Genomic DNA, 57,671 nt, shown 5'->3' with positions numbered 1-57,671 from the left:
GGATAGCGCAGTAGATTTGAATGCTGAAGAGGGAGATATTTTATATCATGGAGACCTAGCCCAATGGAAGCGTTTTGCTTATTCTATAAAAGCCAGGTATTTAAATCACCTAACCAAAAAATCATCTGGCGAACATGCTTACGATCCACAGGCGGTAATTACAGCTGTAGAAAATGGATTTGTATCAAACGAAGATAATGCATTGATCGAATATGGAGGAGGAGAGGCCAGCAACGATAATCAACCTTTTAGTAAAAGCGGTTACGGTTCTACCAGATTCGATTATTTTTCGGAGTTTTTTGTTAACTTGCTTAAAGATCCATTAGATATCGAGGAAGAATTTGAAGACCCTAGATTGTCGATAATTGTTCCTGAAGCTGTAAACGGAGGCTATCAGGGGGTGAAGACCGGTGCAGGAGTAGATGCTGAGGTTGCCGATGATTATTCGTTAGGGAATGGAGGATTTTATACTTCGCCAGATTCACCAACTTATATGATGACCTATTCTGAAGTAAAATTTATTGAAGCGGAAGCAAGGTTTAGAAGTGGCGATATGGCTGGCGCTTACGCAGCATATAAAACCGGTGTAGAAGCAGATCTTCAAAAACTTAATGTACCTTCTGAAGAGATTTCAGCATATATGACTGCAATTGATACAGAAATCGGACAAGGGGAATTTGATTTATCGCAGATTTTTGTTCAGAAATATATTGCAAATATGCTTAATCCGGAAACCTGGGTAGATTTTAGAAGAGCAGATTATAGCTCGGACATTTATCCGGGACTTGAGCGTCCGGAAAATGTAAACATAGCTATTTTTCCTAATGAAAATGATTGGATAAGAGCGATGATGTATGAGTATAATGAAGAAGATCGTAATTACGAAAATATGCCAAATAACGATCCGGCTATTCGCCTAACCACACCGGTTTGGTGGGACACCGAGGAATAATTTTTTTTCAGGTTAGTTTGATAAAGCTTGTTCAGAATGAATTTATTTTGGGCAAGCTTTATTTTATAGTTAGATTTAGCTCCTTTTCAGCATTAGTTTAAGAAAAGGTTCCTACCTGCCAAAGAGCAATTCATTTAGATTTTTAATTCTTTCTTCTAAAAATCTATAAATTTCATGGCAATTTGCCAGAAGTTGCAAATCTTCAAACCCAGTGGAAGAAAACGCCGAAGATCACTTTTCAAAAGTTTAGAAAAGATCCTCAAAATATCAAATTTCGGCACACAGTTGTGATTATTAGATAATTTACTGGATAGTCCAGATGAAATGCTACGACGAATTATTGAGTAGCGCTATCACCACATCTCTGATTTCTGCTCTAATTCAAACCCCTAAGGCTATCCTTAGAACGTGAAGAACTGGTCATATCTCAATGACATGCTATGGTGTATATAAATTTCATTTAGAATAACTAATCTCGCTTCTCTCTCTTTTCATATTCATATTTCAAGATCATTCTAGTCCGTAAAAAATGTATTGGCACTAAAACGATACGTTAAATAATTGGGTCTTTCGTGATATTTAATAAACCTAAACAAGATTTTTTTGCAATAAAAAACAGCATTTATAGGTAAATTATAGGTTTAAAGTTTTAAAATATTGAATTTAATGCAATTAAATATTGCATTTAAGGTTTTTAAACGATATGTTTGTTATATAACCAATTATTAACTTAATTTTATGAAAGAACAACTACGTAGACCATTCTTTTTTTTCCTTTTGCTTATTTCAGCTACCAGTTGGGCTCAAGAGATTGGGATATCAGGAAAAGTAATGGATGAGGATGAAATTCCGCTTCCAGGGGTTACCGTTCGTGTTAAAGATTCATCTTTGGGCGTTGTAACAGATTTTGATGGGAACTTTACGCTATCCATTCCAGATAGCGATGTTGTATTGGTATTTTCTTCTGTAGGTTTTAAAACACAGGAACTTAGGGTAGGCAATAAAAGAGAATTTAGTGTCACGATGGTGGTAGACCGTGAAAGTTTAGACGAGGTCGTAGTCACTGCACTTGGAATCAAGCAGGAGAAAAAGGCTCTTGGCTATGCGGTAACCGAAGTTAAAGGAGAAACAGTAGCGCAAACACAGCGCGAGAATTTTATTAATGCTTTGGCAGGCAGGGTTCCCGGGGTAGAGATTAATTCCACTTCAGGTTTGCCGGGAGCTTCAACCTCTATGGTTATTAGAGGGATAAGCTCATTAAGTGGTAGTAACCAACCATTGTTTGTTGTAGATGGCTTGCCAATTAGTAACTCTACAACCTCTACAGGCGTATTTGCTTCATCATTAAATAGTGGTACCGCTTTAAATAATCGCGGGGTAGACTTTACCAACAGGGGAGCAGATATTAATCCTGAGGATATTGAGAATATTACTATTCTTAAAGGGCCTGAAGCTTCAGCTTTATACGGAATAGAAGCGGCTTCTGGAGCTGTAGTGATCACTACAAAAAGAGGAAAAGCCGGGATCAGCAAATTAGATTATAGCAATAGCTTTAGACTAGACCGAATTGTTAAATATCCTGAAATTCAGCAAAAATATGGTAGAGGGGCCAATGGATTTACCAGTGATGCTGATGAAAGTTTATATTACTTTGGAGCCGAATATCCTGAGGGAACCCGGTTTTACGATAATATAGGTAACTTTTTTCAGGATGCCTTCACTCAAAAACATAATATTTCTCTTTCTGGAGGATCTGAACAGACACAGTATAGAATTTCTGCATCAAATACCGATGCTCAGGGATTTGTACCAAATACAAGCTTAGAGAAACTTAATTTATCCTCGGCAGTAACGGCTAACTTTTTAGATTTCTTAACCGCAGATGTAACTTTTGATTATACAAGATCTGATAACGAACAGGCTTTTAGAGGCAGCGGAGGACCACTTTTACATTTGTTATTATGGCCTTCTACAGACGATGCAAGTGTATACTTAACTGAAGGAGGTAATCGTCGTAATTATGCGGAATATGCAGATGCGGTAGAAAATGCTTTTTTTAATGTAAACAGTAATCAATTTAATTCTTTAGTAGATCGATATAAATTAAATACCCGCGTAACAGCAGAACCTACAGATTGGCTTAGACTAGTAGGACAGGTGGGGGTAGATTATTTTACACAGAAAAATACCATTGTAAGACATCCAGAATCAAATACAGGGATAGATTACGGTGGCCTATTCGATCAGGCACTTATTACGACCAGAAATTTAACCTATCAATATTATGCACAATTTCATACTCCAACAATTTTCGATAAAGATATTAGCATAGACTTTAAATTGGGTAGTGCGGTATACGATTATAACACATTTAGTGCCGCGGCTAGTGGTCAGGATTTTCAGGCACCAGATCTTTGGTCTATAAATAATACAGATATAGAAACCCATAGAGCTTTTAATAATTTAACGGAAAGAAGATTAGTGGGAGCTTTTGGTAGTTTGAATATTGGATATAACGATATGCTCTATTTAACGTTAACCGGTAGAAACGACTGGAGTTCTACATTACCGGTACAAAATAATTCCTTCTTTTATCCATCTGCAGGTTTAAGTTTCATTTTCTCAGAATTAGATATGTTTAAGAATAGTGATGTTTTAACCTATGGGAAGTTAAGAGGATCTATAGCTCAGGTAGGTAAAGATGCTCGCCCTTACAGCATAAGACCTTATTACGAACCTGCGCAAACAACCGGCGGTGGTTTTAAATACGGGTTTACCGGCCCTAGCTTAAATTTAAAGCCCGAGATGACCACCTCTTATGAGTTTGGAACCGAGCTAAAGTTTTTTAATAACAGAATAAGTTTAGATGCAACCTATTTCAATAAGAAATCTGAAGATCAAATTGTACAAAATCTACGATTGAGCTATGCCACCGGTTTTGTGTTAATGACTTTTAATGCCGGGGAGATAAAAAATGAAGGTGTAGAGATTCAATTAAACGGAACTCCTATTCTTAATAAAGATTTTTCCTGGGATATAAGGGCAAACTTTACCAAAAACTGGAGTGAGTTAGTAAGTCTTCCGGCAGATGTAGAAGAGTTTTATAATTCAGATACCTGGCTTTACGGGAATGTTAGAGTTGGATCCAGGGTAGGCGGACCTTTAACCACGTTTACAGGATACGATTATCAACGAAATGAAGCCGGTGAAGTTTTAGTGAACCCATCTTCTGGATTGCCAATTTTAAATACTGAAGAATGGGTGGTAGTAGGAGATCGAAATCCAGACTTTAAAATTGGACTTTCTAATACCTTTAGATACAAAGAATTTGCTTTAGATTTCTTATTGGATTTTAGAGTTGGCGGCGATGTTTATAATGCAACAGAATATTATTTAACAACAAGAGGTTTAAGTAAGCGCACATTGGATAGAGAAACACCAAGGATTGTAGAGGGGGTATTAAAAGATGGACTTGAAAATACGGCAAACCCTACCCAAAATAATATCCCAATAGACCTTTCCAGAAATTCAACTTACTGGTCTTCAATTTATCCTTATCAGAGTTTTATAGAAAAAGACATCAACTGGATGAGGCTACGTGACGTCACTTTCTCTTATAATTTTCCTTCCAAATTGTTGAAAAAAACAAACGTTCTTAAAAGTGCAAGTGTGTTTTTAACCGGAACAGATTTATTTCTGGTCACTAATTACTCTGGTTTAGATCCGGTAGGAAACGGAAACTCTGCTGCGGTTGGAGGAGCAGGAGGCGTAGGTTTGGATTATGGTAATTTTCCTTTACCAAGAGGTTACAATATTGGTATAAGAGCAGGATTTTAAAATAAGAAAAGATGAAAAATAACATATATATAGCATTACTTTTATTAATAAGTACATGCAGCATTAGTTGTGATGATTATTTAGACGTTAATACTAATCCCAATGGACCAGACGCCCTTTTACAACCAGAACTCTTTCTTCCTCAAATAGAATCTGAATTTGCGGTGGCCATACAATGGGATGGAAGGTTTACAGGATTTTATACACAAAATTGGGCTCATACTTCAGGGAATACATACTCTTTAAACCTCCATTCTAATCCGTTATCAGATTCTTATGCACAACTTTGGAGAGCCGTGTATTGGAGTATGGGGTATAACCTTTCAGACATGATTAAAAGTGGAGAACTAAATGAGAAATACGATTTTATGGGAGTAGGATATATCTTAAGAGCTTTTGGTTGGCAATTGCTTACAGATTATCACGGCCCTGTTATTGTTACCCAGGCATTCGATACAGATAGAAGAACTTTTGACTATGACGAGCAATCTGTAGTTTATCAGGAAATTCAACGATTATTACAATTGGGAATAGAAAGTTTAGATCGTACAGATGGTTTAAGTCCTGAAGATTCAGGTTTAATCGAAGCAGATTTAATTTATCAGGGAGATAAAGAAAAATGGAAAAAGTTAGCTTATGGACTTTTAGCGATCAATGCACATCGATTAACCAATAAAAGCAGTTACGATCCTCAGCAAGTAATAGATTATGTAAATCAGGCATTGGCAGGTAACCAGGATAATGCGTTAATAGGTTTTCTGGGGAAGGTTAGTGCGAATACCAATTTCTTTGGCCCGTTAAGAGGTAATATTGGATATTACAGGCAAACAAAATTTATTTTGGGCTTATTAAACGGTAGCAACCCCGTTTTTCAGGATCCGGCATTATTGGGTCAGGATCCGGTTTTTACTACTGAAGAAGAATATTTAAATGATCCACGAATTACATCAATGCTAGCTACATCGCCAGATGGTATGTATCGTGGAATTACTCCTGAGATTGGTATTTCCGAATGGACAACCGCTGAAGCCGATAAGGTTCCCAAAAACTTTTGGAATGAAGAAGGCTATAGAGGAAGTAATCCTTCGCCACAAATTTATTTCTTTAATAATGAAGCCGAATTTCCACTAATGACCTACTCCCAGTTACAATTCATAAAATCTGAAGCCGCTTATTTAGCCGGTGATATGGGATTGGCATTAGAAGCCTATAAAGAAGGCATAAATGCACATTTGGATTTTGCCAGGGATTTTGCTCCAGATCAGGAAATTTACGATCAAAGAAGAGCATTGATGGAAAGCAGTACTGTTGTTTTTCCTGAAACTTCGGCAGGTTTAACATTATCTAAAATCATGCTTCAAAAATATATAGCGACCTGGGGATGGGGATTCTTCGAAACCTGGTCTGATATGAGAAGATATCACTACGATTTAGGAATAGAAGATGAAAGTCAAGCCGTTTATCAGGGCTTTACGTTGCCCGATCCGCTTTACGAAGCCAATAACGGGAACCCCGCTTATAGAGCACGACCCAGATACAATTCAGAATATATGTGGAATCAGGAGGCACTGGAAAAACTAAATGCTTTTGAAGAAGATTACCATACGTACGAAACCTGGTTTAGTATCATCGAATAATAGCAAGATTATGAAAAAAATATCAGCAAATTTTTTAGTCATCGCATTTTTAGCATTAATAGTTCTGGGATGTGAAAAAAATGCCATTCCCGAAGTTACAGAACTAGTAGCTGAGGATATGAGTTACATGAAGTTCTTTTTTCATGCAGAAGACGCACCAAACGCAGGATTCTTTTTTAATGATAGGAAAGTCACTGCAGAAAATAGTTCTGGTGAAGACGAAGAACAGGCTTTAGACTATAAATCAGTTTATCCCAGTAATGCGTATGCGTTAATTCCCTCTGGTAACGGTGAATTGGCCGTAAAAACTTTAGAAGCACAAAATCTGGCAAGTACAAGTATTACTACTGAAGCACAAAATCATTATTCTGCTTATCTGGTAGGAACTTCAGAGAATTATGATATCGCTTTTATTGAGGATAATTTACCAGAACCCAGCCACGATTTAATTTACTGGAGATTTGTGAATACCATGGCAAACATTCCGTTTAGCGTAGATGTTTATGCCATTAGAGCGGCAGTACCGGCAACTGAAAATTCACCTGCAGAGGATGCCCGGGTAGTTTCTTTAGGACAGGGAATATCGTATAAAAGTTCTGGAGAATATACCGAGTTAGCACCGGGCAGTTATACCTTTAAAGTATTTCCTTCAGGGACAGATTACGATCCTCAGGAATCAGAGTCGTTTTTAGAGCATGGATTAACTTTGGCAAGTTTAGGAAGAGTTTATACCACGCAGATAAGAGGGACCTATTCCGAAGATCCAAGTTCAAGTCATATCGACTATTGGAGGGATAGATAATTTCAGTTTGGTTTGTTCAAGAAAGAGAATAGATTCATTTCTATATCTCTTTCTTTTGTTTAATATTGTGCGATGCCTATTTAATTTTATGAAAACTACGATTTCCTATCCAGCAGCAGTATTAGTAACATTTTCACTACTTTTTTCCTCCTGTAAAACTCAAAAAACAGTACAACCTTCAGCGCCAGAAAATCCGCCAGAAGTTGTAGAACCCCAAATCCCTGTAGAAGAAAAAGAAGAAGAACCCGATACCACAAAACCTGCAGAGGTAACACAAGAAGAATTACCCGAGGAAGTTACGGTAGAGGAAGAAATTATAAAAAGCGAACCGCCAATAGATGTAGCCGAATTTAGGGCGGCATGGATCGCCACGGTCGCCAATATTAACTGGCCGTCACGTTCTGGTTTGCCAACCGCTCAGCAACAAAGTGAAGCGATAAAATTGCTGGATTTTTTAGCGAATCATAACTATAATGCGGTAATCTTTCAGGTGCGTCCGCAAGCCGATGCCTTATATCAAAGTGATATCGAATCCTGGTCGTATTTTTTAACCGGCCAGCAGGGAAAAGCGCCACAACCTTTTTATGATCCGCTTACCTTTTGGATCAACGAAGCGCATAAACGAGGAATGGAACTTCATGTTTGGTTAAATCCGTATCGTGCTTATCATACCACCGGTGGCGAAATTAGCGCAGCTTCCGTAGTAAAAACAAATCCAGAGATGGTAGTAAAATTACAAAACGGGATGTACTGGATGGATCCTGCACGTAAAGATGTTCAGAATCGTACCGCAGCAGTGGTAGAAGATTTGGTAAAACGATACGATGTAGACGGAATTCATTTTGACGATTATTTTTATCCTTATGATTCTTATAATGGCGGAAAAGATTTTCCAGACGATCAAACCTGGAATACCTATAAAACTGCTGGTGGAAAACTAAATAGGGGAGACTGGCGTCGTAAAAACGTAGATGATTTTATCGAACGCGTGGCGAAATTGGTTAAAAAAGAGAAGGATTTTGTAAAATTTGGGATTAGTCCGTTTGGGATTTGGCGTCCCGGTTATCCGCAATCTATCGCCGGTTACGATCAATACGAAAAGTTGTATGCCGATGCTAAAAAATGGATAAATGAAGGCTGGGTAGATTATCTCACTCCGCAGTTATACTGGAAAACCGATCAGACCGCACAGAGTTTCCCGGTACTATTAAACTGGTGGAAAGAAGAAAATACCAAGGATCGACATATTTGGCCTGGAATTAATGCAGGGCTAATCGAAGAAGAAGGTTATGAAAACGAATTGTTTAATCAGCTAATGATTACCCGCGGAATGTTGGCTGAAGATCCCGGAGCCGTTCTCTGGAACCTTAAAGCCCTAATGAATGATAAAGAAGCCGAAAAAGCTTTAGCCGAAAATTATTTTAGAAAACCTGCTTTGGTGCCACCAAGCCCGTGGATGGATAATAAAGCACCAAAATTGCCTGAAGTTTTAACCAATCTTGATGGAAATACACTAAGAATTTCCTGGCAGCATCCAGATGAAAATGATGTTTTTAGATGGGTGTTATATTTTCAGTACGAAGGCAGTAAATGGGACTTTAAAATCTTAAATAACGATCAGCTTTCAGAACTTAAGACCACGCTTTCTTACCTGGTAGGAGAAAAGAAGGTAAAATTATCGAAAATCGGCATGACGGCGGTAGATCGTACCGGGAACCAAAGTGATTTTAAAGAAATTATATTAGAATAAGCTTAAAAAATGAAGATTGAATATCACCAATATCAACTGCAGTTAAAAGATACCTTTAGGATTAGTCATGCTTCGCGTGATGTGCAGCCAAGTTTGGTAGTTTCAGTGTCGCATGATGGCGTTACCGGTTTTGGCGAAGCCGCGGCGACTTCGTATTATGGAGTGACGGTAGAAGGCATGATTCGGTCTCTAAAAAAAGTAGAGCAAATCGTCGAAAATCATATCGAAGAGCCTCCAGAAATTATCTGGGAAAAGCTTTATCCTGAATTAAAGACCGAAACTTTCGCACTTTGTGCTTTAGATATGGCGCTGCACGATCTCTACGGAAAGCGAAAACAACAACCACTTTATAAATTGTGGAAGCTGGATCCTATTGAAGCACCACAAACCAGTTATACGATTGGAATTGCTTCAACCGAAGAAATGATTCGTAAGATTAACGATTTTCCGTGGCCTTTATATAAGATCAAATTAGGGACAGATCATGATATCGAAATTATAAAAGAGCTTCGAAAATACACAAATTCTGTCTTTAGGATCGATGCGAATGTGGCGTGGAATGCCAGCCAGGCGATCGAGAATAGTCATATTTTAAAAGAATTAAATGTCGAATTTTTAGAGCAGCCACTTCCGGTAGATGATTATGACGGACAAAAAAAGCTCTATGAAAATTCAGCATTACCAGTAATCGCCGACGAAAGTTGCATTGTAGAAAGTGATGTTGAAAAGTGTACAGATCATTTTCATGGTGTAAATATTAAACTCACAAAATGCGGAGGAATCACGCCCGCTTTGCGGATGATTGCAAAAGCAAAAGCCCTGGATTTAAAAACCATGGTAGGTTGTATGACCGAATCGACCGTTGGGATTTCAGCCATTGCGCAACTCGCCCCCATGCTCGATTTTGTGGATATGGACGGTGCGTTGTTGTTGAAAAATGATACTTCAACCGGAGTGAAAATTACTTCAGAAAAGGTGATTTATCCGAATGAAAATGGTACCGGTGTAAAATTGTTTAAATTTGAATAAGATTGAAATTCAGTAAAAATGAAGATAAAAAAATATAGTTTTTGGACATTGGTTTTAGCGGTTTTGGTAAGCTGTAATGAGAAAACCGAAAATACTTCTGGAGAAAATAATGAAGCCCAACTGGTGATCGATAGTTTAAAAAATGTATACGCTCCCGATGGAAGGGTTGCGCTATTCGATTTTGAAGCTAAAAAAGAAGCAGACAGATTTAATATCGAAGGAGAAACTAACATGCCTGAAGCTGCCGAAGATCTGGAAAAAACATTAAACCAAAAAGGCATAAAATACACGGCGAATATTAAAACTTTACCCGATGCTGAAGGTTTAGAGCATCAAACGATGGGAGTGATCAAAATTTCAGTAGCGAATCTTCGTGAAGAACCACGCCATGCCGCGCAATTGGTAACGCAAACCACCCTGGGGATGCCCGTAAAAGTGTATAAAAAAGAAGGGAGCTGGTACTATATTCAAACACCAGATGGCTATTTGGCCTGGGTGGATTATGGCGGTATCCAAAACATGACCAAAGAAGAGTTTTCAGACTGGAAATCTAAAGAAAAACTAATCTATTTAAATCCTTACGGGAAATCGCTAAAATCGGCTAAAAATGATGCAGGGGTGGTTTCAGATCTTGTTGCCGGAGATATTTTAGAACTGACTGCTGAAACTGGAAATTTCTATGAGATTGTTTATCCTGACGGGCGGACTGCTTTTGTGCCAAAATCTGATGCAAAACCATACAAAACCTGGTTAGCCGATTTAGATGTTGATGGTGAAGAATTGGTAATGACCGGCGAGAAATTAATGGGACTCCCTTATTTATGGGGCGGCACTTCGCCAAAAGGAGTAGATTGTAGTGGTTTTACCAAAACGGTCTATTTTTTAAACGGAATGGTGATTCCGCGTGACGCTTCCCAACAGGTTCATACCGGAGTTTTAGTAGATTCTACCAGAAATTTCGAAAATCTTGTTGCAGGAGACTTATTATTCTTTGGAAAACCAGCTACAGATTCCACCAAAGAACGTGTGATTCACGTAGGCATGTGGATTGGCGACCATAAATTTATACATTCTATGGGCGATGTGCACATAAGCACTATGGATACAACCGCGACAGATTTTGATGAATATAATTATAACCGATACCTACGTACCAAAAGGATCCTAAACGAGAAAGATAAAGGATTACAGTATTTAAAAGAAGAAGATATTTTTACTCGATAATCGAGATTAAATGCTCCGGGCTCGATGGCCATCGTGATGCCTCGAAATCAATTAGCAATAAACAATTATCAGTAAACAGAAAAACGATTAGCTTTTAGCAGTCATTCAAAATTTAAAATTTTGTCATGTTTCTTGATTCTTTAGTCTATTCTTATATTCTATTTCCTAGCTTCTCACTAAAACAAGATTTCTCCACAAGGTCGAAATGACACTCTATAGAATTTCATATTTATCCTAAATGGAATGAAGAAGTCTAATTCAATATACCGTTTACAGTATACAGTCTTCAAAAAAATAATTCAAAATTCAACATTTTAATCCTGATTCCTGAGTCTTGTATCTTGCTTCTCTAGTCTATATTCTAACGGCGCAGTGGTCTAAATTCAGAAAGGCTTAAGGTTTATAGCTTACAGCAGTCAGCCTTCAGCTAAAAACTAATTCAACCAGCGAAGTATCAATTCCGAAGATTTGGTCATTTAGACTGTAGCGAAGCGGAACGGAGAAATCTCAGCCAGAACAACTTTCCAAAAGAGATCTCTCCGCTTGCCTGCCGGCGAGGCAAGGTCGAGATAGCTCACCGTACATAAAAAGTCGGAATTTCGACTAGGGCGTAGCGGAATGGAGAAATAACGACAATTCAGCATCAAAAATTTTATCTTGCTTCCTGTTTCTTACCTCTTGCTTCTCTAGTCTCTATTCTAACAGCAAGGTGATCTAAATCCACCATTTCATCCTGCGATATCAATAAGCTTTATATCCTTTTCAATAATTTCTATTCTTTACATTTCCTAAATCATATTTTAATTTAGTTCTTTGTGATTCTAAACTAAGCATAGATCTAAAATGAATAAAATCCCTTTTTCTATTAACCTAGTAATTCTATCGGTTTTATTGTTTTTTTCCTGCAAATCGAAATTGCCGGAAACAGCTGAAAAAAATATAACCGGTGAAATTGCAGAACAAGCAATGGTTGTTTCTGCCAGAAAAGAAGCATCTAAAATAGGGGTCGATATCATGAAAAAAGGCGGAAATGCTTTCGATGCCATGGTCGCTACAGAAATGGCTCTGGCGGTCAGCTATCCGTTTGCCGGTAATTTAGGTGGTGGCGGATTTATGGTTTATCGCACCGCAGATGGCGAAATAGGAAGTTTGGATTATCGTGAAAAAGCGCCTTTAGCTGCTTCAAAAAATATGTACCTGGACGAAAATGGCGAAGTAATCGAAGGGAAAAGTACACTGGGAGCAATGGCATCTGGAGTACCGGGAACCATTGCCGGAATTTTTAAAGTACACGAAAAATTTGGCAGTTTACCAATTCAGGAATTATTACAGCCGGTTATCGAATTGGCCGAAAAAGGAGTAGTAGTTACCCAAAAACAGCAGGAGCGATTACAAAAATACCGCGAGGTTTTAATGCAAGTGAATCAGGATACCATTCTTTTCACCAGAGCATATAAAATAGGTGATACTATTAAAAACGAATCGCTGGCAAATACACTAAAACGCATTGCAGTTAACGGAAGAAGTGAATTTTATAGCGGTGAAACTGGGCAAAAAATACTGGAATTTCTACAAATGCAGGGTGGAATTTTAACAGAAGAAGATTTACTGAGATATGAGGCCAAATGGCGAAATCCGGTTCGTATTCCGTATAAAGAATATCAGGTCATTTCGATGCCACCGCCTTCTAGCGGCGGAATTGTTTTAGGGGAGATTTTAAAAATGATCGAGCCTTTTCCGATAAAAGATTACAATCAAAATTCTACAAAATACATTCAGGTGTTAACTGAAGCAGAACGTAGAGCTTATGCTGACAGAAGTTTTTATTTAGGTGATCCCGATTTCTACGCGGTACCACAGGATAGTTTATTGTCAGATGAATATTTAAGTGAAAGAATGGCCAATTTCAGTTTCGATGCAGCTACACCATCTTCAACCATAGAACATGGCGCTATAAAGGGCTACGAAAGTAATGAAACTACCCATTATTCGATTGTGGATTCCGAAGGAAATGCGGTATCGGTAACCACTACGTTAAACGGAGCCTATGGATCGAAATTATACATCCCGGAACTCGGTTTTTTTATGAACAATGAAATGAACGATTTCAGCTTAAAACCGGGAGTCCCTAATATGTTTGGTTTAATAGGTGCCGAAGCCAATGCGATTGCACCAGAAAAGCGAATGCTTAGTTCGATGACACCCACCATTATTGAAAAGAATGGTGAATTATGGATGGTTGTTGGTTCGCCGGGAGGTTCAACAATAATTACTTCAGTTTTACAAACTTTTTTAAATGTGGCTGAATTTGACTTATCGATGCAGGAGGCTGTTTCAGCAAAACGCTTTCACCATCAGTGGTTACCTGACGAAATAATGATGGAACCTGAAGGATTTTCAGAAAAAACAATAAAAAAACTTCAGCAAAAAGGCTATAAAATTAATCAAAAAGAATCTAGAATTATCGGTAAAGTAGATGCAATAAAAGTACTACCCAATGGTAATTTAGAAGGAGGGGCCGACCCTAGAGGCGATGATACCGCTATCGGTTTTTAATCCCTCATTCAGGGTTTAATTTCCCTGAGGTTCTAGATTCATCTACTCGATAATCGAGATTAAATGTTCTGGTCCCGATCCCGAGAGCTATCAGAATTAGGATACCTCGAAATAAAAATAATTTTCTAACAAATGCCTCATGGGGTTGCCCTGAGGTATTTACTAAACCAAAAACGCTATGAATAGAATTTTTACCCTGTTTTTCCTACTAATAAGTCTGAGCTTAAGCGCACAACAGGAAAATATCACCGGAAACGTCACCGATGAGAATGCGCAACCTTTACCCGGAGTGACCATCCAGCTTAAAGGAACACAAACCGGAACGGTAACCGATTTTGATGGGAATTTTAATATTAAAGCTGAATTAGGACAAACCCTTGTATTTACCTTCGTAGGTTTCGAAAAAAAGGAAGTTGAAATCACCACGACCACAGTAAACGTGCAAATGGTAAGCGGTACAAACCTGGACGAAGTCGTGCTGGTAGGTTCCAGAAACCGAAGCAGAACAGTGACCGAATCTGCCGTGCCCGTAGATGTTTTGGATGTTGAAGAACTACAGGTTTCAGTGCCGCAGGTAAATGTAAACCAGATTCTTAATTATGTAGCGCCATCTTTCACGTCTACCACCCAATCTTTATCAGACGGGACAGATCATATCGATCCCGCTTCGTTACGAGGCTTAGGGCCAGATCAGGTTTTGGTATTAATTAACGGAAAACGTCGCCATACGTCTTCCTTAATTAATGTAAACGGAACTTTTGGTAGAGGGAGTGTGGGGACCGATTTAAATGCGATCCCCGCAGCTGCAATTAAGAGAATTGAAGTATTAAGGGACGGTGCTGCCGCCCAGTATGGCTCTGATGCGATTGCCGGCGTGATCAATGTGGTTTTGAAAGATGAGGTGAATACCCTTAATTTTAATGTAACCACCGGTACTAATGTATCCAGAAATGCCAACGAACAAACCGGTGGTATGGATGGTGAAAGTATTAATGTTGCGGCCAGTTACGGAATTCCGTTAGGAGATAAAGGCGGATTTATCAACTTTTCAGGAGATTTTGATTATCGCGATTCTTATAACCGTATGAAAGCCTGGGAAGGAAGTATTTTTAATGCCTATAATGCGGTAGAATGGCAAGCCTATCAGGATAATGCAGATCTTAGTAATTTATCCAATCAGCAAATTCAGAACTATGCACAACAGGTAGATTATTTTTCTGCAGATTTTAAAAATGAAATAGCTCAGGCAAACGATCGTGCTACGTTACAAAATTTGTTAGGAAGGGATGTCACTGAAGATGAATTGGCAGCACGAGGTTTAAGTCGATCTGATTTTAATATGAGAGTAGGGCAGTCTGCGTTACGTGGTGGGCGTTTATTTGCCAATTTTGCATTACCATTAGATGATAATGGAACCGAGCTTTATGCGTTTAGTGGTTTAAGCTCCAGAAAAGGAAATGCAGCCGGATTTTATAGATTACCCAACCAAAGCCGTACCTATACACCCTATTATATCAACGGATTTTTACCAGAAATAAATTCTAAGATCAGTGACAAATCTATTGCCGCCGGAATACGTGGTAAAGTAGGTGATTGGGATGTCGATTTTAGTAATACCTGGGGAGAAAATGAGTTTATGTATTTTATAGACAATACCTCCAACGCTTCGTTGCTAGGAACCAGTCCTACCAGTTTTGATGCCGGTGGATTTTCTTTTTCTCAAAACACGACTAACCTTGATGTTTCGCAGTTCTTTCCGGGATTGTTCGAAGGATTTAATGTGGCTTTTGGTGGAGAATATCGCTTGGAAAATTATGATATTATCGCCGGAGAAGAAAAATCGTATGCGCAATATACCGCGGATGGAACGGTTATCACCAATGCCAGCCAGCAACCTGCTACAGATTTCTTCGGAAATGCCAGAGCAGGTGGTGCACAGGTTTTCCCGGGCTTTAGTCCCGATAATGCCATCTCCAGACAGCGAAATAGTGTAGCGGCGTATGCCGATTTTGAAGCCGATGTAACCGAAGAGTTTCTACTCACCTTTGCCGGAAGATTCGAAAATTACTCAGATTTTGGATCTACATTGAATTTTAAAGTAGCTTCCAGATATAAACTTACCGATGATATCAATTTAAGAGCAGCGGTGAATACGGGCTTTAGAGCACCATCGTTACATCAAATTTATTATAACTCAACTTCTACAGTTTTTAATGACGAAGGAAATCCGGTACAGGTGGGAACTTTCTCTAATGATAGTAGAGCAGCGAAATTGCTGGGCATTCCAGATTTAAAAGAGGAAACCTCGAAAAGTGCCAGTTTAGGAATAACCGCTAAAATCCCAGATGCGAATTTAACAATTACTGCCGATGCTTATTTTGTAGCAATTGACGATAGGGTGGTGTATACCGGGCGCTTTAGTGATGACGATCCAGATTCAGAAATTAGTCAGATTCTTAGAAGCGCAAATGCTGAAGCCGCGGCATTTTTCGCGAACGCGATAGATACCGAATCTAAAGGTTTAGATATTGTACTTACCCAAAATACCTATTTTGATAATGGATGGAAATTGAAAAATGATCTTGCAGGTACTTTTACCCAAACCAAACGTGTAGGCGATATTCATGCATCACCTTTATTACAAAATAAGCTAGATACTTATTTTTCTGAAGATAACCGAATTTACTTAGAGGAAGCGGTACCCAGAACAAAGATTAATTTAACCAATGTGCTTACGGTAGAAGATTTTAATTTCTTTGTTCGTAATGTATATTTTGGTGAGGTAACACAACCTTCAAATACACCTGCTAATCAAGAAATTTATTCTGGCAAAGTGGTAACCGATTTTTCAGTAGGCTATAACTTTTCAGAATCGATTAATCTAACAATAGGAGCTAATAATTTATTCGATTTATATCCTGATAGAAACAGGGTTGAAAGTAACCGAAGTAGTGGAAGGTTCGACTGGCCCAGAAATGCTCAATTTGGTATTGGAGGGCGCTACCTTTTTGCAAGACTGAACTTGAAATTGCAATAGCACAAAGCTGCTCATCGTTTTAAAAGCATAGCTTCCTTTTAGAGGAGTGTAAAGCTGCATATTTTTAGTATGCGTATATAAACCTCATAGTCCTGATCGCTATACAGGACTGTGAGGTTTTTAGTTATTATTTTTGCTTAATAATAATTAACTCAATTCTTTTAATGAAAATGATACAGCGGTTTAAAAAAGCAATACAAGAGTATCATCACTTATCCCAAGAAGCTATGGCAGCCTTTTTGGAAATTGTAAAACCTGAAATTATACAAAAAGGAGCTGTTTTTTTGCAACAGGGGCAAATACCAAAATCCTATGCTTATATCGATCGCGGTTTGTTTTCGTATTTCCATACGTTTGAAAATGGCGATGTTGTTATTAAAAAGTTTTTCGCTGAAAATTCGTTCGTCGCTTCTACCTCGGCACTTATTCAGGAGAAACCAGGTCTTTTCACTATTAAAGCCTTAGAAGAAACCCATATTTTAGTATATCAGAATAGTGATTATAGAGTATTACTCAAGCAATTTCCTGAAATTGCCTTTTTTCATATTAATTATTTAGAGAAAAATTGGGTGGTGGCTAAAGAACCTTTAGAAATCAATTTAAAATATGAAAGCGCTAAAATAAGATATGGGCAATTTCAGCAGGAATATAAGAATATCGAAAATCGATTAAAACAACATCAAATTGCTTCTTATCTGGGGATTACCCCAACACAATTAAGCCGAATTAGAAAGACTGTTAAAAATTAATTGGTTTTCTCAACATTTGTAGATGTTTTAAAAACTAAAGAGCTATAGTTTTGCTTTTCTAATTTAAATATTTTGAAAATGAAGTATTCGCTATTGGTTTTTTCTGCTCTTATCATGTTTTGCATTAATGCATTTGCCCAGCAAATAGATACGTTAGAAGTCTATAGTACATCGATGCAAAAAGAAGTTAAAACCATTGTTATAACTCCTTCAGGAAATAACAATCTTCCCACCGTTTACGTACTGCACGGATATAGCGGTTATCCCGAGCGAACGCTGAAAAAGGATATTCCCTCTTTAATAAAACTTAGCTCTAGCTACAATATGAACTTTGTGTTACCTGATGGTAATTATGATAGCTGGTATATTGATAGTCCCATCAAAAATTCGAAGTACGAAACCTTTATAACTACCGAGCTGGTTGATTATATCGATCATAAATACCATACGCAAAAATCTCAAAAAGCGATTATGGGATGGAGTATGGGCGGTCATGGTGCACTTTATCTGGGAGCTCGTCATCCTGAATTATTTTCGGCCATTGGAAGTATAAGTGGGGCGATTAATATGCTCCCTTACGGGGAAGATTATGGTGTTCCAAAAATATTAGGAGCTAATAAAAATAATTGGAAGGCTTATACTGCCAGTTCACAAATAGAGCAATTTAAAAATTCAGTGCAAAAAATAATAATAAGCTGTGGCTACGATGATGTTTTAATAGAACAAAATAGAAAACTCCATAAAAGGCTTATAGAATTGAATATTCCCCATATTTACATAGAAAGTCCGGGAAAACACGATGCCGCGTATTGGTCTGAGGCCGCTAAAACTCAGTTATTTTTAATAAATACTTTATTTAAGCGTAATGAATAGCAGTCTAAAAGGAGTGTTCTTTATAGCATTAGGAGCTTCATGTTACGGAGTCTTAGCTACTTTTGTAAAGTATGCCAATAATGATGGTTTTGGCACCGCAGGTCTGGCATTTTCTCAGTATTTATTCGGGGTGTTGTTATTAAGCATTATTTCTTTAGTTGTTTCAAAGCAGGCTAAGCTTTCAACAAATTCCAATGCTATTTCTAAATTTCCAAAATTCAAATTAGTGCTTTTTGGAACCACGTTAGGGCTTACCAGTAGTTTCTATTACCTGTCAATACAATATGTACCGGTTTCTGTAGGGATTATTTTGCTTATGCAAACTATTTGGATGGGAGTGGTTCTGGAATATGTTATGGCTCGGCATCTTATAACTAAAACAAAAGTACTAGGAGCCTTTGTTGCGATTGTAGGGACGGTATTTGCAGCTCAAATTTTTGAAGCTGATCTAAATATCAATTTTACAGGTATTGGTTTTGGATTATTAGCGGCCTTAAGTTATACCGGTGCGATGTATGCTTCTAATAATGTATCATTAGAGTTGCCTGTAATTACCCGTAGCAAATATTTGGTGTATGGCGGATTTTTAGTGGTTATCGTTTTTTGGAATGTTCAAATATTAGAAGAATTCAATGCGGAAGTATTTTTAAAATGGGGTATATTTTTAGGGTTTTTTGGAACCATTTTGCCTCCCATTTTATTTAATAAAGGTTTTCCTGAAATAGGCACAGGTTTAGGAAGCATAATTGCCGCCCTGGAAATTCCCGTTTCGGTATTTAGTGCATATTTGGTATTAAATGAAGAAATCTCTTTACTGCAATGGTTGGGGATTGTGATCATTTTATGTGCTGTACTACTTATTAACTGGAGAAAATTATTCAAAACTCATAAAAAGCAGGAAAGTGATTAGGTTTTTAGCTGAAAAGTAGCCGGTTTTTAACCAAAAAATTATTAAAAATTCGACATTTAAAATTCAACCTTTTAATCCTGATTCCTGTTTCTTGGATCTTGCATCTCTCGTTTATTTTCTAGATTCTAACTAAAAATAGATTTCTCCATTACGCTCCGCTTCAGTCGAAATGACACCTTTAGAATTCAATGTTTAAGGTTTCAAATTCCAGATTAAGTAGTCCTGACTCTTGTATCTTGATTCTCTCGTCTATTCTCTCTTCTCTATTTTCTAATTCCTCACTAAAACAAGATTTCTCCGCAAGGTCGAAATGACACTCTATACAATTCCATATTTCTCATAAATGGAATGAAGAAGGCTATTTCAATATACTATTTACAGTATACAATATTTTAAAAAAATTATTCAAAATTCAGCATTCAAAATTCAGATTTTAATCCTGATTCCTGACTCTTGCATCTTGATTCTTCAAACCTAACAGCGCAGCGGTCCAGTTTCAGAAAAGCTTACGGTTTACCGTTTACAGCAAAAATTAAGATGTAACAAATATCAATTCCGAAGATTCTGTCATTTCGAGCGCAATAAAATGAAGCCGAGAAATCTTAACCATCTATAAGATTTCTCCATTACGCTCCGCTTCACCTGCCTGCCGGCGAGGCAGGGTCGAAATGACAAACGATAAAAAAGCTTTGAATCTTCATTCAGAATTCAGCATTCAAAATTCAAAATAATTCAGTCTTGTTTCCTGCTTCTTGATTCTTAAATCTTGCTTCTCTAGTCTATTTTCTATCAGCGCAGTGGTCTAGTCTCTCCCTAAAGCGATTTTTGGTATAAATTATAAAGAATTTTGATCTCATCAGCATTTAAGATTCCGTCTACGTGGTCTTTTTCCTGAAGAAAATGGATTTGAAAACTTTTGATGGCGGCATCCAGATCATCGACCTTGTAACCTATAATCCTTAAGGCTTCCGCAATTTTAAAATCGGCAGGGATCACATTTGGAAATAAGTATCGGTCTAATAAAGCAATACGTTGTTTAAACACAGGATCGATATTATCGATTTTCAACGGGTTTTCTGTAAAAAATTGATGTTCAAACTGTATATTTTCAATACGATCTTCATCATACCAAATTCCGTAGCCTTCTTCGGCCAGGCGTTTCCACGGAAAATAAGCACTTGGATCTACTTTTCTTCCGGGAGCGATATCCAAGTGTCCTACAAAGTTTTCTGCTGGGATCTTATAATCTTCCTTGAGTTGTTTTAAAACCTCCAGTAAACTCGAAATCTGAGCTTCAGAAAAGCGTTCTTTTCCGTTGTTATCCAGTTCAATTCCTATAGAAGCCGAATTAAGATCGGTTGTATGGCCCCACTGTCCAATACCACCGTGCCAGGCACGGTAATAATTATTAAGCATGTGAAAAACCGCTCCGTCATTACCAATAACATAGTGAGAGCTCACCTGAGTTCTGGGGATCGTAAACGTATTTAAGGTTTGGGTAGTAGAATCCTGTGCGGTATGATGGATCACTACAAAATTGGGTCGCCTAAGATTAAAATTAGTAGTTCCCACAGGGTACTCACCATAATTGAGTGCGGAGTCATTAGGGTTTTCTTCTAGTGGGAATCTACTAAGTTCTTTAGCATAGGCTTTCGCCTTTTTTTTATAGACATTGTTGGTAATTCGGTAAGGGTTTGAAGAACATGAGATCATCAAACCCAAACCTCCTAAAATCAAAACTTTTCTAAAATATGTCATTGTCGCAGTTTATTACCAAAATACGGAATCCTGGTTAAAACAGGACTAAAATTTCCAGCGAACAAAGGCCTCGATAGCTTCGTAATTTGCAAGTCCTAAGTTGTGATAAGACAATGCTGTTTCGCTGTTTCTTTCTTCGGCACGTACCCAGAATTCACGTTCGTCGTCACCAGGGAATACCGGAGTATCTTTTTGCGACTGGTGTTTAAAGATCGCTTCACGTTTTCTGGCCACTTCTTGTGGAGAAAGTGGTACGGCCATTTCGATATCGTGAATGTCAAATTCCTGCCATGCGCCGCGATACATCCATAACCAACAGTCTTTGGTCCATTCTTCAGTTTTGCGAAGACGATTTATAGCTTCTAAAATAATGTTGAAACAAACAATATGGGTGCCATGAGGATCGGCAAAATCACCGGCAGCAAAGATTTGATGAGGTTTTACTTTTTGAAGTAGCTCCATTGTAATCTTAACGTCTTCTTCGGTCACCGGGCTTTTTACTTTCTTGCCTGTCTCGTAAAACGGTAAGGCCATAAAATGAATATTTTCATCTTCAAGCCCCGCATAACGCGCACCAGCGATAGCTTCGGTCTTACGAATAAAACCTTTAATATCCATAATTTCACGAAGGTCGATATCGTTAGGACGTTTTTCAGCAATAAACGTATCGATGTTATCGTATATTTTTTCAAGCTTGGTGGTATCTTCGCCAATGCTTCTATTAAAATCGATCGCAAACTCTATATAACGCAATACATCGGTATCCCAAACGGCAGTATTTCCAGAGGTCTGATAAGCCACATGAACATCGTGTCCCTGGTCTACCAGTCTAATAAAAGTACCTCCCATAGAAATCACATCATCATCGGGATGCGGACTAAAAATAATAGATCGTTTTTTAGCAGGTTCAGCACGTTCTGGGCGCTGGGTATCGTCGGCATTTGGTTTTCCACCAGGCCAACCGGTAATGGTATGTTGTAGTTGATTAAATACGTCGATATTGATGTTGTAGGCCGGTCCTTTTTCGGTGGCCAGTTGTGCCATGCCGTGGCTGTTGTAATCTTCGTCAGTTAGCTTTAAGATTGGTTTTCCAACTTCATTGGATAACCAGATTACCGCTTTTTTAATTTGAGCTTTATCCCAGCTACAGTCTTTTACTAACCATGGAGTATCGAATCTTGTTAATTCTGAAGCAGCATCTTCATCTAAAATAAACTCCACATGATCGTTTAACTGAAGGTAGGTTGCCGGTACACTTCCAGAGATTTCACCTTCAACCGCTTTTTTAATGATTGGTGCTTTTTTCTTGCTCCAGGCCATTAAAATAATTTCGCGTGCTTTAAAGATGGTCCCAATTCCCATGGTAATGGCTTTGGTAGGTACATTTTCTTTACCACCAAAATCACGAGAGGCATCACGTCTGGTAAGGTCATCTAAGGTTACTAAACGCGTACCACTATTAGGAGCAGATCCTGGTTCATTAAAACCAATATGTCCTGTTCTACCAATACCAAGGATTTGCAGGTCTAGCCCACCAACTTCGGTAATTTTTCTTTCGTAATTCAGGCAAAAATCAGCAATATCATCTTTATCTAGTGTACCATCTGGAATATTGATATTTTCTCTTGGAATATCTACATGGTTAAACAGATTTTCGTCCATGAACTTTACATAGCTCTGGTTTTCATCTGGCTGCATGGGATAATATTCGTCCAGATTAAAGGTAATAACGTTCTTAAAACTAAGCCCTTCTTCTTTATGAAGTCTTATAAGCTCTTCATAAACTTTTACAGGAGTTGCTCCGGTTGCTAGACCTAAAACAGCTTTTTTTCCTTTTTCCTGTTTTTTGTTAATAATCTTAGCAATACGTTTTGCCACTTTTACAGAAGCTGATTGCTCGTCCTTGTATACTTTTACAGGGAGCTTCTCAAAACGTGTTTCTTCTAAGAGGTTTAATCTGGCCATGAGTATTTATTTTAACTTAAATGTGATTTTATCATTGCAATCTGATTCCTGAAAATACTATCCATCACCGCAATGGTGCCGCCATATAAGCTGGAGTTATTTCCAAGATTCGATAATTCTATATTTGTTTTTTCCTTCAGCTGCATCATGCAGTAAATGTTCATGGATTGCTGAATGGGAGTGGTGATAAATTGTTTGGCTTTTGCAATTTTTCCTTCCAGAACAATAAGTTCCGGGTTAAAGATCTGTATGAGGATGGCAATACCTTTTCCAAGGCTTATGCCTATTTCAGAAAGTGAGTTTATCGCAAATTGGTCTCCTTTATTGGCTGCTTCCACAATCGTATCGGGCTCCAGTTTTTCGAGTTCTTCAGGCGTAAGGCTATTTAATACTGAAGTTTGTCCTTGCTCCAGTCCTTCTTTTACTTTTCTAACCAATGCTAAGCCTGAAGCTTCGGTTTCCAAGCAGCCTCTTTTTCCGCAGTGGCAAAGCGTACCATCTTCTACCATTGGGATATGGCCAAATTCACCGGCAAATCCAGAAACACCGGTTTGTATTTTTCCACCCATAATGATTCCCAATCCAACTCCCCAATCCATCGAGATCACCAGTACATTTTCTTTTTCTTTCGCGAGTCCAAAATGAAATTCGGCTAAAGAAGCACTTTTGGCATCGTTTAAGATAGCTACGGGTTTTTTAAAGCGAGCTTCAAATTGATCTCGAAGCGAAGCGGGATCCTGCTCGGTAAGGTAATAGGTAAAGTTTTTTCCTTCTTCAGAAGATACCAGTCCCGGCATGCTAATGCCTACGCCCATTATTTTTTTATGATCTACTTCAGAGGCGTTTAAAAAGGCTTCAGAAAAGTCATATAAAAGATCAACAATATTAGAGTTAGGGGAAATCTGTGTTTCAAGAACCTCTTCTTTTACAATGCTATGATTATTGTCTATAAGCGCCAGTTTTATTTTAAAGCGCTCTATATGGATGCTTAACACAAAAAAGGAGTGCTGTTTTAATCCATAAAGATCGGGTTTACGGCCACCTTCAGATTTTCCTCGTCCTTTTTTAATTACGATCCCTTCATCCAACAACTGATTAATAAGTGCCATAGAGGTAGGAAGGCTAATGCTGAATTTTGAGCAAATTTCAGCATTAGAAGTATCACCATTAAGAAACATGTGTTTTATGATTCTTGTTTTTTGATGCACCTTTTTGCGTTCAACATTGCTCATTTCTTCTAGTTGAGCGTCTTCTATTAGAAAATCCTGTAAATTGAGACTCATATACACGTCGGAAAATACAAGGCTTTTAGCCTCTCGTTAAAAATTCAATTCTTTTTGCAAAGAACTAAATTTCTGAAAAATAAAAGTATATAAAAAATTTAGTTTACAAAAGACTTAATGTAAATTTTTAGTAAAGATTGTTTGTTTAATTAAATTTTGTACTTTTAGAGAAAGCAATAAAGGTTTATTTTATTTTAAGATCTATGTCTCGCTCTCGTTATTTATCATTGGATATTCTGCGCGGAATGACGGTTGCCCTTATGATTCTGGTAAACAATCCGGGAAGTTGGGCTACAATTTACGCACCTTTTAAGCATGCCCCCTGGCATGGATTTACACTAACCGATCTTGTATTTCCTACCTTTTTATTTGTGGTGGGGAACGCTATGAGTTTTAGTTTTAAAAAAATGAATTCATGGAGTACTACCAAGTTCTTTACGAAAACGTTTAAACGGGCAGCAATTATATTTCTTATTGGTTTAGGGCTCTCTTATTATCCTTTTGTTAGGCGTGTGGAAGGAGAATTTATCCTTAAGAATATTCTGGATATTAGGATAATGGGGGTTTTACAGCGCATCGCGGTTTGCTATTTACTGGCAGCAATAGCTATTCGATTATTGAAAGAAAAATGGCTTGTTTTTTTATCGATTTTTATCCTGCTGTTGTACTGGTTTCTATTATTGTGGTTTGGCGGAAGCGACCCCTATAGCCTTGAAACAAATGCGGCTTTAAAATTAGACCTTTTGTTATTTAATGAAGAAAACCTTTATCACGGTTATGGGATTCCTTTTGATCCCGAAGGTTTGCTAAGCTATCTTCCGGCGGTGGTAAATGTTATCTTTGGTTATCTGGCAGGTGGTTTTATTCAGCAAAGTAAAGACAAGAAAAAGCTGGTAGCTCAATTAGTTATTGCCGGTTTATCGATGATTACCCTCGCCCTTATTTGGGATTTATTTTTACCTATTAACAAGCCAATCTGGACAAGTTCTTATGTGATCCTAAGCACGGGTTGGGATTTAATAATTCTCGGTTTCCTTATTAGGATATTAGAAATCGCGAACTTTAAATCATGGAGTAGGTTTTTTGAACCTTTTGGTAAAAATCCGCTATTCATTTTTGTGCTTTCTGGTGTGGTGGTCTTAACAATGGGACTTATATTTATTGGCGATACCTCCTTAAAAGGCTGGATTTACCAAAATTTATTTTTAAGCTGGCTATCTCCTTATAATGCATCGCTTTTGTACGCGTTATTATTTTTAATACTTATGTGGCTTATTGCCTATATTTTAGATAAAAAGAAAATTTATATCAAAGTTTAAACCCAACCTAATGCGATTATTTTCCCTTACGAAACTCGTTTTAACCTTAATTGTTTTCTGCGGAATTCAATGGAATTGCCATGCGCAAAAACAACCTGAATTTTTAGAATATACCAATAGTAAATGGGTAGATTCTATCATGGAGGATTTAACGCCTAATGAACGGATTGCCCAACTTATTATGGTGGCGGCTTATTCTAATCGAGATTCGAAACATAAAGAAGCGATCTTAAAACTTATTAAAGAGCAAAAAATAGGCGGACTCATTTTCTTTCAGGGAACGGCGAAAAAGCAGGTACAGTTAATGAACGATTATCAGTTAGTTTCAGACGTTCCACTTTTGGGAGCTATTGATGCTGAATGGGGATTGGGAATGCGATTGGATAATACCATCAGTTTTCCGTATCAAATGGCATTGGGTGCTATCCAGAACGATACTTTAGTATACAAGATGGGTGAAGAAGTGGCGCGGCAGATTAAAAGAACCGGATTACACATGAATTTTGCTCCTGTTGTAGATGTAAATAACAATCCCAATAACCCGGTAATTAATTATCGGAGCTTTGGGGAGGATAAAGAAAAAGTAGCCCAAAAAGGGATTGCGTATATGAAAGGTATGCAGGATCAACACATCCTGACGACTGCCAAACATTTTCCCGGGCATGGTGATACCGATACCGATTCGCATAAGGCGCTGCCCCAAATAAATCATCCATTTACACGATTGGATACCTTAGAGATGTACCCATTTAAGAAATTAATCGATGCGGGGATTGGCGGAGTAATGGTGGCCCATTTAAATATTCCGGCACTGGATAGTAGCGGTGTGCCTTCAACTTTATCTAAAAAGATCATCAGCGGAATTTTAAAAGAGAAACTCGGTTTTAAAGGCTTAATCGTAACCGATGCCATGAACATGAAAGGGGTAACGACCGGAAATGAGCCTGGTGTGGTAGATAAAAAAGCGATTATTGCCGGTAATGATTTATTAGAGTTTACCGAAGATGTTCCAAAAGCTATTGCCGAAGTTCGAAAAGCGATAGACCAGGGGATCATTTCTCAGGCAGCTATTGATGAAAAATGCCGAAAAGTACTGGCCGTAAAACAATGGGTAGGTTTAAATCATTATGAGCCGCTAAAAACAGCCAATATCGATAAAGAACTGAATAATTCGTATGCGAAATATATTCAGCAGAAATTGGTTGAAAAATCCCTTACGGTTTTAAAAAATGAGCAGGAGCTTATTCCGCTTCGAAGGTTAGATACGTTAAAAATCGCCAGTATTTCTATAGGTGCCGATAAGAAAACGGATTTTCAGGAAAGTTTAGGCTGGTATACCAAGATCGATCATTTTCAGCTTAAGGATAAGGCCACTGCGAGTCAGATTTCCGCAGTAAAAGAAAAACTGAAAGCCTATAATGTGGTGATTGCCGGTTTACATGATCACAGTAAATATCCAAGAAACGCTGTTCGTTATTCAGATGCGGTTTTAAAATTTATTGCTGAAATTGCCCAAAATGAGCATACAATTTTTAGCGTGTTTAAAAATCCGTACACCTTAAATAAAATAGACAATATTGAAGACGCGGCGGTTTTAATTGAAGCCTATCAGGATTCTGGATTATCCGAGCAAAAATCGGCACAGCTTATCTTTGGCGGATTTAAAGCTGATGGAAAACTTCCGGTTAGCGTGGGCAAAAAATTTAAAGCCGGTGATGGTATCGAAACATCAGCGAAAATAAGATTTGCGTACACCACCCCTGAAGATGCAGGAATGAACGCCGATTTTCTGGAGCATGGGATCGATTCTTTAATGCAGCAGGCCATGGATGCCAAAGCGATTCCCGGCGGAGTGGTTTTAGTGGCCAAAGACGAAAAGATCGTATTTCAAAAGGCTTATGGCCTTCACAAATACAGCGATACCGTAAAAACAAAAACATCAGATATTTTTGATCTGGCTTCGGTCACTAAAATTTCTTCAGCTTTACCAGCTTTAATGAAATTGCAAGACGAGGGGAAGTTCAGTGTAGAAGATGGGATCGATGATTATCTTCCATATTTCAGAAATTCAAATAAAGCGGGGATTCCGTTTCGGCAAATATTGGCACATCAGGCACGGTTTAAACCCTGGATTGCATACTGGCAAAATACCTTACGAAAAGACGGCAGTTATAAATGGAATACGTTTAAAAAAGATTCTTCAGCGCGATTTCCGGTAAAAGTAAGTGACGATATGTGGTTGTACCGCAATTACAAAAAGAAAATATATAAAGCAATCAAAAAGTCTCCTTTAGAAGACAAAGCGGAGTATAAATATTCTGGTTTGGCTTTTTATTTACTTCCGCAGATCGTAGAAAACTTAAGCGGGGAAGACTATCGTAAATACCTGGATGACAATTTTTATTCGAAATTGGGAGCGACGACTTTAGGGTATCGACCAATGGAAGAATTTGAAATTTCTAGAATTGTACCTACAGAAAACGATTTTATGTTTCGGCATAAACCCATTCATGGTAGTGTACACGATGAAGGCGCGATAATGATGGGTGGGATTTCGGCAAATGCCGGACTTTTCTCTGATGCCAACGATCTGGCAAAGCTTATGCAAATGTATTTGAATATGGGCGAATACGGAGGAGAGCGTTATATTGAAGAAACTACCTTTAAAGAATGGACAAAAACACAATTTCCAGAAAATGATAATCGTCGCGCCATAGGCTTTGATAAGCCTAATTTAAAATACACCGGACCAGACAATAATACCGCAAAAGATGCTAGTGCAGCTAGTTTTGGGCATACTGGTTTTACCGGAACCATGGTTTGGATGGATCCTGCAAAATCCCTGCTTTTTGTGTTTTTATCAAACAGAGTTTTACCAACAAGAGATAACACACGTCTTTACAGTTTAAATACCCGTACACAAATTCAGCAGGTTTTATATGATGCTATAAAAAAATAATATTTCGGTTAACCCGGGCGTATTATTGCTGTTGTATGCTTTTTATTTACTTTATCCTCTGTATTTTAGCAAAGTTATATACAAATGATTATGGTTTTGTATTCAAAACTATATATTTGCTAAACAAACTAAACGGACTATATCGAATGACAATTTTACGACTTTTACCTCTCTTAGTATTTATTATATTTATACCTAACCGTATGTTTTCGCAAAGTGAGGTGAGAGGGCAAATTGTAGATAAAGAGCATCAACCGGTTAGTTTTGCAAATGTTATTTTATTAAATGCTAAAGACTCTGTTTCGGTTATAAAAGGTGTAATTTCTGAAGATGATGGGAAATTTCTCTTTGAAGACATAGAAAATCAATCTTATGTTTTAAAGATTAGTTTTTTAGGTTTTGCAGATTATCTAAAGCGTTTTGAAGTAGAAGGAACTACCAATCTTGGGAATATTGTGCTTCAGGAAAGCAGTGATAGTTTAGATGAGGTAACCGTAAAAGCCAGAAAACCCAAGATTGAACGAAAAATAGACCGAATTTCATTCAATGTGGAAAATTCGGTGATCTCCAGTTTAAACACATACGAAATTTTAAAGCGTACGCCGGGCGTGATTGTTAGTCAGGGGGAATTACTGGTAAAAAACCGCCCTGCTACGGTTTATATCAACGACCGAAAGGTGTATTTATCTACAGCAGAATTAGAGCAGTTACTCTCTGGATTAAATGGAGAAAGTGTAAAATCTGTAGAGGTGATTACAACGCCGCCGGCACGCTATGATGCTGAAGGTAGTGGCGCGATTTTAAATATTGTAATGTCCAAAAATCCGTCGATTGGTTATAAAGGAAGTATAAATGCATCCAATACCATTGCGGTTTTTCCTAAATATAGCCTTGGGACCAGCCAGTATTATAAAACCAGCAATCTAAATGCTTTTGCAAACTATAACTTCAATGCAAAAAACATTTATAAAAACGACGAAAGTAATGTGACTTATTTTGGGACTCAAGGTTCAGAAAGTTCTATATGGCTTGGTGATTTTAAGCGTGATACCAAAAACTATGCACACAGTTTAAATACGATTTTGGATTTTACACTTTCAGAAAAAAGTAGTTTAAGCTTAAGTGCCAATTTAAATTTCACTCCAAAAAACGATTCAGACTTAAATGGAAGAACAGATATTTACGGTGCTTCAGGAAATTTAGATTCATTATTTACTACCAATAGTCGCCTGGAGAATGAAGGTAAAAACATGCTTTTTAATGCTGATTTTTCGACCAGTTTAGGTGAAAATGGGGCTAAGCTATCGGCACAGGCCAATTATATTCGTTATGATGAAAATCAGGATCAGCGCTTAAGCACCACTTATTTCTATGGCAATGGTGATGAGATTAGAAATAATAACATCGTTACTAAAGGCATGCAAAACTCAGATATTTATACCGGGCAGGTAGATATTAATGCAAGCATGGGAAGTCTACCCGTTGCGACCGGAATAAAATACGCTGGAATTACTTCGAATAGCGGCCTGGATTTTTATAATAGTAGCGCTAGCCGGGTAGAGGGACTTTCAGATGCTTTGGATTACAACGAGAATATTTATGCGGCTTATTTCAGTACTTCTAAAGAATGGGAAAAATGGAGCCTAAAAGCTGGTTTACGGGGTGAATATACCGATATTAGCGGGATTTCAGTTAAAAACGGACTTGTAAACGATCAGGATTATTTTCAGTTATTTCCTACGTTTTACGCGATGCGAAGTGTGGGAGAAGAAAACTCGATTAGCCTGCAGTATAGTAGAAGAATAGAGCGTCCCCGATTTCAGAGTTTAAATCCGTTTCAGTATTATATTAATGAGAATAATGTAAAAGAAGGAAATCCTTCTTTAGTGCCCGGAATTGCCAATAAAGTGAAGTTAAATTATTCGTATAAAGGATTTTTATTTTTCGATTTATATTGGGACAGGGTAGACCATTCCCCTTCGGTTTTGGCCTTTCAGGATAACCAAAATAAGATATTACGCACGTTAAATGATAATTTAGACTATACCCAGCAATTTAGTCTGGATGTTACCTATGCTAATTTTGTGACCGATTGGTATTACCTGTATGGTTATGTTTCTGGCTTTTATATGGAGAACCAGATCTATGCCAGAGAAAGTGCTGCTGAAACCCATAAAATCGATACGTTTAGCGCTTTTCTTAATATTGGGAACTACTTTTATTTTGGCGGTGACGGTACCTTTAGCGGAAATGTGAACACCTATTTTTTACCTAATATTCTGGCTGGATCGTATACCTACGAGGATCCACAGTTTGGGTTGGATTTGGGACTTCGTAAAACCTTTATGGACAATAAAATTTCGGTTTCTATCAATGCCGAGGATTTATTTAAAACCATGAATATCCCTATGCAAAGCCAGTACTTAAATCAGGATAACGGATTTTATGCGATTTCTGAAACCAGACGGATTACTTTTGGGATCCGTTACAATTTTGGAAACTTCAGATTAGATGATAATAGCCGTACAATTAAAGCAGATGAAGAGACCAGGCTTAAGGAAAGACAGGTTTTAGATTAATGCCTTATTGGCTTTCCGGTTGGCTTTTTGTTTTTCTGTATAAAATTTAAAAAAATAGCTGCTGAAATTATCGAATTTCGACTTTGTTTTTTTCTGAAGGATCGCTTTTTATTCCGCATAGCGACTTATCTTTTTAAGATTGCTGCTCCCCTAAAATCTTTTTTAAAGCCTTACGTAATCTACTGAAATAAGGTAGTTTATATGAATTTTAAATTCTTCAATCTTATTTAGTAATTTTGCACTTTCTAAAAATAAAAGATCGTGGCAAAAATAGGAGATATAGATGTAGGAGAGTTTCCATTGCTTTTAGCACCTATGGAAGATGTGAGTGATCCGCCGTTTAGAGCCTTGTGCAAAGAGCAGGGCGCTGATGTGGTGTATACTGAATTTATCTCTTCAGAAGGTTTGATTCGGGATGCGGCTAAAAGTGTGATGAAGCTGGATATTTATGAAAAAGAACGGCCGGTGGGAATTCAGATCTTTGGTGCCAATCTGGAATCGATGCTGGAATCTGTTGAAATTGTGGAAAAATCGGGGCCAGATATTATTGACATTAACTTTGGCTGCCCGGTTAAAAAAGTGGTTTCTAAAGGTGCTGGTGCCGGGATTTTAAAAGATGTCGATTTAATGGTTTCTTTAACCGAAGCCATGGTGAAGCGAACTAATTTACCTATTACCGTAAAAACCCGTTTGGGTTGGGATCACGATTCGATTAAGATTTTGGAGGTTGCCGAGCGTTTACAGGATGTTGGCTGTAAGGCGATTTCTATCCATGGGCGAACCAGAGCGCAGATGTATAAAGGTGTGGCCGACTGGAAACCAATTGCCGAAGTAAAAAACAATCCACGTATGCATATTCCTGTGTTTGGAAACGGAGATGTGGACACTCCTGAAAAAGCGGTAGAGATGCGCGATGACTATGGATTAGACGGCGCAATGATTGGCCGTGCCAGTATTGGTAATCCCTGGTTTTTTAGAGAGGTAAAACATTATTTTGAAACTGGAGAGCATCTAGCGCCGCCAACCTTACAGGAACGTGTAGCAGCCGCAAGAAAGCATTTACAGATGTCGATCGACTGGAAAGGGGAAAAACTTGGTGTTTTTGAAACCAGAAGGCATTATACTAACTATTTTAAGGGCATCCCTCATTTTAAGGAATATCGCATGAAAATGGTCACCAGTGACGATGCTGCCGATGTTTTTGCCGCTTTTGATGAGGTAGAACGGGATTTCGCCGGTTATGAGTTTGTCTAAAGTAGTAGTTAGAATCTAGAAAATAGACTAGAGAATCAAGACTCAGGAATCAGGATTAAAATGTTGAATTTTGAATGCTGAATTTTGAATTATAAAGATGTCTGAAGCGTAGCGAAATGGAGAAATCTTTATTTTCGTTTGAACCAGAGATTTCTCGACTTCACTTCGTTGCGCCTGCCGGCAAGGCAGGCTCGAAATGACCAAATCTTCGGAATTGATGTTTCGCTGGTTGAATTATTTTTTAGCTGAAGGCTGACTGCTGTAAGCTATACACCTTAAGCCTTTCTGAATTTAGAATAGAATATAGACTAGAGAAGCAAGAATCAGGATTCAGGATTAAAATGTTGAATTTTGAATGCTGAATTTTGAATCAATTTTAGCAGACTGCTAAAAGCTAATAGTTTTTCCGTTTACTGATAATTGTTTATTGCTAATTGATTACTGAGACTGCCTACTGCTTATTGTGACTGCCTAATGACTTACTCCTCCAGCGCTTTTTTACTACGTCCGGCGGCGAGGAAAGAGGCAAATAAACCTAGTATTCCAATGGTTAGAATAACGGTAAGAATATTTCCAATTTCAATAGTTACGGGATAAGGTAAGCTTGGTGTAATCATGACCAGATCAAATTGCATTTGCAAATAGATCAAAATGATCCCGCATAAAAGTCCGATGCCACCACCAATACTGCACATTAACATTCCCTGGGTAAAGAAGATATTTTTAATTTGTTTTGGCGAAGCCCCCAGACTTTGCAGGGTTTTAATGTTCTCCTTTTTATCCAGGATCACCATAATAATCGATCCTACAACATTGAATAAGGCGATGATTAAAACCAGGGTGAAAATCAGGTAAACTGCAAGATTTTCGGTATTCAGCATTTTGTAAAGCACATCGTTTAGCTGAGCACGGGTCTGTACTTCAACCGAATTGTCAAACAACTTCAGGATCGCTTCTTTTACTGTTTCTTCGTCAGCTTCCGCAGTTAATTTAATTTCTACGGCACTATAGGTATTTTTATCAAGGTCCAGTAAACTCTGCGCAAAAGCGATATTCGAAAAAACGTATTTATCGTTAAGGTCTGAATTGATATTATAAATCCCGCTAACTATAACACTTTTTTGGTTAAAAGCATCGGCAGGGTTGGTTACCTGTCCTTTTCCCGGTTTAGGAACTATTAACCGCATGGGGCGGTTATAATTAAAAATCCCGGGATTCAATTTTCGTGAAATATCAGCACCAATAACCACCTGTGGTTCAGAGGAAGTCAGCCAGGTACCATCTACCGAGCTGTCGATAGCCGTAACCTGTTGATATCGTTCATCTACTCCTTTTATAAAGGCCCAGGCGGTTTTTTCTTCATATTCCAGAAAAACACGTTCTTCGATGGTTTTACTATAGTTGGCAATGCCATCGATTTTCGCGAATTCCTCTTCAAGATTTTCAGGAAAAATGATGGTTTTGCCCGTTTTGGGGATCACTTTTAAATCGGGATCAAACTCATTGGCAAAAGCAAGGCTAAATTCCCTTAGTCCGGAAAATCCTGATAATACGATGAATAACGAAAAAGCACCGGCAAAAACGCCAATAGCAGCGATTATAGTAATAATATTAATCGCATTATTACTGCTTTTAGAAAACAGGTAGCGTTTGGCGATGTATAAAGGGAACTTCAAGCTATGACTTTTTCCTGCGGTCTAAAAGATCTGGATTGCTAATTGGATTTTCGTCGCCTTTCATCGATTTTTCAATGTTCTCGATATATTCTAAAGAGTCGTCGATAAAAAAGCTAAGATCGGGCATTTTACGCAGCTGATTTTTGGTACGTAAAGCCATTTGATGTTTTATTTTAGATTTAACCTCGTTCAACTCGGTTAAAATCTCGCTGGCATGTTTCTGCGGAAAAACGCTTAGATATGCCTTTGCAATACTAAGATCTATAGTTACTTTAACTTTAGAAACAGAGATTAAAATTCCATTGATCCCGGCATCCCTTAAGTTGTTATTTAAGATTTCTGCCAGATCTTTCTGCAAAACGCCTCCTATTTTTTTCTGTCTGTTTGTTTCCATGTTGCAAAAATAGTACTTTAAACTTAGCTGTAGATTTAATGAAGATAAGAATAATTATTTTTGTGTCATCTTTGTTCGATAATCAAGTTTAAATGTCTCGATAGCTATAAGGATCAGGATGTCTAAATAAAAAATGATTTTCAAATAAATGCCTTATGGCTTACCTTATTTAGTTTACTGAAATTAGTATCGATTTTAAATATACTGAAATGAAAAAGATAGAACATATAGGTATTGCCGTTAGCGATCTGGAAGCTGCCAATAGAACTTATGCCGCAGTAATGGGAAAACCCCATTATAAGACCGAAGCGGTAGTAAGTGAAGGTGTAAATACTTCTTTTTTTGAAGTAGGGGAAAGTAAGATCGAATTACTGGCGGCCACCTCAGCCGATAGTGCGATTGCAAAATCGATCCTAAAAAGAGGGGAAGGTATACATCATATTGCTTTTGCGGTAGATGATATTGAAGCTGAAATAAACAGACTTAAAAACGAAGGTTTTCGGCTTTTAAATGAACAACCAAAGCAGGGAGCCGATAACAAGCTTGTGGCTTTTATGCATCCTAAAGATGCCAATGGTGTTTTAATAGAGCTTTGCCAGGAAATTCAGTGATTTTTGCGAAATGGGTATGGGCGCCGCTATAAGTGTAAAATACTCCAATCTAAAGACTAGTTGGAAGGCCTCGAAATTAGAAAAAATTTATAATTAAGACTCCTGGATTTGTTTATAGGTTATTGATAATTAAAACATTAAAAATTGATAGGCGAGTAATTTAAAAAAATGTTTGGCGTATAACGGGGATTTATCTAAATTTGCGCACCCATAATTAATTTTATGGACTGGTCCTATAGCTCAGCTGGTTAGAGCACTTGACTCATAATCAAGGGGTCCCTGGTTCGAGCCCAGGTGGGACCACCAGCAAAATCAAGCCTTACAGAGATGTAAGGCTTTTTTGTTTCTTCTTCGGTACAACATATGTACAACATTTTTAATTAACTTTTAAGCAATAATTTTTTATTAAGAAGCCAAATTCTTTCAGAGATAAAACTTAAAAGCTTTTTATAACCTAATCCGCTCAAAATATTTAAAAATTACGATTGAAATTAAATAAGAATTCTATAAAAATGGGTGGCATTTATCCTTAAATGACACCCATCTTTCTACTTTCTATTTAAAAAAATTAAGAATTTTTCTCCAAAGCCAATTTCGCTCCTTTTTTGTTATTTTGGAGTCCGAATTATTATGATCCTCATAGCTTTTAAAATATTCAATAGTTTCTTGGCGAGCCCTTTTCCGCTTTTCGAAAACTTGACGATTTGACCAGCTTTCGTCCCAAATTATTTCACTGTTTATTATCCAATAATGGGAGCGGCAATCAAAACTCCAATTGCCTATAGATGGATTTAAAGTGATTTGTTTTCCATCATAAATCATCTTCCAGTTTGTAGGAGACAAAGGAGTGTGAACTTTCTCACCGCATCCGCAGGCGCATTTGTGAATAACAGCCCTAAATTCAGGAGAAATATATAATATACCTTCTTCTATGATTTTCGGCATGTAGTGTACGAATTTAGTTTGTAGCGTCATTGTTGATAATTTTATTTACATCAATTGAGAAACTACTGTCCAATTCAAAACTTAAATCTGAATAATAACCATAGTACTTTTTCCACTTTATAATTGCAAAATCTGCATTAAGGGAATTAAGTTCCGAAACCTGAATATTGGATGAATATTCGTCATCATCAGGATTTGCAAAGCTTACTCTCTCCCCCCATACATGTTTTCGGTTGTCTTTGGTGCTTAGGGTTGTCCTTGTGGAACCCCTTAATTCATCACCTTTCCTTCTTATACTAATACCACAATCAATAAATGGAATTTCCAGTTCTTCTAGCTTTTTAAAAATAATTCTCTTTGCATCTCCTCTATCAATGGCAATAAAGACAAAGTCAAGATCTTTTAATATACCAATATTAGTTTCATCCAAGTACTTGGAGTGAGATATGATATTTTTGTGAAGTTGAGAATATATTTCTTGTAAGTAATCCACCTTAAAAGAATTTTGATCTATTCTTTCTTTGGAAACCGCTCCAGGAGACCTGAAAGCATTATGTTGTTGAAATTTATCTCCATCAAAAAGATAAATTTCACCTACCATAGTTTTAGCTACTTTGTCAAGAATATAGGAGCCCGTGCCTCCAAGCCCAATGATTCCAATTTTTAAGCCAGATAATTTCGAATTTATAGCATCAATTTCTGCCCTTGAAGAATTGGTATCACTATATTTTAAAACACTATTTGCTTCCTTGGGTTCAATGACCTTTCCAGTTTTTGCATTTGCTTCTGGGAAAAAATGCTGGGCTGGAGCTGATACAATATTAATGTATGTAGTCATTTTAGCATAGTATGTTGGATACATAGGTTTTGGTTTATGAGAAAACATATGATTGGTCACTATGCCAAGTCCTAAATTGTGAGTTCTACTGGTATTAATTAGCTGTTTCATGACTGAACCATCGGTATTGAATGGTGGTCCTCCAATAAAGTAAGCTACATGATCTGTTACCCTTGGAGAAGACACGTTGGAAACCAACGTGCCTAATTCCAAGTCTCTATCTGAATTTAGAAAGGGAACACTATGAATCAATAGAAAATTTCCTCTCATTTCTACTTCATAACCTGAGTTACGAAGTTGATTTATATCCGTATTAAGATTTATCTGTACAGCCGACATTGAAAATCATTTTATTTTTGACAGAAATCACATCTCCTTTGACCATACTACCTTCTGGTTTGCTTGGTACGCCATTAAAATAATTAACGGTGTAAATTACATTGGGATTTGTCGAAATACTTCCATATTCTAAAACAACTACTTCTTCAAAGGAAATAGTTTCCTTTGACCATTTTTTCGGATCACCTTCTACTATTACAAATTCGATTTTTGCATCAATCTTATTGGTAGTGAAACGAGAGTTTTTTGTTATGGCAATTTTATGTTCAACATCATCTTTATAAGTTACCTCTACATTTCCATTCCTTATCTCCATTAGGGAATATTTATCAGAATTTATTCCAGCAGCTGTCATGATTTCTAAAGGCGTCATAAAAGATTCTTCAACTTCCACATCCTTATCATCCACTTTTATGATAAGAGGTTTATATGGTATGGCTCTGAACGCTTCTATGCCGGCCGTTTTGAGATCGACAACTTCTTCCAGTTGAATAGGTGTAAAACCTTTCTCATTTATCTTATAAAGAAGTTCATAATCTTCAGCTGGTTTTAGATTTGCAAGATTCAATAAATCACGTCCAGTTAATTTTGATTCGTTGGAGTCGAACTTTTTATTATTTAATTTGAATGAATTCATTTTTTATATTTAACATTGTATTATCCCATTTGAGGAGAGGGTTCTACCTACTCTATGCTTTAAAGCAGTTCGAGTTAACTACTCAGGCAGTACAATATGTTAAACAACTTGGCTAATAACGATGATGTTATTACATTTGCAGAACATATCAAAACTATAGGAATGGGTTTTCGTTAAGGTGACTAGCCGCGAAAATTATGTGTCTACTAAAACATTTATTCCTTTATAATCTAATCCAATCTATTGCGCCAACAATGGGTTGGATTTTTTATTTTTCTAAGTCTTCATTCTCTTTTTAAAAAATTAGTTAGGCAAATATAAGGCAAATTATTATTGGTAACAAAAATGTAAACTAAAAATTAATTTTAAATGATTTAAAAAATAACTTTAGGTGAACGATATAAATGTATAAGCAATAGAATAAGTGTATGTGTTCAGTATATTTTTTTATGCACAAAGATTTTAAAGTTATTAACAATTTATTGTTTATTAATTATGTATAGCTTATATTTGTATGATAATAATTTCATATAACTATTTATGCCTAAGCATATTAATCATCCTGGAGTGAATTTGAAAGAGATTATCTCTGAAAGAAATTTAAGTCAGAGAGATGTTTCTGCTAAATTAGATATTGCTCATTCTTTATTAAATAATATTTTAAAAGGAAATAGGAATATTAATACTAAAATTGCTATTGCTTTAGATTCAGCAGGATTTGGAAATGCTAATGATTGGTTGACGCGACAAATGGAGTATGATCTTTATATTGCCGAAAAAGATGAGGATACTATAAAAAAAAGGAAATCAATTAAAGACTGGAGCTTAATAGAAGATTCAAGTATTGTTCCTCTATCATATTTCAAGAAACAAAATATTGGAGTTAGCACCTCGGAAGATATTCAAAAAATCTATCAAATTTATGGTGTGGAGAATGTTCAAGAGCTACAACAGAGAATAGATAAATTTAATCCAACTTATTTTAGAAAATCATCCAAATTCGCAGAAAATAAAAATCACGTCATCGCCTGGTCTCTACTGGCTAAATACAAAGCATCAATTTTAGAGGTCTCTAAGTTTAATAGATCTTCAGAAAAAGAACTTCTAGAGAATTTGAAAGAAATCTTTTATAAGGGAAATGATGTTGTAAATAAATCTCAAGATATTTTAAAGAAATATGGGATTAAATTTTTTATACTAGATCGTCCTTCTAAAACCCCAGTTGATGGTAAATCTTTTATGTCTCAAGAAAATCCAGCAATTGTACTTTCAATGAAATATAAAAGACTTGATAATTTTGCATTTACACTTTTCCATGAATTGGGTCATGTATTTGAACATTTAACCAATCCAATGAAGCCTGAATTTAATACAGAAGAATTCTTTGTTAATAGTTCGAATACCGAATTAGTAGAATTTGAAGCAGATAATTATGCTAGAAATGGACTAATTGAACAGAAGCTCTGGAATGATTTTATTAATTTGAATGAGGAATTTTCTGATGAAGTAATACTTGACTTTGCGAAAAATAACAAAATTCATCCTGGGATAGTTAGAGGTAGAGTTTGTTTTGAGTATAATGAGTATTATCGCAAAAGAAGTTCTATTACCGCTATGAATAGACTAGAGCTATAGGTTAATCCGATTTCTTGACTTTGTTGCATGCGGCATTAAAATCTCAAGTTTCAGCAAAATTTAGACTTGAAGATTTCTTCTCATTGGCTCAAATTTTATTCTCTCTCCAAAATTTCGATGAAATTTTAGATTATTACCTATGTTACTCCAGTAACTTCCGAGAAACTGAATGCTTCTTTCAGCAGTAGGATTCAATTGACTTTTTCTTTATTTTCTTTTGGCTATATTTATTAGGTTGAACCTGTTGCCATGGAAAAGTTTATTCTCAATGCCGGAAAGGTTCTGGCCAGATGGCGGTCAGGAATAAATTATTTCCTGGAGGAGAAAGTACAGCGCAGTTCCACCAATCTTATTCTATTCCTCCTTTCTACTTTCGTTGTTTTTATTTTAAGTTTCAGCCTTTTCTTCGGCGTCCGTTCTATTATCGATAACTACGTTATTTTCCTGATCCTCTTTAGCATAATGCTTTTGATCCTTATTTGGGTAGCCATATTCTATGAATCGGAAAAACATTTGGAAACAGGGCGACATCCATTCCAGATAGTTTCTATAAAGAAATTCCAGGTGAGGTTTGAGTTACTGCATCTCGACAAGGAGTCAAAAGAGCAATTCCTCCGGCTCATGAAAGGATTACGAGTCAGGAAAAAGATCAATTTTACCATAGGTAATAAAAGCGGGGACTCCGCCAATCATCGTATTCTCTTCGTTCTTTTTGATGAATTAGTTATAGGTGGAATCCAGGATCTTACCGGGGAGCGCAAACGCAGCTTTTTCAATTTACTCATGGATTCCTTTTTAATGAACAATGAGCCGCTAAAAGAAAACACCTTAAAGACCAGTTTTTCCACCTGGAAGAATGATCAGGAAAAAATTAATTCCCGCAATCAGCGAAAATTCATCCGGCAGCTGCTCGGCAAAGAATAATTATAGCATAATTTCCTTCTTATTTGCATTATCCTATTGTTTTACAGGTATTTGCTTTCCTAAGTTTGTCCTGTGCAAAAATGTAAAAGGCCTTTTACTCATTCTCTAATTTTAATGCTAATCGTTATGAATGAGCAAAAAGAAGTGGTGGGTTTACTGGAAGAAATTAAAGTCTTACTCTCCCACACTAAAAAAGTAATGAACGTGGAAGACCTGGCACAATATACCGGACTTTCCAAAAGCAAGATCTATAAGCTTACGCATCTGCGGCTTATCCCTATGGGGAACAACCCCAATATCCGTCAAAAGTTTTTTGACAAGGATAAGATAGATGCCTGGCTGCTGGGAGAACCTGAGCTTTCTGATGAATTCCTGGAACAACAGTTCAACCAGAAGCTGCTAAAAAACCGGAAGTAGGGTTAGCCTTTACTAATCTCAAAAACTTTTAAAGATGAAAAAGTTATCCTATATCAGGGTGGGTACCTGCTATTATAAAATAGTACAGCTGCCCACCATTACCGGGAGTTTTAATGAAACCCTGGTGCCATGGAATATCGAAACGCTACGTAATGATCATGGCAAAGCTTTTATTGGCACCATTAAAAGATATGATGGTTTTGCCTGTCTTCCCAGTCATACGGATTTTAAACAGGAATTCCATGGGTTTTACAACACCTATTCTCCTTTGCCTCATACTCCCCAGGCAGGTAAAATTGAGATCTCCCTGCGCTTTATGAATCATATCTTCGGGAGCCAGGTAGAGCTGGGTCTTGATTACCTGCAATTACTGTATTTAAAACCGCTGCAGATGTTACCTATTCTGTGTTTGGTTTCCAAAGAAAGGGTTACCGGTAAAACAACTTTCCTGAAATGGTTAAAAGCGATTTTTGAGAACAACCTGACTTACCTTACCAATGATAATTTCAGCAGCCAGTTTAATGCCGATTGGGCAAATAAACTTCTGATTTGTATTGATGAAGTGCTGTTTAATAAGGAAGAGCTTACCGAACGCATCAAATACCTAAGCACCACCGATTTTAACAAGCTCGAAGCTAAAGGCAAAGACAAGCGGGAGGTGGAGTTTTTTGGCAAGTTTATCCTCTGCAGCAACAATGAAGATAACTTCATTAAGATCGACACTGAGGAAACTCGATTTTGGGTGTTGAAAATCCCTTCACTGGAAAAAGAAGAAACACATTTTTTAGAAGATCTGAAAGCAGAAATTCCGGCTTTTCTCTACTACCTGGAACACCGAAAATTAACGACTACACATAGAACACGAATGTGGTTTACTCCGGAAGAGGTGCGCACTAATGCTTTGGCGAATTTGATGCAAAATAACCGGAACCGTGTCGAAAAAGAACTGGCCAGTATTCTCTTAAGCCTTATGGAAACTTGTGAAGTAGACGAAGTGGCTATTTGCCCCATGGATGCTTTGCAGGTTTTAAACCGAACCCGGATTAAAACCGATTTAACGCAATTGCGGCAGATCTTAAAGAAGGACTGGAAGCTAACCAACCAGGACAATTCCCTAAGCTATCAGAAGATGATCATGTGGCTGGAAGGCGGCCTGGGATTAATACCTGCAAAGGGACGGTACTATACTGTTACAAAATCCTTTTTACTGCAGCGCTTTGGGGAAGAACAGAAATTTAGTGAGATGATGCAAAATTGATACGCCTGGGGAAGCCTGTGTTTAATGGTTTTTCCACCAGATCATCATCATTACAGGTGGTTTAGAGCGTACCATATTGGGAAACAGCTTTAGGTTATTTCTTTTTTTTTGATGAATGATGAGAAAATATAAATAAGACCAGTGATGGTGGGAGTTTTCAGCCGCATCGTTTTCCTCATCGTTTTTTCATCAAAAAATAATGATGAAGTGGGAATAGCAAAATTTACTAACAAAGAAAAGCAAATGGGAAGAGAAAGTAGTATATACAAGAGCTGTGAAAGCGCCCGTAATATTTGCATCGTAAAAACACTTGCAAAATTAGGGCACTTCCCCAGCAAGACAACGGAAAAAGAAGCTTGGTTTCTGAGTCCCCTACGGTCAGAAACCCAAGCCTCTTTCAACGTTTCCTTAGTTAAGAATTTATGGTATGACTTCGGAATAGGAAAAGGAGGTTCCATTATCGACCTGATTATGGAAATGAAGTCCTTTTCTGTAAAGGAAGCAATGGAATTTCTAAAGGCAGATACAATTATTCCCAATTTTAATGCGCCTGAGCCACAATTGCATTCTGAAAACAAAATTGAAGTCATAGCTATAGAACCCTTAAAGCATTTGGCTTTACAAGGCTATTTGCGTTCCAGGAACATTCCTCTTGAAGTTGCCAGGATGTACTGTAAAGAAATCGGGTACAGGATTAATAACAGGGAATATTTTGCCATAGGATTAGAGAACAGCCTGGGAGGATGGGAGCTTCGGAATAAATATTATAAGAATTCCTCTTCTCCTAAATCGTACAGCTTTATCAATCATTCTTCAGATCGACTTCTCGTAACAGAAGGCATTTTTGATTTTCTTTCCCTTGCTGTTATAAATGAGGAACTGGTAATGGCTTCAGATATTATAGTACTTAACTCTCTTTCCTTCCTTAAAGACATTGAAGAACTTATTCCATACTACCCGGAAGTATTGCTCTTCCTGGATCATGATGCTGCAGGAGAAAAAGCTACTAAGGAGCTTCTAAACCTTTATGATAACATCACTGACTCCAGTGCTCTTTATAACGGATATGTAGATCTAAACGATAAACTGAAAGATGAAAAATGTCAAACAAAAAAATGAACTCCACGGAAAGAATCAGGATGTAATTGCTAAAAAGGTTGATTCAAAGACTGAGCAGGACCACAAGGGCCTTCCTATATCCTTCTCAAATTTGGATGATAATTCAAGATGTGTGCCTGTGGGCACAATCTTGATTGCTCCCGATGGTCGCAATAAAAAAAAGGAGCGGTTTAAGGGGAAAAGCCAAAACATAAAATTCCGGTGTTCCATTTATGAAAAGAAGCTGCTCAAAATAAAAGCCAGGCACAGCGGACTTTCCTTAAGTGAATTTTGCAGAAGGGCGGCCTATGAAAAAGAGATCAAAGAACGCCTCTCCGAGGATCATATCGAGATCTATAAAACCCTTTCAAAGTTTCATAACAACTTCAAGTCTATCGGGAATATGTTCCGCAGAAAGGACCCTGAACTCTCGCGGGAAATCTATAAGCTGGCCGAAGAGATTAAAACCCACCTTCAAAATGTAAAAAAATGATTGGCAAAGGAAAAGCAATAGCGCATACCAGGGCTTCCATGCAGTATGGCTGGAACCAGGAAAAAGATGCCCAGGTGATCTTCTCCCAAAATCTTGCTGCCGATTCTCCTAATGAAGTGACCGCAGAATTCCGGTTTACCCAGGAGCTCAACCAGAATTGCAAAAATAATACGCTGTCTTTTGTACTTAGCCCTACCATTGATGATGGGAAAATCCTGGATAAAAAAGCACTCTCCAGGATCTGCGCCGAATTTATGAAGGAAATGAACCTAAAAGACCGCCAGGCAATTGCATTTGTACATACTGATAAAGAACATAAGCATATTCATCTTTATGTAAACCGTATTGATTTCAAAGGACAGGGCTACAATGATAGCTTTATCGGCAAACGCAGCCAGCAGGCTGCAGAGAAAGTGGCGGAAAGGATGCAGCTCACCACGGTTAAACAGGTGCAGTGGGAAAAAGAAATGAATCTCTCCTCCATACGAACGGAAATAAAGAGAAGGCACGACCTTACCATGAAACAGTTCAGGCCGCGCAGCTTTGAAGATTATATCAAAGGGATGGAAACAAACGGGGTAAAAGTCATTCCCTGCATCAACAAAGCGGATAAGCTCCAGGGCTTTCGCTTTGAGTTTGACAACTTCAACCTAAAGGGTAGTGAAGTGCACCGTTCCATGACGGGTGGTAATATTGGTAAAAGCCTGGCTTCAGGGAAAACAATACCGAACTTCCTCCGGGAAAACACCCAATTAAAATTAGCAGGGAAAACAGTCGAGCTCTCCACAGGAATGGTCAAGGCTATAGCCAAACACGTTATTAAGGAAGTCATCTCCAAAGGCCTGGATATAGGCATGGGGCTTTAAATTTAAAATCATGGCAAAATTGGAACAACTTAGTGAATTGCTGGTTTCAGAAATCAGCCAGTTTGAAAAGACGGTGGAAAAACTGGAGAAAATTCAGCAGGAAAAATTGGCTATTGATAGCAACAGCCTGGAGTACGCCATAATGCAGCAGCAGGAAAAAATCGAAAAGGCACTGGATTCCCACAGCCGGGAAATGAATAGTCTCGGCCATAAACTTGAAAAAGCAAAGGCTTACCCGGCATGGGCTCTAACGCTCTTTACCGCTTCTTTGATTCTAAATGGAATCCTGGTTTATATAATTTTCTTCTAATATAATTTGGCTCACCTATATTATAAATTAAAGAGGAGTATTGCCAGTGGCTGGAAGATCAAAATTAGAATTTGTCATGACAAATGGCCCTGTGGCAAATTAGCTACTTTTTACAGTAAATCTTTTGGAAAGCCTTGAAAACAGGCAAAAATTTACAGTAAACAACATGAGTAGGATGCGCCCTCTGCTGTTTTTATTTTACGCTTAACTTCCCGTACGCTATAAAAACAGCACAGGAACCCTGCGCAGGTAAGTTATGGTAGATTTGGGGGCTGAACTATAAAATCCTGCTAAATTTGAAAATCTATCAACGCAAGCATTTGTTAAAATTTGTATCCTTTGCTCTTGATGTTTGATATTAAAAAAATCTGAACTTCTTGTATAGAATTAAGACTACAGATGTACTCCTTTTTCAACAAACTCTGAAGGAGTCATTTTGAATTGTTTTTGAAAACTTCTCCCAAAACTGCTTTGCGATCTGAACCCTACGCTTTCGGAAACTTCGTAAATTTTAGCATTTGAGGTTTGGAGCAGGTATGCCGCTTTTTGCTTTAAGCAATTAGCAAAGCTGTGCCGTGCACCAAAACTAGTAACAGGTCTATTCTAGTGGGGTAAATATCCGAGACTTGCCTCGTCAATCAAAGTTTAAAATCGAAAAGGTGTTCCTCCAGAATGCTCCGTGGGCTTGCCCTGGAGAAATTTTACTGAAACTTTAATGACAGGAAACTTATAAGCAGGATAGGACTTATTGATATTTAAAAGGAGTAGAGGTTGCTTTTCCGGACCAGGTAACTTCTATATCCATAAACTGCATTTAAGCAGAAAAAATCCAATCGATTTAAAAAGCAGACAATTTATAATCATTTGTAAGGCATAAATGAAATGTGAATACCGTAATAATATTATAGCTTTACCACTTATTTGATAATTTATATTTTAATAATTGCATGAATTCACATGTTATGAATCGATTTGTTATTCTTTTTTTCGTATTTATAAGTATAAAAAATTATGCTCAGGCAACATATCCTTCTATTCTACTATATGGTAATGATGCCGTGATATGGAATCCAGAACAGGAAATTAAAGGAGAAATAATCGGAATTTCTACTGAAGAGGTTATAGCTCATCATAATAATGAAGTATTTTCTGTTGCGGTAGATGCTTCCGGGCGTTTTTCTTTTCAGAGAACGCTGAAGAAATCGAACAACAAAATATGGCTGGAGGTTCCGAAGGATCCAAATCTTCTTTCCGATACATTGAATTATAAATTGGGATATGAGCCTAGACCAATCCTTAAACCCTGGACAGTGGTAAAAAACGGAATTGCAGAATTAAGAGCTGAGGTAATTGAGAATCCTTACTACAAGCAAAGCTTACAGTATTACTGGAAGGAAGCTGAGGGAAATCCGGCTGTATCTGAAATTAAAAATCCGGATAAGCCAATGGCTACTGTTCGTATTCCGAATGATATTGGTGGTTATACTTATAAACTGGCAGCGATTACAGGAAATGACACCACATGGTTTCAAACTAAGATCATTCGCGATAAGGATAGTTTGTATTATTTTGATATTGATAAATATTCACCCACCTGGATGGATAATGCCGTAATATACCAGATTACTCCCGCATCATTTGTGGATAACGGAACTTTTCAGGATATCACAGATAAGCTTGAGGAAATAAGGAAATTAGGAGTTAATACTATTTGGCTGCAACCTATTTTTGGAACATATGCTGGAGGGCAGGGTTATGACATAACTAATTATCTTGCTTTAAATCCAAATTTCGGTACAGATAAGCAACTCAAAGAATTAATACAAAAGGCAAAACAATTAAATCTAAGAGTAATTTTAGATGTGGTCTTCAACCATAGTTCTATTAATCATCCCTATGCAAAAGATTTAATTAAGAACGGAAAGAATTCACATTATTACGATTTTTATCAGCACGAAGATGATGGCAAAGCCTATTCATCTTTGTATACAAAAGATGAACATGGATTTATAAATTATTTCTGGGACGATTTAGTGAACCTCAATTATAATAATGAAGAGGTGCAAAGATGGATACTTGAAATTGCCAAATACTGGCTAAAGGAGTATGATATTGATGGGTATCGTCTGGATGCTATATGGGGTCTGAATTCCAGGAACCCAGAATTTGCTGAAAGATTACGCACTGAATTGAAGAGTATAAATCCGGAATTTTTGCTCTTAGCAGAAGATAAGGGTTCCGATCCGAAGGTATATGAGCTTGGATTTGATGCGGCTTATGATTGGACACGGGATACAACGTGGGTTTCCCAGTGGTCCTGGGAATATGAATATGATGAAGAAGAGAGCCATACTATTTTCAACCATCCGGATGTAGAGAAAAGAGGACAGCTTTTAAGGAAAGCCTTATTTCAAAACGGAGGCAATAATAATAGGAAACTCTTTTATCTTGAAAATAATGATCTGCCAGGTTTCATTAGAGATAATGGTTTGGCACGAACAAAAATGGCTGCTGCATTGTTATTTTCCCTGCCTGGAATTCCAATGCTATACAATGGGCAGGAGATAGGCCATAAGTCTCATCCGTATTCAACACATCAAATTTTTAAACGAGGGGAAAGTATTCGGTCCTTAGATCAAAACAATTTGTTTGATTTCTACAAAAAAATTATCGGATTGCACAATACCCACCCGGCCTTACGTGGTGGTAAAATGGAAGAGTTGGCGGTTTCACCGGGAGAAACTCTTGTCTCCTTCCACAGGTGGAAAGAAAATGAAGATTTCATCATTGTTGTAAATCTTTCAGAAAAGCCTGTAAAAGCTACAATAAAACTGGAAAACAAGATGAATAAGCTGGCTCGAAAGAAGGGTTATGTTTTAAAGGATGTGCTTGGTCCAGAATCTTTTGACATTAAAAACGATTTTTCAGCGGTAAAAATACCTATGGAAGGCTATTCTGTCAGGTGGCTTCAACTGACTCAATTTTAAGGATAAAGAAGGAGTTATAAATAAGTTTATCCCTTGCTTTTTAAATTTTTATAAATCCCCCAATAGTTAAGAGACTAAATATATAGATCATGTTTTACTATAAAAAATTATTATTTTCTGTTCTCACTTTGGTAGCCATTACTATTGCAGGATGTGAAAATGACGTTGATGAGATTACAGAAGAGCCGATAAATTCAGAAAAACCTTTTGATAAAGCAAGTCTCTTAGTTAAACCTATTGCTCAAATAGAGGGAGACAGTGTTCTTTTGAAGGTGAAAATTTTGAATAATCCTGGAAATCGTTCATTAGAATATCATTGGGAGCCGGCTGTTGTTAACCCTCATTCTTCTCTTATTCAAAATCCAAATGATTCAATTGCTAAAGTTAAAATTCCCGAGGTTTCGGGAGCATATTATTATAATTTATTAGTTGTAGCGCAAGAGGATTCTTTGCGACTTCAAACTCTGGTAATGAGAGAGGAAGGTGCTCTGCACGAATTTGATATAGAGACAGATTCGCCTTTATGGATGACAGATGCGGTAATTTATGAAATCACGCCTTATAATTTTGTAGCAAATGGGACTTACCCCGCCATCACCTCCAAGCTGGCAGAAATTAAAGAATTGGGTGCTAATACCATATGGTTGCAACCAGTTTATGAGGTTTCCTATGAAGGACAGGGGTATAATGTGACGGATTATTTTGATTTAAATCCCGCCCTTGGAACTGAAGTGGAATTAAAAGAACTGGTATCTGAAGCTAAAAGATTAAACCTGCGTGTAATTTTTGATATTCCGTTGAGCCAGACCTCCATAGATCATCCGTATGCAAAAGATATTTTGGCAAAAGGAACAAATTCGATTTACTATGACTATTATGAACATGATCTTACAGGAGATGCTTATTCTTCGGTTATCTCAGAGGGGACCAATGGTTTTTTACATTATTTCTGGGATGACCTGGTCATTTTGAATTATAATAATGAGAATGTGCAAAGATGGATGATAGAGGCATGTAAGCATTGGGTTAAGGTATTTGATATTGATGGATATAGGTTTGATGCCATTTGGGGAGTTAATTCCAGAAGCGCTTCTTTTGGAAGAAAATTGAGGTGGGAGTTGAAGAGCATAAAACCCGATCTGCTTTTGCTAGCGGAGGATAAGGGATCAGAACCTCAGGTTTATAGCCAGGGATTTGATGCAGCTTATGACTGGAATTCTGATAAGACGTGGGTTTCTCAATGGGCCTGGGAGTATGAGTATGAAGAGAATGCATCACTTACGGTTTTTAACCATCCTAATATCGCGATGCGAAGCGAGCTTCTACGGGAAGCATTATTTCGAAATGAATCCAATCAGTTTAGATTATTACGATTTCTTGAAAACAATGATCTTTCCCGGTTTATAAGCGAACATGGGCTAGAAAGAACCAGGATGGCCACGGCTCTACTGTTTTCCCTACCCGGAATTCCCATGCTTTATAATGGGCAGGAAATAGGTTTTAGGGAACATCCGTATTTTACTAATGCCATTTTTGATCAAAATGTAACTATCCAGGCTTCAGGCAATGCGGACCTCTATTCCTACTATAAAAAGATTATTGGACTTCATTTGAAATATCCTGCGATATATGGAAATAATCCCATGGGAGAAGTTACTGTAATTCCCGAGGAATCTGTTGTTGCCTTTAAGCGATGGAAAGATGGCCAAAATTTTATTATTATAATAAACTTGGATAGTGAACCAATAAACGCCACACTTCAGCTTACGGGTAATAATGAAATCCCGGAAATTACAAACGGGCAAACTCTAAATGATGTTATCACAGGAGATACCTTTTACTTATCCGATAATAATAGCAAAGCAGAGATTTATATGGAAGGATATTCGGTAAGGTGGTTATTGGTCAAATAGAGGTTTAGCCCTTTTGCTTACGGAAAAGCATCTCAATGAGATGATAAGGTCGAGAAACTGATAATGACCCCATCAGTTTAAGAGTTATTAACAAAAACTTTATGATCAAATTATTACATCCTCAATAAAACCCACGATTTACAATGAATGGGCAAAATATAACATGAATTAGAAGAAATACGAAAAGAAAGCGGGCTTTAAATGTTATAGCTTTGTTACGAAAAGGTTATAGCTTCTAAAAATATAGATCTTTTTCTTGATATGGAATTCTAAACCTTCTTGTTTTTTGTCTATTCATTTAATCATTTAAAGATAGTTTATGAAAAAAATCACTAATGCTCTAAATTATTTTAAACTGTGCGGGATATTTATGTTATTTCTTACCCAGCAGTCGTTTGCACAGCAGCAAGTAAGCGGGAAAGTTACTGATTCCGAAGGTATTCCCACACCAGGAGTCAATGTTGTAGAGAAAGGTACTTCCAATGGAGTGGTCACTGATTTTGAAGGCACGTTTAATATTGAGGTCTCTGAGCCAGATGCTGTCTTGCAGTTTTCATTTATGGGATACCAAACGCAAGAGGTATCGGTGCAGGGCAGAAATGTCATAAATGTTGAAATGTCAACTGATATGGGAGCTCTTGAGGAGGTGGTTTTAATAGGGTACGGGGCTCAAAGCCGGGAAACTGTTACAGGTGCTATATCTACGGTTAATGCAGATGATTTTAACTCCGGAATGATCAACGATCCAATGACCCTTATTTCGGGAAAAGTAGCTGGTCTTTCTACCAGCAATCCTAGTGCTGATCCCAATGCCACCGCGGATTTTTCATTAAGAGGTCCTGCAACTATCAGTGGGAACTCTCAGCCTTTGATCGTTATTGACGGAGTTCCGGGAGGTGATCTTCAAACGATTGCCCCTTCGAACATTGCATCCATTGATGTCCTAAAAGATGCCTCTGCTGCTGCAATCTATGGTTCCAGGGCTACTGCCGGAGTGATTATAGTTACCACTAAAAAAGGAGTGCCGGGAGAAGTGAGGGTGAATTACAGTAGTTATATTAGCACTGATGTTGTGTCAAACGAATATGATGTTCTTGATGCCGATCAATATGTGGCGTTGGGTGAGGAATACGGGTTTACCGTCGATGACGCAGGGGCAAATACCGATTGGTTTGATGAGGTGACCCGAACTCCAATAAGCCATGTGCATAATCTGTCAGTTAGTGGAGGAAATGAAAAAACCACCTATTATGCAGGAGTAAATTACCAAAATTTTCAGGGAATTGATCTTATCTCTGAGAGAGAAAATCTCAATGGTACTTTCAAATTAAATACTACTGCTATCCAGGATAAGTTGAATTTTTCCTTTATGCTGACCAATTCGCATGATAACAGGGATTTTGCAAATTATGGATCATTGGCTCAGAGTTTAAAAATGAATCCGACCTATCCTGTTAAGAATCCGGATGGCACCTGGTACCAAAGACCGGATATTCAATACGGCCTGCAGTGGAATCCAGTAGCAAGCATGTATACCAATACCAATAATAGTAAGGAATCGCGATTGCTTGGTAACGTTAAGGTGGATTATAATATCTTATCTGGTTTAAATGCTTCTATTTCCTATTCCTTAATAAAAAATTCTTTTTTAAGCGGTTCTTATAGTAGTAGGGAAGATTTCTTTCAACAACAGGAGGGGGTTGGGGGCCAGGCATCCAGATCCCAAGATCATACCACCTCTAATATTGTAGAAGCAACATTAGCCTACACAACTAGTATTGCAGAAGATCATAATTTAGATTTTCTAGCAGGGTATTCCTATCAGAATACTTTTAATGAAGGGTTTAGTGCGGGAAATAATAGTTTTAACACCGATGCATTCCTTTATTATAACCTTGGAGCAGGAGGAGCCCTGAATAATTTTACTCCAAACTTTAACAGAAGTGGTGTGTTTGTAGGAAGTTATGGATCCGAAAGAACACTGGCAGCTTTTTTCGGTAGAATTATTTATGACTATAAGAAAAAATATCTTCTAAATATCAGTGCAAGGCGAGAAGGTGCATCAGTATTAGGTCGAGATAATAAATGGGACACATTTTCAGGTGTTTCTGCAGGTTGGATAATAAGTAAAGAGGATTTTCTACATGATAATGAGACAATTCAATATCTGAAACTTCGCGGTGGATATGGAATTACGGGAAATCAAGAAAGCCTATCTCCTTATCAATCTTTAGCTACGATGGGTCCTTATTTCGGAGGTTCTCATAATGCCTATATTGGAAATCCCGGAGAGGGTAGCTGGGTTCAGCCTTACGGACCCATAATCAATCCCAATCCCCAATTGCAGTGGGAGACCAAAAAGGAACTGAATCTGGGAATTGACTTTGCTCTGTTTGAAAACGGGTGGTTGAGCGGATCCATGGATTATTACAATCGGAAAATAGAGAACCTCGTAGGGAATTATACCGCTCAGGTGCCTTCTCAGATTCTACCTGAAATATTCGCCAATGCCGGTTCTATGAAAAATGAGGGATTTGAGCTTGCTTTAAATGCTCAACTATTCGATAATGATAATTTTAAGTGGAGTACTGATTTTGTAGGATCCTATAATAAGAATGAAATCATTTCCGTAACGAGTAACCAATTCCAAGGATCGGCACATGATATAACAAGGGTGACTGAAGGGGTGTCAATACAACGATTAGCACCGGGTCAACCTGTTGCCGCGTTCTATGGAAGAGTTTTCGCCGGGTTTACCGAGGAAGGTGATTGGTTGTTTGAGAATAGTGAAGGAGATGCGGTAGTGGCAAGTGAAATAGGAGAAGATGATTTCAGGTACCTTGGAAATAGTATTCCGAAGTATAGCTTGGGACTCACTAACAATTTCAGGGTCGGAAATTTTGATGCTTCCGTGCTTATCCGTAGTGCCCTGGGATATAATGCGGTAAACGGTAAAAGAATGTTTCATGAAAACTTATCGTATTATTCCAGACAAAATCTTTTTGAATCGGTTTTGGATGAACCTATTCAAAATTCTCCCTTATTTTCAAGCTATTATATAGAGGATGGAGGCTATGTGAAACTTGACAATCTCACTATCGGCTATACTTTACCTATGGAGAATAATAGGTACATCAAAAATATCCGGGTTTATATGACTGGGACCAACCTGATAACGGTAACGGATTTTTCGGGGAACGATCCCGAATTGGGAATTAATTACTATCCTTCCGATCCGGAATCAGAAGTTTCGAATGGACCCAGCGTTGAACCTTATTATGACTATTATCCAGTTACAAGTAGTTTTACTTTCGGTATAAATGCAAATTTCTAAAAATAAACGTACTATGAAACATACATATAGAAACAGATTCCATAGAATATTCTTGCTCATAGCTTTTTTAAGCTTTTGGAGCTGTGATATGGATTTGGAAGAAGAAGTATACAGTGCTGAGACTTCTGAGAATTTTTATCAGAATGAAGACCAGGTCATGTCAGCCTATGTCATGCCCTATGCTTTTATGCAGAATCTTTACGACGGTGGTCATTTTGCCCTGCAAGAACTGTCAACAGATGAAGTGGTGGCTCCCACAAGAAACGGATATGAAGATCAGAATGGGGCATGGGTACGCCTGCACCGCCACACCTGGACTTCAAGTGATGTCTGGATTCTTTACGAATGGCAAAATCTCTTTCAGGCCATTGGATACAGCAATTATTTTTTAGATGCCATGGAAGAAAATGATTTAAGCGGAATGGATTTGCCTATAAGTAAGGAGCAAATGATTGCAGAAATAAAACTCGTCAGGGCTTTACATTATTATTGGGCACTGAGTACTTTCGGTAATGTGCCGATAGTTACTTCAGTAGGCGAGTCCAGTCCCGCTATCAAATCAAGGGAAGAAGTATTTGCCTTTGTAGAAAATGAAATCATTGAGAATATTCCCCAATTAGGAGAAAAGGGGGATATTAACTGGTATGGACATTTTACTAAATCTGCAGCTTATGCCCTACTGGCCAAACTATATATGAACGCAGAGGTTTTTACCGGTTCTCCAAGATGGCAGGACGCCATTGATGCTATAGATAATGTGATGGCGGCAAATTACAGTTTGGATCCAGACTGGAGTACTCCATTTTTGGTAAATAATGAGAACAGCAACGAAAATATTCTTGTGGTTCCTTTCGATGGAAGTAATGCAACAGGATTTAATTTCGCTGAACAAAATCTCCATGAGGAAATTCTCTTTGCCAAATACAATGTGGAATATTACGGCTGGCACAAATACAGTTCTCAGGAATCATTCTTTAATTTATTTTCAGAAAATGACGAACGCATTGAACAATGGGTAGTCGGGCCTCAAACCTTTATCAATGAAGCCGGGGAAGAGGAACCTATCTGGAGCTGGTATGGTTACGAGATGGTGGTTACCCCGGAGATCACGGCTTTGCAAAGTGATAATACAGGATGGGACCAGGGTGCCATGAGTATAAAATATGAGGTTGAAGTAGGCGGGCTTAACAATATGAGCAATGATATGGTAATTTTCCGCCTGGCCGATATGATGCTTTTGAAAGCAGAAGCTTTAATGCGATTAAACGGAGGTGCTGCAACACAGGAGGCCGTTTCACTGGTGAATCAAGTTCGGGCAAGGAATTTTGAATCAGATGATCCTAATGCCACTTATAATACTTCTTCTCTTAGCCTTGATGAGCTGATCGATGAAAGAGGAAGAGAATTGGCATATGAAATGCATCGAAGGGAAGACCTCATTCGTTTTGGAATGTTCAATGACCAGTGGTGGGAAAAAGAAGCATCTGAAGAATACAGACAATTATTTCCCATTCCTGCTACTGTATTAACAGCAAATCCTGCTTTGGAACAGAATCCGGGTTATTGATTTGTTAGATTGCAGGAAACAAGTTTAAAGTGAATATTAAACAGCGCAAAATGTCGTATAACAATTCCCGAAGGGGTTTTATCAAAGGTGTTTCTTGCCTTGGGATAGTACTATTGAATAATAAAGTGACATATGGAATGCTTGAAAGCCCTTCGAGAAAAGTGCCTCTTAGTGGTCATGTGTGGGTTTATGCAAGCAGATTTCCTCCTGACTGGGACTGCACGCCTATTCTTGAACAGGCTTTTGCAGATTTTCAGGCTGCCGGCTTGGAGGGCATGGAATTCATGGAATCCAATCTCCGAAATGATAACATTATTGAACTGGCCGGGGAATTAATCAATAAATATGAAATTCCGGTTACCGGTACCTCATATTACGGGGATATGTGGGATAAGGATCAGCATCAGGAAATTTTTGAAGATCTGGATTTAATCCTTGATCGTCTTCATAAGCTGAATGGAAAAACATTAGGTATAACGGTTGGTGATGCAGGACGTATGAAAACTACTAGTGAGCTTGATGATCAAGGGATTTTGTTACAGAGGATTTTAAAGCTTTCTGAAAAATATAAAATTCAGCCAAACCTTCATAACCACACTTTTGAAGTTGAACATGACCTGTATGATTTTAAAGGAACGATTGAAAGAGTACCGGAATTGAAAATTGGTCCTGATATTAATTGGTTAATAAGAGCAGGTGTGGATCCCATTGCCTTTATTAGAAAATATGGTAATCGCATGGTGTATCTACATATCCGAGATCAGGATGCGAATGGAAATTGGACACGGGCAGTCGGTCAGGGTGTGACCGATTTTACAGGTATAGCCCAAGTTCTTAAAGATGTGGATTTTGATGGACGGGCAGCGATTGAACTTGCATTTGAAGAGCCTTCGCGGGGTTCTGTCAGAGAAGAATGGAAGGAGAGTAGGAACTATGTAAAAAATATTTTTGGATGGTAACTGATTTGAAAAAAAAGGAAAATATAAGTTCACCAAATTTCAGCTTGAAAGCAGAAAAGAAAAATTCTTACGATGCTATTGTAGTGGGTTCAGGAATAACCGGTGGCTGGGCTGCAAAAGAACTTTGTGAAAAGGGGTTGAAAACCTTAGTTCTGGAGAGGGGACGTAACGTTGAACATGTTAAGGATTATCCTACAGCAACGAAAAATCCATGGGATTTTCCCCACAGAGGAAGAGTGCCACTTGAAGTGCAAAAGGAAAATCCAGTAGTCAGCAGCTGTTATGCATTCAATGAAGGGACAGAACATTTTTTTGTTAAAGATAAGGAACATCCATACGAGCAGGTGAAGCCTTTCCATTGGATACGTGGTTATCAGGTGGGAGGAAAATCCCTAATATGGGGTCGTTGGACTCAAAGGTGGAGTGATTTGGATTTTGAGGCCAATGCGAAAGAAGGAATAGCCATAGATTGGCCTATAAGATATAAAGATATTGCTTCCTGGTATTCTTATGTGGAAAAATTTGTGGGAATAAGCGGTAACAAAGATGGTATTCCTCATTTACCAGATGGAGAATTTCAGCCACCGATGGAAATGAATTGTTTGGAGAAACATTTCAAAAAAAGTATTGAAGATAATTACTCCAATAGAATGCTCATTACTTCAAGAACTGCAAATTTAACAAAGGAATTACCTGGAAGAGCACCTTGTCAATACAGAAATCTTTGTGCCAGAGGCTGTCCTTATGGAGCTTATTTCAGCAGTAACTCTTCTACACTTCCTGCTGCTGCGGCAACAAATAACCTTACTCTCCGCAGTCATGCGGTCGTACAATCAGTAATCTATGATGAGAAGAATCAAAAGGCCACGGGAGTAAGGGTAATCGATACTATTACAAAGGAAACGTCGGAATATTATGCAAAAATTATTTTCCTGAATGCAGGAACCATAAATACCACCAGTATACTTCTGAATTCCACTTCGGAAAGATTTCCAAATGGAATGGGCAATGACAGCGGAGCTCTTGGACATTACCTGATGGATCATAATTACCGTGGTGCCTTGGGAGGTTCACATAATGGTTTTCAGGATCAATATTATTTCGGCAGAAAACCTACCGGAGTTTATTTACCCAGGTTTAGAAACGTGGGTAATGATGTCCAAGAAGATTTTCTACGAGGCTTTGCCTTTGCTGCCGGAGGCTCCAGAAGGAGAGGACAGGAAACAGATGCTGCGTTTGGGGCTCCCTTGAAAGAAGCTCTGACAAAACCAGGAGTTTGGGATTTATGGATGACGGGGATGGGTGAATGTTTGCCATATGAAGACAACAAAGTTACGCTTTCCAAAGATAAAGTAGATGAATGGGGTATGCCTATCATTAAGATTGACTTTGAATTCAAAGAAAACGAAATGAGAATGTTGGAGGATATCCTTAGCACCGGGGCTGAAATGCTTGAAACTGCAGGATTTACAAATATTGAAGCAAACGATTCTCATCAGGTACCTGGGCTGGGAATTCACGAGATGGGTACCGCCCGAATGGGAAGGGATTCTCAAACCTCCGTTTTAAATGCACATAACCAGGTTTGGGGAGCAGAAAATGTATTTGTTACAGATGGTGCTTGTATGACCTCAAATGCCTGTCAAAATCCATCTTTGACTTACATGGCTTTAACAGCGAGGGCTGCAGATTACGCTGTAAATGAATTGAAGAAACAAAACTTTTAATTGTAAAAAAACTGGAATGAGTAGAAAAATTTTCCTGATAACTATTTTGATCATGAGCATTTCACTTTTACATGCCGGACAGGGAATGAAACCTGTACCCGTGATCTTTGATTCCGATATGGGCTTTGATTATGATGATGTGGGAGCTTTGGCTGTACTACATGCCCTTTCAGATAATGGAGAGGTAGAGATCCTCGCCACCATTGCCAGTACAAAATACGAAGGTGTTGCTGCAGTAATGGACGTCCTGAATACTTATTACAATAAACC

40 protein-coding genes, 1 tRNA gene and 1 pseudogene (2 of these 42 running past the window's edge) are annotated in these 57,671 nt (G+C 37.7%); 33 read left to right on the top strand and 9 right to left on the bottom strand.

Going from position 1 to position 57,671, the window contains the following annotated elements:
- From L1967_RS02070 to L1967_RS02015, 12 genes are all read left to right on the top strand, one after another.
- A protein-coding gene (locus L1967_RS02070; RefSeq protein WP_249600056.1) for a SusD/RagB family nutrient-binding outer membrane lipoprotein crosses the window boundary here: on the top strand, nt 1-952 show its 3' portion. Its footprint begins 551 nt before the window's first position; the window shows 952 of its 1,503 coding nt (coding positions 552-1,503); the start codon falls outside the window, past its left edge; it ends in the stop codon at nt 950-952.
- Nucleotides 953-1,690: 738 nt separating this feature from the next.
- Complete coding sequence (locus L1967_RS02065; protein ID WP_249600055.1) at nt 1,691-4,789, top strand: SusC/RagA family TonB-linked outer membrane protein; 3,099 nt, start codon at nt 1,691-1,693, stop codon at nt 4,787-4,789.
- Between the two features lie 11 nt (nt 4,790-4,800).
- Entirely contained in the window at nt 4,801-6,426 is a 1,626-nt protein-coding gene (locus L1967_RS02060) for a SusD/RagB family nutrient-binding outer membrane lipoprotein (RefSeq protein WP_249600054.1), read from the top strand.
- A gap of 10 nt (nt 6,427-6,436) precedes the next feature.
- Nucleotides 6,437-7,228: a DUF4397 domain-containing protein gene (locus L1967_RS02055; protein WP_249600053.1), complete on the top strand. Its 792-nt coding sequence runs from the start codon at nt 6,437-6,439 to the stop codon at nt 7,226-7,228.
- An 88-nt stretch (nt 7,229-7,316) separates the two neighbouring features.
- Nucleotides 7,317-8,978 (top strand): glycoside hydrolase family 10-like protein, encoded by a 1,662-nt coding sequence (locus L1967_RS02050; protein ID WP_249600052.1) that lies wholly within the window; start codon nt 7,317-7,319, stop codon nt 8,976-8,978.
- A gap of 9 nt (nt 8,979-8,987) precedes the next feature.
- Nucleotides 8,988-10,007, top strand: coding sequence for a dipeptide epimerase (locus tag L1967_RS02045; protein ID WP_249600051.1), 1,020 nt, complete (start codon nt 8,988-8,990; stop codon nt 10,005-10,007).
- Between the two features lie 18 nt (nt 10,008-10,025).
- Entirely contained in the window at nt 10,026-11,231 is a 1,206-nt protein-coding gene (locus L1967_RS02040; protein WP_249600050.1) for a C40 family peptidase, read from the top strand.
- Nucleotides 11,232-12,074: 843 nt separating this feature from the next.
- Nucleotides 12,075-13,787, top strand: a complete 1,713-nt coding sequence (gene ggt / locus L1967_RS02035; RefSeq protein WP_249600049.1) for a gamma-glutamyltransferase — start codon at nt 12,075-12,077, stop codon at nt 13,785-13,787.
- 178 nt (nt 13,788-13,965) lie between these two features.
- Nucleotides 13,966-16,824 carry a TonB-dependent receptor gene (locus L1967_RS02030; RefSeq protein ID WP_249600048.1) on the top strand — a complete coding sequence of 953 codons (2,859 nt, stop codon included), beginning with the start codon at nt 13,966-13,968 and terminating at the stop codon, nt 16,822-16,824.
- 164 nt (nt 16,825-16,988) lie between these two features.
- A complete protein-coding gene (locus tag L1967_RS02025) occupies nt 16,989-17,573 on the top strand; it encodes a Crp/Fnr family transcriptional regulator (protein WP_249600047.1) in 585 nt (194 codons plus the stop codon).
- Between the two features lie 78 nt (nt 17,574-17,651).
- Complete coding sequence (locus L1967_RS02020; RefSeq protein WP_249600046.1) at nt 17,652-18,446, top strand: alpha/beta hydrolase; 795 nt, start codon at nt 17,652-17,654, stop codon at nt 18,444-18,446.
- The gene (locus tag L1967_RS02015) at nt 18,439-19,356 is read left to right on the top strand and encodes an EamA family transporter (protein WP_249600045.1); all 918 of its coding nucleotides are present in this window, start codon (nt 18,439-18,441) and stop codon (nt 19,354-19,356) included. The genes L1967_RS02020 and L1967_RS02015 overlap by 8 nt, the downstream gene beginning before the upstream one ends.
- An 813-nt stretch (nt 19,357-20,169) precedes the next feature.
- Here the strand turns inward: L1967_RS02015 and L1967_RS02010 are convergent.
- Genes L1967_RS02010 through L1967_RS02000 form a run of 3 tightly spaced genes read right to left on the bottom strand, consistent with a single transcriptional unit; the run spans nt 20,170 to nt 24,362 of the window.
- Complete coding sequence (locus L1967_RS02010; RefSeq protein ID WP_249600044.1) at nt 20,170-21,114, bottom strand: N-acetylmuramoyl-L-alanine amidase; 945 nt, start codon at nt 21,112-21,114, stop codon at nt 20,170-20,172.
- A gap of 45 nt (nt 21,115-21,159) precedes the next feature.
- Nucleotides 21,160-23,079, bottom strand: a complete 1,920-nt coding sequence (gene nagB, locus L1967_RS02005; RefSeq protein ID WP_249600043.1) for a glucosamine-6-phosphate deaminase — start codon at nt 23,077-23,079, stop codon at nt 21,160-21,162.
- Between the two features lie 11 nt (nt 23,080-23,090).
- Nucleotides 23,091-24,362: an ROK family transcriptional regulator gene (locus L1967_RS02000; protein WP_249600042.1), complete on the bottom strand. Its 1,272-nt coding sequence runs from the start codon at nt 24,360-24,362 to the stop codon at nt 23,091-23,093.
- Nucleotides 24,363-24,565: 203 nt separating this feature from the next.
- Between L1967_RS02000 and L1967_RS01995 the strand changes: the two genes are divergently transcribed.
- The 4 genes from L1967_RS01995 to dusB all read left to right on the top strand — a co-directional run bounded on the left by L1967_RS01995 (nt 24,566) and on the right by dusB (nt 32,473).
- Nucleotides 24,566-25,681 carry an acyltransferase family protein gene (locus L1967_RS01995; RefSeq protein ID WP_249600041.1) on the top strand — a complete coding sequence of 372 codons (1,116 nt, stop codon included), beginning with the start codon at nt 24,566-24,568 and terminating at the stop codon, nt 25,679-25,681.
- A 10-nt stretch (nt 25,682-25,691) separates the two neighbouring features.
- Entirely contained in the window at nt 25,692-28,640 is a 2,949-nt protein-coding gene (locus L1967_RS01990) for a serine hydrolase domain-containing protein (RefSeq protein WP_249600040.1), read from the top strand.
- 146 nt (nt 28,641-28,786) lie between these two features.
- Nucleotides 28,787-31,219, top strand: a complete 2,433-nt coding sequence (locus tag L1967_RS01985) for an outer membrane beta-barrel protein (protein WP_249600039.1) — start codon at nt 28,787-28,789, stop codon at nt 31,217-31,219.
- 261 nt (nt 31,220-31,480) lie between these two features.
- A complete protein-coding gene (gene dusB, locus L1967_RS01980) occupies nt 31,481-32,473 on the top strand; it encodes a tRNA dihydrouridine synthase DusB (protein ID WP_249600038.1) in 993 nt (330 codons plus the stop codon).
- Between the two features lie 479 nt (nt 32,474-32,952).
- On the opposite strand, the gene L1967_RS01975 is transcribed toward dusB, so the two are convergent.
- Together L1967_RS01975 and rbfA are read right to left on the bottom strand one after the other, a co-directional pair.
- Nucleotides 32,953-34,149, bottom strand: a complete 1,197-nt coding sequence (locus tag L1967_RS01975; protein ID WP_249600037.1) for an ABC transporter permease — start codon at nt 34,147-34,149, stop codon at nt 32,953-32,955.
- A 1-nt stretch (nt 34,150) separates the two neighbouring features.
- Nucleotides 34,151-34,543, bottom strand: a complete 393-nt coding sequence (gene rbfA, locus L1967_RS01970) for a 30S ribosome-binding factor RbfA (protein ID WP_249600036.1) — start codon at nt 34,541-34,543, stop codon at nt 34,151-34,153.
- 209 nt (nt 34,544-34,752) lie between these two features.
- On the opposite strand from rbfA, the gene mce reads away from it, so the two are divergent.
- On the top strand, nt 34,753-35,154 hold the full coding sequence (gene mce / locus L1967_RS01965) for a methylmalonyl-CoA epimerase (protein WP_249600035.1): 402 nt from the start codon (nt 34,753-34,755) through the stop codon (nt 35,152-35,154).
- Nucleotides 35,155-35,383: 229 nt separating this feature from the next.
- Nucleotides 35,384-35,460, top strand: a tRNA-Ile gene (locus L1967_RS01960).
- A gap of 249 nt (nt 35,461-35,709) precedes the next feature.
- On the opposite strand, the gene L1967_RS01955 is transcribed toward L1967_RS01960, so the two are convergent.
- Genes L1967_RS01955 through L1967_RS01945 form a run of 3 tightly spaced genes read right to left on the bottom strand, consistent with a single transcriptional unit; the run spans nt 35,710 to nt 37,913 of the window.
- Nucleotides 35,710-36,129: a ubiquitination-like system serine protease family protein gene (locus L1967_RS01955; RefSeq protein WP_249600034.1), complete on the bottom strand. Its 420-nt coding sequence runs from the start codon at nt 36,127-36,129 to the stop codon at nt 35,710-35,712.
- Nucleotides 36,113-37,276: a ThiF family adenylyltransferase gene (locus L1967_RS01950; RefSeq protein ID WP_249600033.1), complete on the bottom strand. Its 1,164-nt coding sequence runs from the start codon at nt 37,274-37,276 to the stop codon at nt 36,113-36,115. The genes L1967_RS01955 and L1967_RS01950 overlap by 17 nt, the downstream gene beginning before the upstream one ends.
- Nucleotides 37,251-37,913 carry a multiubiquitin domain-containing protein gene (locus L1967_RS01945; protein ID WP_249600032.1) on the bottom strand — a complete coding sequence of 221 codons (663 nt, stop codon included), beginning with the start codon at nt 37,911-37,913 and terminating at the stop codon, nt 37,251-37,253. The genes L1967_RS01950 and L1967_RS01945 overlap by 26 nt, the downstream gene beginning before the upstream one ends.
- Nucleotides 37,914-38,453: 540 nt before the next feature.
- Between L1967_RS01945 and L1967_RS01940 the strand changes: the two genes are divergently transcribed.
- From L1967_RS01940 to L1967_RS01905, 8 genes are all read left to right on the top strand, one after another.
- A complete protein-coding gene (locus L1967_RS01940) occupies nt 38,454-39,548 on the top strand; it encodes a helix-turn-helix domain-containing protein (protein ID WP_249600031.1) in 1,095 nt (364 codons plus the stop codon).
- A 249-nt stretch (nt 39,549-39,797) separates the two neighbouring features.
- Nucleotides 39,798-40,472: a hypothetical protein gene (locus L1967_RS01935; RefSeq protein ID WP_249600030.1), complete on the top strand. Its 675-nt coding sequence runs from the start codon at nt 39,798-39,800 to the stop codon at nt 40,470-40,472.
- A gap of 126 nt (nt 40,473-40,598) precedes the next feature.
- Nucleotides 40,599-40,889 (top strand): helix-turn-helix transcriptional regulator, encoded by a 291-nt coding sequence (locus L1967_RS01930; RefSeq protein ID WP_249600029.1) that lies wholly within the window; start codon nt 40,599-40,601, stop codon nt 40,887-40,889.
- Between the two features lie 34 nt (nt 40,890-40,923).
- Nucleotides 40,924-42,147, top strand: a complete 1,224-nt coding sequence (locus L1967_RS01925; RefSeq protein WP_249600028.1) for a primase-helicase family protein — start codon at nt 40,924-40,926, stop codon at nt 42,145-42,147.
- Nucleotides 42,148-42,291: 144 nt separating this feature from the next.
- Nucleotides 42,292-43,266, top strand: coding sequence for a toprim domain-containing protein (locus L1967_RS01920; protein ID WP_249600027.1), 975 nt, complete (start codon nt 42,292-42,294; stop codon nt 43,264-43,266).
- Nucleotides 43,241-43,738 carry a mobilization protein MbpA gene (gene mbpA, locus L1967_RS01915; RefSeq protein WP_249600026.1) on the top strand — a complete coding sequence of 166 codons (498 nt, stop codon included), beginning with the start codon at nt 43,241-43,243 and terminating at the stop codon, nt 43,736-43,738. Before L1967_RS01920 ends, mbpA begins: the two co-directional genes overlap by 26 nt.
- On the top strand, nt 43,735-44,604 hold the full coding sequence (locus tag L1967_RS01910; protein WP_249600025.1) for a relaxase/mobilization nuclease domain-containing protein: 870 nt from the start codon (nt 43,735-43,737) through the stop codon (nt 44,602-44,604). The genes mbpA and L1967_RS01910 overlap by 4 nt, the downstream gene beginning before the upstream one ends.
- A 10-nt stretch (nt 44,605-44,614) precedes the next feature.
- Nucleotides 44,615-44,914, top strand: coding sequence for a DUF6730 family protein (locus tag L1967_RS01905; RefSeq protein ID WP_249600024.1), 300 nt, complete (start codon nt 44,615-44,617; stop codon nt 44,912-44,914).
- Nucleotides 44,915-45,307: 393 nt separating this feature from the next.
- On the opposite strand, the pseudogene L1967_RS22445 reads toward L1967_RS01905, so the two are convergent.
- Nucleotides 45,308-45,451 (bottom strand): annotated as a pseudogene (locus L1967_RS22445) (helix-turn-helix domain-containing protein); the annotation flags it as partial.
- Nucleotides 45,452-45,876: 425 nt separating this feature from the next.
- Here L1967_RS22445 and L1967_RS01900 point away from each other — a divergent pair.
- The 7 genes from L1967_RS01900 to L1967_RS01870 form a co-directional block, all read left to right on the top strand.
- A complete protein-coding gene (locus tag L1967_RS01900; protein WP_249600023.1) occupies nt 45,877-47,901 on the top strand; it encodes an alpha-amylase family glycosyl hydrolase in 2,025 nt (674 codons plus the stop codon).
- Between the two features lie 89 nt (nt 47,902-47,990).
- Complete coding sequence (locus tag L1967_RS01895; protein ID WP_249600022.1) at nt 47,991-49,814, top strand: alpha-amylase family glycosyl hydrolase; 1,824 nt, start codon at nt 47,991-47,993, stop codon at nt 49,812-49,814.
- 319 nt (nt 49,815-50,133) lie between these two features.
- Nucleotides 50,134-53,148 carry a SusC/RagA family TonB-linked outer membrane protein gene (locus tag L1967_RS01890; protein ID WP_249600021.1) on the top strand — a complete coding sequence of 1,005 codons (3,015 nt, stop codon included), beginning with the start codon at nt 50,134-50,136 and terminating at the stop codon, nt 53,146-53,148.
- A 13-nt stretch (nt 53,149-53,161) separates the two neighbouring features.
- Nucleotides 53,162-54,715, top strand: a complete 1,554-nt coding sequence (locus L1967_RS01885; RefSeq protein WP_249600020.1) for a RagB/SusD family nutrient uptake outer membrane protein — start codon at nt 53,162-53,164, stop codon at nt 54,713-54,715.
- Between the two features lie 50 nt (nt 54,716-54,765).
- Nucleotides 54,766-55,674 carry a sugar phosphate isomerase/epimerase family protein gene (locus L1967_RS01880; protein ID WP_249600019.1) on the top strand — a complete coding sequence of 303 codons (909 nt, stop codon included), beginning with the start codon at nt 54,766-54,768 and terminating at the stop codon, nt 55,672-55,674.
- Nucleotides 55,668-57,401, top strand: coding sequence for a GMC oxidoreductase (locus tag L1967_RS01875; RefSeq protein ID WP_249600018.1), 1,734 nt, complete (start codon nt 55,668-55,670; stop codon nt 57,399-57,401). Before L1967_RS01880 ends, L1967_RS01875 begins: the two co-directional genes overlap by 7 nt.
- 16 nt (nt 57,402-57,417) lie before the next feature.
- On the top strand, nt 57,418-57,671 hold the beginning of the coding sequence (locus L1967_RS01870; protein ID WP_249600017.1) for a ThuA domain-containing protein. 1,516 nt of this gene lie beyond the right edge of the window; 254 of the gene's 1,770 nt are visible here — the first part of the coding sequence; it begins with the start codon at nt 57,418-57,420; the stop codon falls past the right edge of the window.

Source organism: Zunongwangia pacifica (assembly GCF_023499215.1).
In the GTDB taxonomy this organism is placed as follows: domain Bacteria; phylum Bacteroidota; class Bacteroidia; order Flavobacteriales; family Flavobacteriaceae; genus Zunongwangia; species Zunongwangia pacifica.
This window is presented reverse-complemented; position numbering and strand designations above follow the sequence as displayed.

What these genes read in the sequence shown, in the direction of transcription:
- L1967_RS02065 (WP_249600055.1), top strand. Translation starts at nt 1,691, where the DNA reads ATGAAAGAACAACTACGTAGACCATTCTTTTTTTTCCTTTTGCTTATT.
- L1967_RS02060 (WP_249600054.1), top strand. Translation starts at nt 4,801, where the DNA reads ATGAAAAATAACATATATATAGCATTACTTTTATTAATAAGTACATGC.
- L1967_RS02055 (WP_249600053.1), top strand. Translation starts at nt 6,437, where the DNA reads ATGAAAAAAATATCAGCAAATTTTTTAGTCATCGCATTTTTAGCATTA.
- L1967_RS02050 (WP_249600052.1), top strand. Translation starts at nt 7,317, where the DNA reads ATGAAAACTACGATTTCCTATCCAGCAGCAGTATTAGTAACATTTTCA.
- L1967_RS02045 (WP_249600051.1), top strand. Translation starts at nt 8,988, where the DNA reads ATGAAGATTGAATATCACCAATATCAACTGCAGTTAAAAGATACCTTT.
- L1967_RS02040 (WP_249600050.1), top strand. Translation starts at nt 10,026, where the DNA reads ATGAAGATAAAAAAATATAGTTTTTGGACATTGGTTTTAGCGGTTTTG.
- ggt (WP_249600049.1), top strand. Translation starts at nt 12,075, where the DNA reads ATGAATAAAATCCCTTTTTCTATTAACCTAGTAATTCTATCGGTTTTA.
- L1967_RS02030 (WP_249600048.1), top strand. Translation starts at nt 13,966, where the DNA reads ATGAATAGAATTTTTACCCTGTTTTTCCTACTAATAAGTCTGAGCTTA.
- L1967_RS02025 (WP_249600047.1), top strand. Translation starts at nt 16,989, where the DNA reads ATGAAAATGATACAGCGGTTTAAAAAAGCAATACAAGAGTATCATCAC.
- L1967_RS02020 (WP_249600046.1), top strand. Translation starts at nt 17,652, where the DNA reads ATGAAGTATTCGCTATTGGTTTTTTCTGCTCTTATCATGTTTTGCATT.
- L1967_RS02015 (WP_249600045.1), top strand. Translation starts at nt 18,439, where the DNA reads ATGAATAGCAGTCTAAAAGGAGTGTTCTTTATAGCATTAGGAGCTTCA.
- L1967_RS02010 (WP_249600044.1), bottom strand. Translation starts at nt 21,114, where the DNA reads ATGACATATTTTAGAAAAGTTTTGATTTTAGGAGGTTTGGGTTTGATG.
- nagB (WP_249600043.1), bottom strand. Translation starts at nt 23,079, where the DNA reads ATGGCCAGATTAAACCTCTTAGAAGAAACACGTTTTGAGAAGCTCCCT.
- L1967_RS02000 (WP_249600042.1), bottom strand. Translation starts at nt 24,362, where the DNA reads ATGAGTCTCAATTTACAGGATTTTCTAATAGAAGACGCTCAACTAGAA.
- L1967_RS01995 (WP_249600041.1), top strand. Translation starts at nt 24,566, where the DNA reads ATGTCTCGCTCTCGTTATTTATCATTGGATATTCTGCGCGGAATGACG.
- L1967_RS01990 (WP_249600040.1), top strand. Translation starts at nt 25,692, where the DNA reads ATGCGATTATTTTCCCTTACGAAACTCGTTTTAACCTTAATTGTTTTC.
- L1967_RS01985 (WP_249600039.1), top strand. Translation starts at nt 28,787, where the DNA reads ATGACAATTTTACGACTTTTACCTCTCTTAGTATTTATTATATTTATA.
- rbfA (WP_249600036.1), bottom strand. Translation starts at nt 34,543, where the DNA reads ATGGAAACAAACAGACAGAAAAAAATAGGAGGCGTTTTGCAGAAAGAT.
- mce (WP_249600035.1), top strand. Translation starts at nt 34,753, where the DNA reads ATGAAAAAGATAGAACATATAGGTATTGCCGTTAGCGATCTGGAAGCT.
- L1967_RS01955 (WP_249600034.1), bottom strand. Translation starts at nt 36,129, where the DNA reads ATGACGCTACAAACTAAATTCGTACACTACATGCCGAAAATCATAGAA.
- L1967_RS01950 (WP_249600033.1), bottom strand. Translation starts at nt 37,276, where the DNA reads ATGTCGGCTGTACAGATAAATCTTAATACGGATATAAATCAACTTCGT.
- L1967_RS01945 (WP_249600032.1), bottom strand. Translation starts at nt 37,913, where the DNA reads ATGAATTCATTCAAATTAAATAATAAAAAGTTCGACTCCAACGAATCA.
- L1967_RS01940 (WP_249600031.1), top strand. Translation starts at nt 38,454, where the DNA reads ATGCCTAAGCATATTAATCATCCTGGAGTGAATTTGAAAGAGATTATC.
- L1967_RS01935 (WP_249600030.1), top strand. Translation starts at nt 39,798, where the DNA reads ATGGAAAAGTTTATTCTCAATGCCGGAAAGGTTCTGGCCAGATGGCGG.
- L1967_RS01930 (WP_249600029.1), top strand. Translation starts at nt 40,599, where the DNA reads ATGAATGAGCAAAAAGAAGTGGTGGGTTTACTGGAAGAAATTAAAGTC.
- L1967_RS01925 (WP_249600028.1), top strand. Translation starts at nt 40,924, where the DNA reads ATGAAAAAGTTATCCTATATCAGGGTGGGTACCTGCTATTATAAAATA.
- L1967_RS01920 (WP_249600027.1), top strand. Translation starts at nt 42,292, where the DNA reads ATGGTGGGAGTTTTCAGCCGCATCGTTTTCCTCATCGTTTTTTCATCA.
- mbpA (WP_249600026.1), top strand. Translation starts at nt 43,241, where the DNA reads ATGAAAAATGTCAAACAAAAAAATGAACTCCACGGAAAGAATCAGGAT.
- L1967_RS01910 (WP_249600025.1), top strand. Translation starts at nt 43,735, where the DNA reads ATGATTGGCAAAGGAAAAGCAATAGCGCATACCAGGGCTTCCATGCAG.
- L1967_RS01905 (WP_249600024.1), top strand. Translation starts at nt 44,615, where the DNA reads ATGGCAAAATTGGAACAACTTAGTGAATTGCTGGTTTCAGAAATCAGC.
- L1967_RS01900 (WP_249600023.1), top strand. Translation starts at nt 45,877, where the DNA reads ATGAATCGATTTGTTATTCTTTTTTTCGTATTTATAAGTATAAAAAAT.
- L1967_RS01895 (WP_249600022.1), top strand. Translation starts at nt 47,991, where the DNA reads ATGTTTTACTATAAAAAATTATTATTTTCTGTTCTCACTTTGGTAGCC.
- L1967_RS01890 (WP_249600021.1), top strand. Translation starts at nt 50,134, where the DNA reads ATGAAAAAAATCACTAATGCTCTAAATTATTTTAAACTGTGCGGGATA.
- L1967_RS01885 (WP_249600020.1), top strand. Translation starts at nt 53,162, where the DNA reads ATGAAACATACATATAGAAACAGATTCCATAGAATATTCTTGCTCATA.
- L1967_RS01880 (WP_249600019.1), top strand. Translation starts at nt 54,766, where the DNA reads ATGTCGTATAACAATTCCCGAAGGGGTTTTATCAAAGGTGTTTCTTGC.
- L1967_RS01875 (WP_249600018.1), top strand. Translation starts at nt 55,668, where the DNA reads ATGGTAACTGATTTGAAAAAAAAGGAAAATATAAGTTCACCAAATTTC.